Annotated in this window: 53 protein-coding genes and 1 pseudogene; 35 read left to right on the forward strand and 19 right to left on the reverse strand. The window is 62.3% G+C overall.

Annotation, left to right across the window (positions count from 1 at the left end):
* The first annotated feature begins 297 nt into the window (after positions 1-297).
* From NA647_RS13550 to NA647_RS13560, 3 genes are all read left to right on the forward strand, one after another.
* Complete coding sequence (locus NA647_RS13550; RefSeq protein WP_256058145.1) at positions 298-2,133, forward strand: ABC transporter ATP-binding protein; 1,836 nt, start codon at positions 298-300, stop codon at positions 2,131-2,133.
* A 25-nt stretch (positions 2,134-2,158) separates the two neighbouring features.
* Complete coding sequence (locus tag NA647_RS13555) at positions 2,159-2,683, forward strand: AAA family ATPase (protein ID WP_256058146.1); 525 nt, start codon at positions 2,159-2,161, stop codon at positions 2,681-2,683.
* A gap of 100 nt (positions 2,684-2,783) precedes the next feature.
* Entirely contained in the window at positions 2,784-3,413 is a 630-nt protein-coding gene (locus tag NA647_RS13560; RefSeq protein ID WP_256058148.1) for a Type 1 glutamine amidotransferase-like domain-containing protein, read from the forward strand.
* 199 nt (positions 3,414-3,612) lie between these two features.
* Here NA647_RS13560 and NA647_RS13565 read toward each other — a convergent pair whose 3' ends face one another.
* Positions 3,613-4,137: an REP-associated tyrosine transposase gene (locus NA647_RS13565; RefSeq protein ID WP_256058149.1), complete on the reverse strand. Its 525-nt coding sequence runs from the start codon at positions 4,135-4,137 to the stop codon at positions 3,613-3,615.
* Positions 4,138-4,426: 289 nt separating this feature from the next.
* Between NA647_RS13565 and NA647_RS13570 the strand changes: the two genes are divergently transcribed.
* On the forward strand, positions 4,427-4,831 hold the full coding sequence (locus NA647_RS13570; protein WP_256058150.1) for a hypothetical protein: 405 nt from the start codon (positions 4,427-4,429) through the stop codon (positions 4,829-4,831).
* Between the two features lie 146 nt (positions 4,832-4,977).
* On the forward strand, positions 4,978-6,450 hold the full coding sequence (locus NA647_RS13575; protein WP_256058151.1) for a YdgA family protein: 1,473 nt from the start codon (positions 4,978-4,980) through the stop codon (positions 6,448-6,450).
* Positions 6,451-6,555: 105 nt separating this feature from the next.
* Here the strand turns inward: NA647_RS13575 and NA647_RS13580 are convergent, their stop codons facing one another.
* Complete coding sequence (locus tag NA647_RS13580; RefSeq protein WP_256058152.1) at positions 6,556-8,367, reverse strand: bifunctional metallophosphatase/5'-nucleotidase; 1,812 nt, start codon at positions 8,365-8,367, stop codon at positions 6,556-6,558.
* A 323-nt stretch (positions 8,368-8,690) separates the two neighbouring features.
* Between NA647_RS13580 and NA647_RS13585 the strand changes: the two genes are divergently transcribed.
* On the forward strand, positions 8,691-9,182 hold the full coding sequence (locus NA647_RS13585) for a DUF4126 family protein (protein WP_256058153.1): 492 nt from the start codon (positions 8,691-8,693) through the stop codon (positions 9,180-9,182).
* A 281-nt stretch (positions 9,183-9,463) separates the two neighbouring features.
* Here NA647_RS13585 and NA647_RS13590 read toward each other — a convergent pair whose 3' ends face one another.
* The 5 genes from NA647_RS13590 to trpB form a co-directional block, all read right to left on the reverse strand.
* Positions 9,464-10,303 (reverse strand): hypothetical protein, encoded by an 840-nt coding sequence (locus tag NA647_RS13590; RefSeq protein ID WP_256058154.1) that lies wholly within the window; start codon positions 10,301-10,303, stop codon positions 9,464-9,466.
* Between the two features lie 258 nt (positions 10,304-10,561).
* Positions 10,562-11,404: a glutathione-dependent disulfide-bond oxidoreductase gene (gene yghU / locus NA647_RS13595; RefSeq protein ID WP_256058155.1), complete on the reverse strand. Its 843-nt coding sequence runs from the start codon at positions 11,402-11,404 to the stop codon at positions 10,562-10,564.
* Positions 11,405-11,587: 183 nt separating this feature from the next.
* Positions 11,588-11,917, reverse strand: coding sequence for a DHCW motif cupin fold protein (locus tag NA647_RS13600; RefSeq protein ID WP_256058156.1), 330 nt, complete (start codon positions 11,915-11,917; stop codon positions 11,588-11,590).
* 232 nt (positions 11,918-12,149) lie between these two features.
* Entirely contained in the window at positions 12,150-12,971 is an 822-nt protein-coding gene (trpA, locus tag NA647_RS13605) for a tryptophan synthase subunit alpha (protein WP_256058157.1), read from the reverse strand.
* The gene (gene trpB / locus NA647_RS13610) at positions 12,968-14,179 is read right to left on the reverse strand and encodes a tryptophan synthase subunit beta (RefSeq protein WP_256058158.1); all 1,212 of its coding nucleotides are present in this window, start codon (positions 14,177-14,179) and stop codon (positions 12,968-12,970) included. The genes trpA and trpB overlap by 4 nt, the downstream gene beginning before the upstream one ends.
* A 127-nt stretch (positions 14,180-14,306) precedes the next feature.
* On the opposite strand from trpB, the gene NA647_RS13615 reads away from it, so the two are divergent.
* Positions 14,307-15,230, forward strand: coding sequence for a LysR family transcriptional regulator (locus NA647_RS13615; RefSeq protein ID WP_256058159.1), 924 nt, complete (start codon positions 14,307-14,309; stop codon positions 15,228-15,230).
* A gap of 139 nt (positions 15,231-15,369) precedes the next feature.
* Here the strand turns inward: NA647_RS13615 and galE are convergent, their stop codons facing one another.
* Positions 15,370-16,434 (reverse strand): UDP-glucose 4-epimerase GalE, encoded by a 1,065-nt coding sequence (galE, locus tag NA647_RS13620; protein ID WP_256058160.1) that lies wholly within the window; start codon positions 16,432-16,434, stop codon positions 15,370-15,372.
* 587 nt (positions 16,435-17,021) lie between these two features.
* Between galE and NA647_RS13625 the strand changes: the two genes are divergently transcribed.
* The 6 genes from NA647_RS13625 (at position 17,022) to NA647_RS13650 (ending at position 23,079) form a co-directional block, all read left to right on the forward strand.
* Positions 17,022-18,206 carry a glycosyltransferase family 1 protein gene (locus tag NA647_RS13625; protein ID WP_256058161.1) on the forward strand — a complete coding sequence of 395 codons (1,185 nt, stop codon included), beginning with the start codon at positions 17,022-17,024 and terminating at the stop codon, positions 18,204-18,206.
* Positions 18,194-19,435, forward strand: a complete 1,242-nt coding sequence (gene glf, locus NA647_RS13630) for a UDP-galactopyranose mutase (protein WP_256058162.1) — start codon at positions 18,194-18,196, stop codon at positions 19,433-19,435. Before NA647_RS13625 ends, glf begins: the two co-directional genes overlap by 13 nt.
* Before the next feature lie 13 nt (positions 19,436-19,448).
* Positions 19,449-20,603 carry a beta-glucosidase gene (locus NA647_RS13635; protein WP_256058163.1) on the forward strand — a complete coding sequence of 385 codons (1,155 nt, stop codon included), beginning with the start codon at positions 19,449-19,451 and terminating at the stop codon, positions 20,601-20,603.
* Entirely contained in the window at positions 20,600-22,405 is a 1,806-nt protein-coding gene (locus NA647_RS13640; RefSeq protein WP_256058164.1) for an ABC transporter ATP-binding protein, read from the forward strand. Before NA647_RS13635 ends, NA647_RS13640 begins: the two co-directional genes overlap by 4 nt.
* Positions 22,402-22,617: a KTSC domain-containing protein gene (locus tag NA647_RS13645; RefSeq protein WP_256058165.1), complete on the forward strand. Its 216-nt coding sequence runs from the start codon at positions 22,402-22,404 to the stop codon at positions 22,615-22,617. Before NA647_RS13640 ends, NA647_RS13645 begins: the two co-directional genes overlap by 4 nt.
* 246 nt (positions 22,618-22,863) lie before the next feature.
* Positions 22,864-23,079, forward strand: a complete 216-nt coding sequence (locus NA647_RS13650) for a dodecin (protein WP_256058166.1) — start codon at positions 22,864-22,866, stop codon at positions 23,077-23,079.
* A gap of 66 nt (positions 23,080-23,145) precedes the next feature.
* Here NA647_RS13650 and NA647_RS13655 read toward each other — a convergent pair whose 3' ends face one another.
* The 3 genes from NA647_RS13655 to NA647_RS13665 form a co-directional block, all read right to left on the reverse strand.
* Entirely contained in the window at positions 23,146-24,141 is a 996-nt protein-coding gene (locus NA647_RS13655; protein WP_256058167.1) for an LLM class flavin-dependent oxidoreductase, read from the reverse strand.
* Positions 24,142-24,170: 29 nt separating this feature from the next.
* A complete protein-coding gene (locus NA647_RS13660; protein ID WP_256058168.1) occupies positions 24,171-24,581 on the reverse strand; it encodes a hypothetical protein in 411 nt (136 codons plus the stop codon).
* 278 nt (positions 24,582-24,859) lie between these two features.
* Positions 24,860-25,285 carry a hypothetical protein gene (locus NA647_RS13665; RefSeq protein ID WP_256058169.1) on the reverse strand — a complete coding sequence of 142 codons (426 nt, stop codon included), beginning with the start codon at positions 25,283-25,285 and terminating at the stop codon, positions 24,860-24,862.
* Positions 25,286-25,419: 134 nt separating this feature from the next.
* Here NA647_RS13665 and NA647_RS13670 point away from each other — a divergent pair, with 134 nt between their 5' ends.
* From NA647_RS13670 to NA647_RS13690, 5 genes and pseudogenes are all read left to right on the forward strand, one after another.
* Positions 25,420-26,568 (forward strand): aminopeptidase, encoded by a 1,149-nt coding sequence (locus tag NA647_RS13670; RefSeq protein WP_256058243.1) that lies wholly within the window; start codon positions 25,420-25,422, stop codon positions 26,566-26,568.
* Between the two features lie 152 nt (positions 26,569-26,720).
* Entirely contained in the window at positions 26,721-27,896 is a 1,176-nt protein-coding gene (locus NA647_RS13675) for a hypothetical protein (RefSeq protein ID WP_256058170.1), read from the forward strand.
* A gap of 11 nt (positions 27,897-27,907) precedes the next feature.
* Positions 27,908-28,621, forward strand: coding sequence for a DUF892 family protein (locus NA647_RS13680; RefSeq protein ID WP_256058171.1), 714 nt, complete (start codon positions 27,908-27,910; stop codon positions 28,619-28,621).
* A 250-nt stretch (positions 28,622-28,871) separates the two neighbouring features.
* A pseudogene (locus NA647_RS13685) lies at positions 28,872-29,090 on the forward strand (alpha/beta hydrolase); the annotation flags it as partial.
* A gap of 127 nt (positions 29,091-29,217) precedes the next feature.
* Entirely contained in the window at positions 29,218-31,161 is a 1,944-nt protein-coding gene (locus NA647_RS13690) for an alkaline phosphatase family protein (protein ID WP_256058172.1), read from the forward strand.
* Here NA647_RS13690 and NA647_RS13695 read toward each other — a convergent pair.
* From NA647_RS13695 to NA647_RS13705, 3 genes are all read right to left on the reverse strand, one after another.
* Positions 31,154-31,798 carry an HAD family hydrolase gene (locus tag NA647_RS13695; protein WP_256058173.1) on the reverse strand — a complete coding sequence of 215 codons (645 nt, stop codon included), beginning with the start codon at positions 31,796-31,798 and terminating at the stop codon, positions 31,154-31,156. The two genes, NA647_RS13690 and NA647_RS13695, sit on opposite strands and share 8 nt — an antisense overlap.
* Positions 31,799-31,912: 114 nt before the next feature.
* Positions 31,913-32,449, reverse strand: a complete 537-nt coding sequence (locus tag NA647_RS13700; protein ID WP_256058174.1) for a gamma carbonic anhydrase family protein — start codon at positions 32,447-32,449, stop codon at positions 31,913-31,915.
* A gap of 51 nt (positions 32,450-32,500) precedes the next feature.
* Positions 32,501-33,331, reverse strand: coding sequence for an AraC family transcriptional regulator (locus NA647_RS13705; protein ID WP_256058175.1), 831 nt, complete (start codon positions 33,329-33,331; stop codon positions 32,501-32,503).
* Between the two features lie 84 nt (positions 33,332-33,415).
* Here NA647_RS13705 and NA647_RS13710 point away from each other — a divergent pair, with 84 nt between their 5' ends.
* The 5 genes from NA647_RS13710 to NA647_RS13730 all read left to right on the forward strand — a co-directional run bounded on the left by NA647_RS13710 (position 33,416) and on the right by NA647_RS13730 (position 39,085).
* A complete protein-coding gene (locus NA647_RS13710) occupies positions 33,416-34,408 on the forward strand; it encodes a bile acid:sodium symporter family protein (protein WP_256058176.1) in 993 nt (330 codons plus the stop codon).
* A gap of 389 nt (positions 34,409-34,797) precedes the next feature.
* Entirely contained in the window at positions 34,798-36,846 is a 2,049-nt protein-coding gene (prlC, locus tag NA647_RS13715; RefSeq protein ID WP_256058177.1) for an oligopeptidase A, read from the forward strand.
* Positions 36,843-37,121 (forward strand): YheV family putative zinc ribbon protein, encoded by a 279-nt coding sequence (locus tag NA647_RS13720; RefSeq protein WP_256058178.1) that lies wholly within the window; start codon positions 36,843-36,845, stop codon positions 37,119-37,121. The genes prlC and NA647_RS13720 overlap by 4 nt, the downstream gene beginning before the upstream one ends.
* Before the next feature lie 18 nt (positions 37,122-37,139).
* Positions 37,140-37,913 (forward strand): DUF1835 domain-containing protein, encoded by a 774-nt coding sequence (locus NA647_RS13725; RefSeq protein WP_256058179.1) that lies wholly within the window; start codon positions 37,140-37,142, stop codon positions 37,911-37,913.
* Between the two features lie 101 nt (positions 37,914-38,014).
* Positions 38,015-39,085: a hypothetical protein gene (locus NA647_RS13730; protein WP_256058180.1), complete on the forward strand. Its 1,071-nt coding sequence runs from the start codon at positions 38,015-38,017 to the stop codon at positions 39,083-39,085.
* A 122-nt stretch (positions 39,086-39,207) separates the two neighbouring features.
* Here NA647_RS13730 and NA647_RS13735 read toward each other — a convergent pair whose 3' ends face one another.
* Positions 39,208-40,281, reverse strand: a complete 1,074-nt coding sequence (locus NA647_RS13735; RefSeq protein WP_256058181.1) for an acyltransferase family protein — start codon at positions 40,279-40,281, stop codon at positions 39,208-39,210.
* Positions 40,282-40,469: 188 nt separating this feature from the next.
* Here NA647_RS13735 and NA647_RS13740 point away from each other — a divergent pair, with 188 nt between their 5' ends.
* From NA647_RS13740 to NA647_RS13765, 6 genes are all read left to right on the forward strand, one after another.
* Positions 40,470-41,534: a PA0069 family radical SAM protein gene (locus NA647_RS13740; RefSeq protein ID WP_256058182.1), complete on the forward strand. Its 1,065-nt coding sequence runs from the start codon at positions 40,470-40,472 to the stop codon at positions 41,532-41,534.
* Positions 41,535-41,771: 237 nt separating this feature from the next.
* Positions 41,772-42,032: a hypothetical protein gene (locus NA647_RS13745; protein ID WP_131649234.1), complete on the forward strand. Its 261-nt coding sequence runs from the start codon at positions 41,772-41,774 to the stop codon at positions 42,030-42,032.
* A gap of 209 nt (positions 42,033-42,241) precedes the next feature.
* Entirely contained in the window at positions 42,242-43,375 is a 1,134-nt protein-coding gene (coxB, locus tag NA647_RS13750; protein WP_256058183.1) for a cytochrome c oxidase subunit II, read from the forward strand.
* A gap of 12 nt (positions 43,376-43,387) precedes the next feature.
* Positions 43,388-45,016 carry a cytochrome c oxidase subunit I gene (ctaD, locus tag NA647_RS13755; protein ID WP_256058184.1) on the forward strand — a complete coding sequence of 543 codons (1,629 nt, stop codon included), beginning with the start codon at positions 43,388-43,390 and terminating at the stop codon, positions 45,014-45,016.
* 333 nt (positions 45,017-45,349) lie between these two features.
* The gene (locus tag NA647_RS13760; protein ID WP_256058185.1) at positions 45,350-45,931 is read left to right on the forward strand and encodes a cytochrome c oxidase assembly protein; all 582 of its coding nucleotides are present in this window, start codon (positions 45,350-45,352) and stop codon (positions 45,929-45,931) included.
* Positions 45,928-46,827: a cytochrome c oxidase subunit 3 gene (locus NA647_RS13765; RefSeq protein ID WP_256058186.1), complete on the forward strand. Its 900-nt coding sequence runs from the start codon at positions 45,928-45,930 to the stop codon at positions 46,825-46,827. The genes NA647_RS13760 and NA647_RS13765 overlap by 4 nt, the downstream gene beginning before the upstream one ends.
* 23 nt (positions 46,828-46,850) lie before the next feature.
* Here the strand turns inward: NA647_RS13765 and NA647_RS13770 are convergent, their stop codons facing one another.
* Positions 46,851-47,051 carry a twin transmembrane helix small protein gene (locus NA647_RS13770; protein ID WP_256058187.1) on the reverse strand — a complete coding sequence of 67 codons (201 nt, stop codon included), beginning with the start codon at positions 47,049-47,051 and terminating at the stop codon, positions 46,851-46,853.
* 81 nt (positions 47,052-47,132) lie between these two features.
* Here NA647_RS13770 and NA647_RS13775 point away from each other — a divergent pair, with 81 nt between their 5' ends.
* The 5 genes from NA647_RS13775 to NA647_RS13795 all read left to right on the forward strand — a co-directional run bounded on the left by NA647_RS13775 (position 47,133) and on the right by NA647_RS13795 (position 51,225).
* Positions 47,133-47,840: an SURF1 family protein gene (locus NA647_RS13775; protein ID WP_336604955.1), complete on the forward strand. Its 708-nt coding sequence runs from the start codon at positions 47,133-47,135 to the stop codon at positions 47,838-47,840.
* A 5-nt stretch (positions 47,841-47,845) separates the two neighbouring features.
* Positions 47,846-48,442: a hypothetical protein gene (locus NA647_RS13780; RefSeq protein WP_256058188.1), complete on the forward strand. Its 597-nt coding sequence runs from the start codon at positions 47,846-47,848 to the stop codon at positions 48,440-48,442.
* 146 nt (positions 48,443-48,588) lie between these two features.
* Entirely contained in the window at positions 48,589-49,656 is a 1,068-nt protein-coding gene (locus tag NA647_RS13785) for a COX15/CtaA family protein (protein ID WP_256058189.1), read from the forward strand.
* Between the two features lie 16 nt (positions 49,657-49,672).
* Positions 49,673-50,572 (forward strand): heme o synthase, encoded by a 900-nt coding sequence (gene cyoE / locus NA647_RS13790; protein ID WP_256058190.1) that lies wholly within the window; start codon positions 49,673-49,675, stop codon positions 50,570-50,572.
* 20 nt (positions 50,573-50,592) lie between these two features.
* Positions 50,593-51,225 carry an SCO family protein gene (locus tag NA647_RS13795; RefSeq protein ID WP_256058191.1) on the forward strand — a complete coding sequence of 211 codons (633 nt, stop codon included), beginning with the start codon at positions 50,593-50,595 and terminating at the stop codon, positions 51,223-51,225.
* Positions 51,226-51,341: 116 nt separating this feature from the next.
* Here the strand turns inward: NA647_RS13795 and NA647_RS13800 are convergent, their stop codons facing one another.
* The 3 genes from NA647_RS13800 to NA647_RS13810 are packed head-to-tail and all read right to left on the reverse strand — an operon-like array spanning position 51,342 to position 53,846.
* A complete protein-coding gene (locus NA647_RS13800) occupies positions 51,342-52,115 on the reverse strand; it encodes a MetQ/NlpA family ABC transporter substrate-binding protein (protein ID WP_256058192.1) in 774 nt (257 codons plus the stop codon).
* A 58-nt stretch (positions 52,116-52,173) separates the two neighbouring features.
* Positions 52,174-52,839: a methionine ABC transporter permease gene (locus NA647_RS13805; protein ID WP_256058193.1), complete on the reverse strand. Its 666-nt coding sequence runs from the start codon at positions 52,837-52,839 to the stop codon at positions 52,174-52,176.
* Complete coding sequence (locus NA647_RS13810) at positions 52,839-53,846, reverse strand: methionine ABC transporter ATP-binding protein (RefSeq protein WP_256058194.1); 1,008 nt, start codon at positions 53,844-53,846, stop codon at positions 52,839-52,841. The genes NA647_RS13805 and NA647_RS13810 overlap by 1 nt, the downstream gene beginning before the upstream one ends.
* A 266-nt stretch (positions 53,847-54,112) precedes the next feature.
* Between NA647_RS13810 and katE the strand changes: the two genes are divergently transcribed.
* Complete coding sequence (katE, locus tag NA647_RS13815) at positions 54,113-56,248, forward strand: catalase HPII (protein WP_256058195.1); 2,136 nt, start codon at positions 54,113-54,115, stop codon at positions 56,246-56,248.
* Positions 56,249-56,433: the final 185 nt, after the last annotated feature.

A 56,433-nucleotide genomic window follows, 5' to 3' on the forward strand; every position in this document is an offset into this window, starting at 1 on the left:
ACGCCTTCCCGACCTTCCCCCGATGATCAGTCGGGAACTATCACCCCAAATAGCGTGGTAGTCGAGATACAAGGGTGGGCTGAAGCCCACCCTACAGGCGCCACGGATGCGCTACAGCCCATCGGTCGAGGGACTACCAGGCTCCTGCATACTGCTAGGCTGCGACAGCAAACCCGCGGTTCAGAGCGCTTCGACCCTATTTCAGACTGACCCCGGACGCCGTTGTCAACGATCGGCACCTGCAGCCGACAACAACAAGCAAAACCGCCGCCCACCCGCCAGAGCAGACCGTTCCCCATGCTGTTCAGTCGTTTCGAAAATCTGATCGATGTCTTCAAACCCAGCCCCGACGTCGCGCCGCCGGCCGGCATGCTGCGCTTCTACGCCCATTACCTGAGGCAGGTCTGGCCGCTGATGCTCGCTGTGCTGGTGGTCGGCTTCTTCGCAGCATTGATCGAGGTGGCGCTGTTCAGCTTTCTGGGTCAGTTGATCGACATGGCCCAGACGACCGAAGACGCGCGGACGTTTTTCGCCGAGCACCGCAACGAATTGCTGTGGATGGCGGCGGTGGCGTTGATCATCCGGCCCCTGGTGTTCGGGCTGCACAACCTGCTGACCCATCAGGCGATCAATCCGGGGCTGACCAATCTGGTTCGCTGGCAGAACCACCGCTACGTCCTCAAGCAGAGCCTGAATTTCTTCCAGAACGATTTCGCCGGACGCATCGCCCAGCGTGTCATGCAGACCGGACCATCGCTGCGCGATTCGGCCATGCAGGTGATCGACGCGCTGTGGCATGTGGTGGTCTACGCCGGCAGCGCGCTGTATCTGTTCGCCGCCGCCGATCTGCGCCTGATCGTGCCTCTGGTGCTGTGGATTATCGGTTACAGCGCAGCGCTCTGGTATTTCGTCCCGCGCATACGCGCCCGCTCGGCGGCCGCTTCTGCTGCGCGTTCGAAGGTCATGGGCCGTGTGGTGGACGGCTACAGCAATGTCGCCACGCTCAAGCTGTTCGCGCATTCCAAGGAAGAGGAAAGCTACGCCCGCGAAGCCATGCAGGAGCTGCTCGGCAAGTTCCGCCTGCAGTCGCGCATCATCACCAGCCTGGACTCGCTGATCACCTGCATGAACGGCCTGCTCATCGTCGGCACCGGCGCCCTGGCGCTGTGGCTGTGGAGCGAGGCGCTGATCACCACCGGCGCTATCGCGCTGGCGTTGGGCCTGGTGATCCGCATCAACAACATGGCCGAGTGGATCATGTGGGTGGTCAACGGCATCTTCGAGAACGTCGGCACCGTACAGGACGGCATGCAGACCATCGTCCAGCCACGTCACGTCGTTGACCGCGAGGATGCCAAGCCGCTGGAGGTGGAGCAGGGCGGCGTGCGTTTCGAGGACGTGCATTTCCACTACGGCAAGACGGGCGGTGTGATCAGCGGGTTGAGCATCGATATCCGTCCCGGCGAGAAAATCGGCCTGGTGGGGCCGTCTGGCGCCGGCAAGTCCACATTGGTCAACTTGCTGCTGCGCCTCTATGACCTGGAAAGCGGGCGCATCCTGATCGACGAGCAGGACATCGCTGAGGTCAACCAGGAAAGCCTGCGCGCCAACATCGGCATGGTCACGCAGGACACATCGCTGTTGCACCGGTCGATCCGCGACAACCTGCGCTACGGCAGGCCTGATGCCAGCGATGAGCAGCTCTGGGCGGCGGCTCGCAAGGCTCGCGCGGATGCCTTTATCGCCACGCTGGACGACAGCCAGGGCGGCCTAGGCTTCGAGGCCAAGGTGGGCGAGCGGGGCGTCAAGCTCTCCGGAGGCCAGCGCCAGCGCATCGCCATCGCCCGCGTGTTGCTCAAGGACGCGCCCATTCTGGTGCTCGACGAAGCCACTTCGGCCCTGGATTCAGAGGTCGAGTCGGCCATACAGGAAAGCCTCGATACCCTGATGGAAGGCAAAACGGTCATCGCCATCGCCCACCGGCTCTCGACCATCGCGCGCATGGATCGGCTGGTGGTGATCGATGAGGGCCGGGTGATCGAGACCGGTACCCACGCCGAGCTGGTCGAGCGCGGCGGCCTCTATGCCCGCCTGTGGCAGCATCAGACGGGTGGCTTCGTGGGTGTTGATTGAAGATGAGCACAAGGATGAATCTGCAATGAAAGTCGTGGTGCTCACGGGAGCCGAATCCACCGGCAAAAGCTGGCTCGCGGCGCGGTTGCAGCAGCGCTTGGGGGGTGTGGTGGTGGGTGAATACGTCCGCCACTTCATCGAGCGTGAACAGCGCGACACCTGCCTGAACGACATCCCCGCTATTGCTCGCGGCCAACTGGGCTGGGAAGACGCTGCGCGGGGCAGGGCGCCTGAACTGCTGATGCTCGATACACACCTGCTGAGCAACATGATCTGGAGCCAGACACTGTTCGGCAGCTGCCCGGCGTGGCTGGAAGATGAGCTGCTCGCCCGCCATTACGACCTGCACTTGCTGCTGTCGCCCGATGGCGCCGAGTGGCATGCCGACGGCCAGCGCTGCCAACCGGAGGCCGCCGAGCGTTGGCGCTTTCATGAGGCCTGTCGCGGCTGGCTCCAGCGGCACCAGCAGCCATTCGTGGAGATCGTCGGTGACTGGCCCAGCCGCGAGGCGAAGGCTATCTCTCAGGTGCAGGCGCTGCTGGGTCGTTGATTCGCTGGGTGGCACTCACAGGGTAGGCGGCTGTCCTCTGTCGACTGTCTGCGCGGACGTTCAGCTCGGCCCGCTTGAAGCCCGATAACAGAGATCTGACATGAACATCTTTCTGACTTCTTCATTCGCCGACGTCGCGGACCTGTTCGTCACCTTCACCCAAGGCCAGTGTCGGGGCAAGACGGTCACGTTGATTCCCACGGCAAGCCTTGCTGAAGAGGTGAATGCGTACCTAATCGCCGCTAAGGATGCGCTCGTTGAAGCGGGCCTTGCGATTGATGAGCTCGAAGTGTCGACGGCCAGCCAGCAAGACATTGCCGACAAGCTCGAACGCAATGACTACATCTATGTGGCCGGCGGCAACACCTTCTTTCTGCTGCAAGAATTGAAGCGCACCGGTGCCGACAAACTGATCGCCGAGCAGGTTAGGGCAGGTAAGTGCTACATCGGCGAGTCCGCCGGCTCCGCTGTGCTCGCGCCCAGCATCGACTACCTGCAGAGGCTGGATGACCCCAGCGCGGCGCCTGATCTCGACTCGTTTGCGTCGCTCGCACTGGTGGATTTCTACCCGCTGCCTCATTACGGAAACGCGCCATTCAAAGAGGCGGTTGAGCAGGTCTTGGTCGAGTACAACGATACGCTGGACCTTCGCCCGTTCAGCAATGACCAGGCGATCGTCATACTGGGCAATAACGTCGATATCCAGACTCGCGCAGATCCCGCTGAGTAAAGGCCAGGGCGACGAACCTTTGTGTCCGGGTTCGTATCCCCGGTTCAATCGGGCGCGCCAGCGGGGCGATTTCTTTGTCGTGCCGGGCTTGGTTTGCTGGCTAGTCGACGCTGCAGCCGTGATGTGTTCAGGGCAATCCTGATCGAGGTTCAGCTGCTGTAGGGGTGGTGTTCCAAGGATGCAAAGGGTTGGCTGATACCTACTCACCGAACGAGCCGCTGAGCTCGGCGTTACCCGCCCAGTTCTGTGTTAACAGGCCTTTCTCCACGTACCGGTTGAAGCTCGAATAGGGCCAGTCCGCGACCTTTTCTACCAGCCCATGCTTGACCGGGTTGTAGTGGATGTAATCAACATGCCGCTGTAAATCCGTTTCGTCCCGAATCTGATGCTCCCAATAGCGCCGCTGCCAGATGCCTTTCTCTCGCTTGCGGATCTGGCTCGCGTTGCGAGGCATTGCTGGACGTTGTCGAGAGAATGCGCTCTTGAGCAGGCTCCAGCGGCCGGCGAAGTCGGCGTTGTCCTTGGGGAGTGTCCAGATAGCGTGCAGATGATGGGGGAGGATGCAGATTGCGAGGGTTTGGAAAGGACGGGCGTAGTGGGTCAGACCATAGGCATCTCTGAGCAGTGCGACCTGCTCAACCAGCAAGCGAGATTCGCGGTCAGCCAGGGTCACGGTGAAAAACCACGTGCCGCCAGGCACCAGACTGCGGCGGTAGTTGGACATGGAGGCCTCCTTGCCTTCACGAGATGTATGTCGATGCCGTTGCGCTTCTGTCGATTGATTGGAGATGCTTGCCGGGCAACGGTGGGCTGAAGCCCACCCTACGGCCGGTTTACGGCAACAGCTTTACGTAACGGAGCGGATCAGCTTGTAGGGTGGGCTTTAGCCCACCGGTTGGTAGCTGAGCCGGGATTTATCGCGGTCGCCAACGCTCTCATATGAGTAGCCAGCGAAACACCTGAAATCGAACTGTTTGATGCGGGTGGGATGGCGTTTCGATAAAGGTGAGCGCGTGGACAGTCGAGAGTTCGTGTGGGCCCACTTCAAGCTCAATGCCGAGCAACGCCTGCGGGGGTTCAACTTCTTCGTGGTGCTGGCAATTTTTGCCGATGGTGGGGTGCTGGCAGCGCTGGAGCGGGGCTTCTCGCCGGGCCTGCTGGTGCTGCTGGGCGCCTTCACCGTCTTGCTGGCTCTGGTGTTCTGGCTGGTCGATGCCCGCAGTCGTCAGCTTTTGCAGCTGACCATTACGGCGCTCAAAGAGATGGAGACCGAGTTTCCGGCCAGCCACCGGTTGTTTGCTCACGATGCGCTGGGGCAAAGCTGGATCATCAGTTATACCTTCGCCATTCGGGCGCTGCTCCTGGCGCAGATGGGGTTTGGTCTGGGGGTGGTGGCCTACGGGCTGTACCAATGGTGACGGCCGTGATTTGTTGCGACGTTCTCACGCTGCCCATCCTGTTGCATGGCGCGCTGGAGCCCGTGCGGGCACGCTGTTAGAGTGCCGCCGCTTGCCAATCACCGGCTGACGGGACGTCTGCCCAGCCGCCGCACAGGATGCTTTCCATGAAAAAGCTCGTACTCGCCGTTGCCGTACCCCTGGCCCTCATCGGTGCCGCCACTGTTTACACCAGCACCCAGGTCGAATCGACCGCGCGCAATGCCGTCGACCAGGCCAATATCAAGCTGCGCGAGATGAGCATCGGCGGGGGTGCCGGCGCCAACCTGAAGCTGCTCAGCTTCGAACGCGGGCTGCTGTCCAGTGACGCCCGCTACCAGATCGACATCGAGGTGCCCGATGACGAGGGCAACACGCAGCAGTATTCGCTGCTGTTACAGGATCACCTCGAGCATGGCCCGTTTCCGGTCTCGCGTCTGGCGCGAGGCCGCTTGATGCCCGTCGCCGCCCAGAGCCACGTCAAGCTCGAGCGGACGCCGCTGACCGAAAAGCTGTTCGAAGCTGCCTCGGGTGAAATGCCGCTAGTAGGCGATGTGACCATTGGCTACGACGGCCGCCAGCACGGCGAGCTGCGCTCGGCTGCCTTCAACGTCGCGGACGAAGAGGGCACGCTTCGTGTCTCGCCCGGCACCGTCACCTTCGAAGCGGCAAAGGACGCCACCGCGTTTCGTATGGACGGCGAACTGAAGGACGTCGATCTCAACCTGACCGGCACTGCCAGCAAGCCGGTACGGATGAGCATTCGTGGCATCAGCATGTCCGCCGACAAACAGGAGGATGCCAACGGCTTCGCCCTTGGCCCATCAGCCGTTACCGTCGAGCGCATGGACATTCAGGTCGGTGAGGCCCCCGCCGTGGTGATCCAGAAAGCCTCCATCGATGAAATGCTGGGCCGCGGCACCCGTGGCCTCGACCAGACCGTTGCCTACCGCATCGGTCAGGTGGAAGCCAGAGATCAAACCTTCAGCAACGTCGCCCTGGCGTTCAGCCTGCGCCACCTCGAAGACGCAAGCCTCAAGGCCCTGGTCGAGAGCTACAAGGCTATTCTCGAAAGCGGCCCCAGCCAGGAGGACGCCCTTGCCAACATGAGCGACGCCCAGCAGAGCGAACTGCAAGCTCAGGCGATGCAGCTGCTCAAGCACAAGCCCACCCTGGCGCTCGACGAGTTCGGTTTCGAGACCGCTAACGGTGTCGCCCGTCTGTCCGTCGTGCTCGATCTGCAAGGGCCGGGCGAAGGCGCCGTTGATCCCTTCGCGATGATCACCAGCGCGCTCGCTTCGCTCAAGGCCGACGCCGGTATCGACAAAGGCCTGGTGCGGGACGTTGCCGGTCTGATCGTGCGACATCAGGGCGATGAGACGGATCCGGTTGCGCTGCAGCAGGAAACCGATGCCGCCACCGATCTGTTCAGCGGCATTGCACTCAACGCAGGATGGTTCCAGTTACAAGGCGATCGCCTGGCCAGCTCCCTGCACTACACCAATGACAAGGTCACGTTGAACGGCCGCGAGATGAGCGTGCAGGAATTCATCGGCTTTGCGTTTGGCTCGGCACAGGGCGCGGGCCTTCTCGGGCAGTAAGTACCGGGCCAGCACGTAAAAAATGCGACCTTCGGGTCGCCTTTTTCATTCAGCTGCCGGGCGCAAGGACGTGAATCCGCTGCTGCCCGGTCCGCCTGAAGCTGCTCAATCAACCCGCATGATGCGCCCTTCCACGTTGCCGCTGAAAGGTTGCGGCAGCGTCTCGATGTAATCCACCAGCGCATCCAGATCCACCGGTCCAACGACGCGGTTGGTGCCTTCGGTGAGCACGGCGAAGTTGTCGCCGCCGCCGGCTAGGAAGGAGTTGACCGTGACGCGGTAAGTTGCCGCTGGGTTGATCAGCACACCGGTCGCATCACGCATCTCGATCACACGGTTGCCTACGGGGCGGCTGGCCGACCAACTGTACTGAATGCCGGAAGGCTTGAGCAGACGAGGGTAGCTCTGGCCGATCCACTGCTGTTCGAGCATGGTCTTGAGCTGTATACCGGTCAGGTCCATGGAGACGAGATCGTTGGCGAACGGCTGGATGGCAAACAGCGCGCCCCAGCTGACTTCCCCACTGGCCAGGTCCGCTCGAATACCGCCCGGGTTCATGAAGCTTATCTGCGCTTCGGTGGCCACGCGCTGGGCGTCGGCAATCAGATTGCCCAGGGCGGATTCGCCGGCCGGCGTCTCGGTGCGGGTGATGTCGCCCTGAGCCAGGCCTACCACGCGCTCGACCAGCGGTTTGACGCGTGCATCGGCCTGCGCCACCAGCGCCGCGACTTCCGGGTCTGGTGATAACCCGGTGCCTTGGTCGGCCCAGGTAGTGCGCACGACGGCTGACTTCTCGACGATGTCCCGGCTGCGGCGGCTGACCACCAGCTCGATATCGGCATAGGCGGTGCCGGCCGAAAACGCCTGGGTCACGAGAATCGGCTTGCCGTTGGCGTTGGGTACCAGGGCGTTGGTAAACCCGTGAGCGTGGCCGGAGAGAACCACGTCCACCTCGTCGTCCAGGCGTTTGATGATGTCGACTACCGGGCCGGTTACCGTGTCGGCTTCAGGGTTGGTCGGGCCGTCATAGCTGGTCTGCTGGCCGCCCTGGTGCAAGGCGACGACGATGGCGCGCACGCCGTGGCGACGCAGTTCGGCCACGGACTGGTTGATGGCATCCGCTTCGTCGATGAAGCGCAGGCCGGCAACGCCGCTAGGCGAGACGATGGATGGCGTTTCCTTCAGCACTGCGCCGATGATGCCGATCCTCACGCCGTCGCGGTAATAGATGGAATAGGGCGGCAACAGGGACTCGCCGGTGGATTGGTCGATCACGTTGCTCGAAACCATGGGAAAGCGTGCGCCTTGCCATGATTCTTCGAGGAATGGGCCGTTGCGATGAGTGCCGCCCGTGTGCAGGCGCAGCAGTTCGGCGCGGCCATCGTCGAACTCATGGTTACCGAGAGTGCCGATCAGATTGCAGCGCTGTTGAGCGAAAGGCTGCACGCTGCGAGGCATCTGCATTTGCCGGCTGAAGGGCCGGCAATGCGGGTTGGCCAGCAGGTTGAAGAAGCTGATGGAGGGTTCGTCTTCCAGCAAGGCCGAATTCGGCGGCGAGGCGCCCACCTGATCGCCGTCGTGAACGATGAGCGTGTTGTCGTTGCTCGCCGCCTTCAGGTACGCCGCCAGCACGGCTGCGCCACCTGCCGGTCGACCGGCGACCGTTCGCGGGGAGAGCTGGCCGTGAAAGTCGTTGATGCTGAGCAGGTTGAGCGACACCACCGGCTCGGGGCGCCAGGCCGGATCTCGCCAGCTGCGGCGCTCGGCAGCCTGCTGGCGAGCCTTCAGGCCCTCCAGCTGCTCGTCACGATAATCCTGCTCGATGGAGCCGTGCTCGATTTGTACTTGTGCGATCGCCGGGGCAGCGATGCCGGCCAGGGTAGCGGCTAACAACCAATCCAGTATGCGCGTACGCATTTGCGAATCCTCGGGGCGGGGGGTTCGACCGAAATTAGGAAGCGCAGGTGGCAGGTTGATGACCGCTTGTTGGCGTTTTGGCGCGAGGCGACGTACGGACGACTTCAGCTGAAGTTTTGGGTTTCAGGGCGTGGTTATGGTTGATGTGGAACACCGTCCAGCCACCCCTTGCCGCTGCGATGGGCGCTGGCGCGCAGATCTTGGTCGCAGCGAAGAACTGATCTAGACAGGCGCGTCTTGATGTCATCCGTCGCGGGTCGCGCCTGGCACCGAACGCTCACAGCGGGCGCCCGGTCGGTATTACTAACCACCGGGAGATAACGATGACGATATCCAGCGATCTGTTTTGGGGCGCCCTGGCGCTCGGCGCGGTGACCGGCATGCGCAGCATGTTGGCACCCGCGATGGTCAGCCGTGCGCTTGCCGCGCGTGACGACGTGGATGAAGCGGACGAGCCGGCGCGGACATTGGCCTCGCACCGGGCCCAGCAGTTTCTGATGCCAATGGCTGCTGCCGAATTATTGGGCGACAAGATGCCTTTTGCGCCGGACCGGACCATTGTCCCTTCGATGATGTTTCGTGCGGTATCGGGTGGCGTGACTGCGGCGGCGTTAGCCAGCGCAAGGCGTGAGCCGGTTTGGCTGCCAGCGCTCATCGGCGCGACGGCGGCACTGATCGCATCCGAAATTGGGCTGAAGTTACGCAAGCCCTACCAGAGCAACGCGCTGGACAATGCCGCGCTGGGGCTGACCGAAGATGCCGTGGCATTCGCGATGGGGAGCGCTGGAATAAAGCGAGCGTTAGGCGAACGGTGAAGGCGAAAGGCTGAGATTACGGACGGCTGCGGTGAATAGAGCGACGCCGTCTCCAGCTTATGGAATAGGCCGGCTGCGATGATCAAAGCAGGGTGCACAGTGGCAAGTTCGCCCGCACGATTGTTCAGGGTGTTCGCTTGCAGATATCACTGGGCGAAGCGATACCAGCCGGATGCCGGGCCCTTGAGTTTCACGTTCTGTTTTTAAGGCGTGATCGGCAGTTTACTCAGCCGGTTTGCTCACGGGCCGCTTTGTGCGGCCCGTGTGCTGCCGCTGGTTGATCAGCTTGGTCGGCGAATCACACAAACGCGGTCACTGCAGGTCCCCGCCTGGCTGGAGGCCGTGTCCTGCATCGCATCGTGGGTGGCGACGGTTTCACCAGCCAGGCCGCCACCAGTCGGCGATGCGGTGGCGGTGGTTTCCGGATAGTCAGTCCCGGCACGTTTAGCAGCACTGCCGAAATCATACTGGCTGGTATCGGCAATGCTGCTGTCGGCATGGTCGGTCGCTGCGGTATGGGTGGTGTGGCTGGTACCTACGGCGCCGCCCATCGGAGTCCCGGTATCGAGATGACCACTGCCGGCATGCCGCGCATCAGCGGAGGTCGTGGTCGAGGTCGCAGTGGTTCGTGTCCCCGCGAAGTGCTTGTCCAGATGGCTGTCGCCGCCGGTCGCACCGGCGTAGGGGCTGGTAGGCCCAGCGTAGCCCGTCGTGGCGCTCGTACCGCTGGCACCGGCTCCGTCCCCGTCGATGCTGATGGCACCGTTGTATTCCAGTGCATCGCGCGCTTTGATCAATTGATCCTCGTCGTACACGTCGACTGCGATCACCAACGAGCCTCGGCGCACCGCTTCCGGGTAGGCCGTGGCGTGGCGGCGGTGATCGTCGTGCGGCTCATGGCCGAATAGCGACTTGAAGAAATGGGCGACCTTCGACTCGTGATGCTCACGGTCAACGGTGCTATCGGTGGTGGAGTAAGGCTCATCGTAGGCATGGATCTGCGCCGTTTCGGCGCCCACGGAATGGATCTGCTCTTGGGCAATGCCCCGAGACATCAGGTCACCCTGGGTCCGGGTGGCGTCGGTCAGCGTTGCGAACGCTGCTACCAATGTGTGTTTCATGAATCACCTCGCGTTGTGTTGAACAACTGGGTATGCCGAGCGTTGCGCTTATCAAGCGCCCTACGGCACGCCTGGGTGCGAGCACCCATGACAACGGCTGAGTCATCGGTTGCAACGCTCATGAATATTGGGTCTAGCCGTACGGCTATAGTTCAGCACGGAGGGATCAGCGGTCAGGGCGCGACGGCATTGGCAGCGGGAGAGAAGGGCGCATGGGCGGGCTGGGCTGAGGTGGCGACCCCTCAGCCCATGCCTGGGTCAGTCGAGGTCGGACGCGTCGTGACGTTCCGGAGCCTGCTCGGACTCGTCACCCCAGGTGCGATTGACCTTGCGTCCACGGATCACGGCGGGGCGTTGCGCGACTTCCGCGGCCCAGCGTTGCACGTGCTTGTATTCCTGCACAGAGAGAAACTCGCCCGCCTCGTACAGCTCACCCTGAACCAAAACGCCGTACCACGGCCAGATCGCCATGTCGGCAATGCCGTACTCATCACCGGCGACGAAGCGGTTCTCGGCCAGCTGGCGGTCCAGCACGTCGAGCTGGCGCTTGACCTCCATGGCGTAGCGGTTGATCGGGTATTCGTATTTCTCCGGCGCATAGGCATAGAAATGCCCGAAGCCGCCGCCAAGGAAGGGCGCCGAACCCATCTGCCAGAACAGCCAGTTCAGGGTTTCGGTACGTGCGCGGGTCTCTGTGGGCAGGAAAGCGGCGAATTTTTCAGCCAGGTAGACCAGGATCGATCCGGACTCAAACACGCGCAGCGGTTCACCCTCGACGCTGTGGTCGGCCAATGCAGGGATCTTGGAGTTTGGGTTGATCCCGACGAAGCCGCTGCCGAACTGGTCGCCGTCACCGATCTTGATCAGCCAGGCGTCGTACTCGGCACCGCTGTGGCCGAGGGCGAGCAGCTCTTCAAGCATGATGCTGACCTTCACGCCGTTGGGCGTTGCCAGCGAGTAAAGCTGCAGGGGATGCTTGCCGACCGGCAAAGGCTTCTCTTCCCGCGCGCCAGCGGTAGGGGCGTTGATACTGGCGAACTTGCCGCCCGACGGCGCGTCGTGCGTCCAGACCTTGGGCGGTACGTAAGGGGTATCAGGCATGGGATGTCCTCGAGTGGCTACTGGATGTGCAGGTCATGCTAAGCGCACGCACGGCGCTGCCGAAATTAAGCTGATCGATATTGGTCATCGACAGTCGATGATCTGTTCAGGGTCAGGCGGCTACTCTACGGAGCGGACTATCCGCCTAGTAAGAAAGAGGCGGGGGGGCAGACCGGTCGGTCGTCAATCCACCACAAACAACCGAGCGCCCACTTCGGTAAACGACCGATGCGGCTCCGCGTCATCCGCAACTTGGTAGCTCATGCCCGGTGTCAGGGTGAAACGGCGGCCGTCGGGGAGTTCGGTGTGCAGTTCGCCTTCCAGGCACAGCAGGATGTGGCCTTTGTGGCACCAATGATCCGCGAGATAGCCGGGTGTGTATTCGACCATACGAACACGAATCGGGCCGAATTGGCGGGTGCTCCAGTAGGCGCTGCCGGTTTCGCCGGCATGCTCGGTGGGTTCGAGCGTGGCCCAGTCGGTAATGCCGAAGGGGATGTCCTTGATGTCCATGGCGGTCCTTGATGGCAAGGGCAGTGGGTTCGGGGTTACCGCTTTGGAATGAGGTTTGGCGCATAGCCGTGCGCAGCCCCGTCCCCTCACCCTAGCCCTCTCCCCAGCGGGGAGAGGGGACTGTTCGAGCGGCAGTAATGTTTGGATTTGGCTACGCACCTGAGGTGCCTCGGAACGAAAGAAGCCGCGGCTGGGTTACCGTGGCAGCGGCCCTTTTCGGTCCGGTGGCCGGTCAGGCGCGGGCGCTGCGAACGCCCTCGCTCAGTTCACGGCACAAACCCAGTACACCTTCGACCGCCTTCTGGCCGCTTTCGGCTTTGGCGATTTTGTCGATCAGTGCGGAGCCGACGACCACGCCATCGGCCAGACGCGCAATGGCGGCGGCCTGCTCTGGCGTGCGGATGCCGAAGCCGATGCACAGGGGCAAGTCGGTGTGGCGCTTGAGGCGGGTGACGGCTTCTTCGACGTGTTCCAGGGTCGCTGAACCGGCACCAGTCACGCCCGCCACCGAGACGTAATAGACGAAGCCCGAGCTGCCGTTGAGTACGGTGGGCAAGCGCTTGTCGTCGGTGGTCGGGGTAGTCAGGCGAATGAAATCGATGCCCGCGGCCTGGGCTGGGTCGCAGAGGTCTTCGTTATGTTCCGGCGGCAGGTCGACGACGATCAGACCATCCACACCGGCCTCCACCGCTTCGGCCAGGAAGCGCTCAACGCCCATCTTGTGGATCGGGTTGAAGTAGCCCATCAACACCAGCGGCGTGTCTTGATTGCCCTGACGGAACTCGCGGACCATTTGCAGGGTTTTCGCCAGGTCCTGCTTGGCAGCCAGCGCGCGGATGTTGGCCAGCTGGATCGCAGGGCCGTCGGCCATCGGGTCGGTGAAAGGCATGCCCAGCTCGATCACGTCGGCGCCGGCGGCGGGCAGGCCTTTGAGGATTTCCAGCGAGGTGGCGTAGTCCGGGTCGCCGGCAGTCACGAAGGTCACCAGCGCGGCGCGGTTTTCCTGTTTCAGCTGGGCGAAGCGCGTCTGCAGGCGGGAGTTCACCGAGCTCATATATGTTCTTCCTGTTCGTCGTAGTGATGCATAACGGTTTGCATGTCCTTGTCACCGCGGCCAGATAGGTTGACCACCATCAGGTGATCCTTCGGCAGCGTAGGTGCGCGTTTGAAGACTTCGGCCAGCGCGTGGGCGCTCTCCAGTGCCGGAATGATGCCTTCCAGGCGGCAGCATCTGTGGAAGGCGTCGAGTGCTTCCTTGTCGGTGATCGAGGTGTACTCGACACGGCCGATGTCGTGCAGCCATGCATGCTCAGGGCCAATGCCGGGATAGTCGAGGCCGGCTGAGATGGAGTGGGCATCGATAATCTGGCCATCTTCGTTCTGCAGCAGGAAGGTGCGGTTGCCGTGCAGGACGCCGGGAACGCCGCCGTTGAGGCTCGCCGCGTGCTGGCCGGTCTCGATACCGTGGCCGGCCGCTTCGACGCCGATAATCGCCACGCTCTGGTCATCGAGGAAGGGGTGAAACAAGCCCATGGCGTTGGAGCCGCCACCGATGCAGGCGACCAGCGAATCGGGCAGCCGGCCTTCCTGGGCTTGCAGCTGATCGCGGGTCTCCTTTCCGATCACGGCCTGGAAGTCGCGGACCATGGCCGGGTAGGGGTGCGGGCCGGCGACGGTGCCGATCAGGTAGAAGGTGGTGTCAACGTTGGTCACCCAATCGCGCAGGGCTTCGTTCATGGCGTCTTTCAAGGTGCCAGTGCCGGCGGTGACCGGGATCACTTCGGCACCGAGCAGCTTCATGCGGAAGACGTTGGCCTGCTGACGGTCGATGTCGGTGGTGCCCATGTAGATCACGCACTGCATGCCGAAGCGTGCGGCCACGGTGGCAGTGGCCACACCGTGCATGCCGGCGCCGGTCTCGGCGATGATCCGCTGCTTGCCCATGCGCTTGGCCAGCAGGATCTGGCCGATGCAGTTGTTAATCTTGTGCGCGCCGGTGTGATTGAGCTCCTCGCGTTTGAGGTAAATTTTCGCACCGCCGCAATGCTCGGTCAGGCGCTCAGCGAAGTAGAGCGGGGAGGGGCGCCCGACGTAGTCGCGCTGGAAGTAGGCCAGCTCTTTGGCGAACTCCGGATCTTGCTTGGCTCTTTCATATTCGGCAGCCAGCTCATGAATGAGCGGCATCAAGGTTTCGGCGACGTACTGACCGCCGAAGTGGCCGAACAGGCCCTTGGCGTCAGGGCCGCTGCGCAATGAGGTCATGGTCATCTCCTAAAGGGAACGGCGGCATCCACCGGCGAAGCAGGGATGCGCGATGGGGAGAAATTAACCGAGTTGGTCATCGATAAAAAGCGATAAGATCGCCTCAATCTGTCAGGAAATCTCACCGATGAGTCAAGGCCTTCCTCCCCTTAACGCGCTGCGTGCGTTCGAAGCGGCAGCGCGCCTGCAGAGCGTAAGCCAGGCAGCAGTTGAGCTCAGCGTGACCCACGGTGCGGTCAGCCGGCAAATTCGGTTGCTTGAAGACGACCTTGGCCTGGCCCTGTTCAGCAAAGAAGGGCGCGGCGTAAAACTCACCGATGCAGGCATTCGCTTGCGGGATGTGGCGGGGGAGGCCTTTGAGCGGCTGCGCGGTACCTGCCAGGAGCTTCGCCAACAAACCGTAGACGCGCCTTTCGTGCTTGGCTGTCCGGGGAGCCTGCTGGCGCGCTGGTTCATTCCCCGACTCGATCGGCTTAACCGTGAGCTGCCGGATCTGCATTTGCAGTTATCCGCCAGCGAAGGTGAGCTGGACCCGCGCAAGCCTGGTCTGGATGCCACCCTGTGGTATGCCGAGCCGCCGTGGCCGGCGGACATGCAGGTGTTCGAGCTGGCTGCCGAATGCATCGGCCCCGTGCTCAGTCCGCATCATCCGAATTGCGCCAAGCTGCGCCAGGCGCCGGTCTCGGTGCTACTCGACGAAGCGTTGCTATACCCCACCTCCAGGCCGCAGGCGTGGCCGGCTTGGGCGCAGGGCAACGGTATCGACCCGGCCCGTCTGAAGATGGGGCAGGGCTTCGAACACCTATACTTTCTATTGGAAGCGGCGCTGGCTGGGCTGGGTGTGGCTATCGCTCCGCAACAGCTGGTCATTGACGATGTGCGCAAAGGGCGCTTGCTGGCGCCCTGGGGTTTCGTAGAGACCCGCGCCAAGCTGGCGCTATGGGTGCCGGCGCGGCGATTGAATCGGCGGGCTGAGCGGTTGGCCGAATGGCTGCGCAACGAGCAGGCCGGAATTGAATCGGTGCAAAGTAACCCTGGCATGACTCGGTAGGCAGGCTTCAGCTCACCGAAATTTGGTCGACGAACCCGACGGCCGAGATAGAAGGTAGGGTGGGCTTTAGCCCACCGTTGTAAGGTCGTCGTGTGTTGGTGGGCTAAAGCGGAGCGCCGCTCGGCCCACCCTACAAGGTCTAACTCGCCAATGCGGTTTCGGTGGTCGCTGCGACCTTCTCGGCTGGGACTTCCGTCGCGTAGCCCTGCGGATTACGGCTCTGCCAGCGCCAGGCATCGGTGAGCATCGTCAGCAGATCCTTTTCCGCCTGCCAGCCCAGCTCTTCCCTCGCCTTGGTCGGGTCCGACCAGCATTGCGCGATGTCGCCAGGGCGGCGTGCCTTGAATACGTGCGGCAATGGACGGCCGATGACTTCCTCGAATGCGGTGACCATCTGGCGCACCGAGTAGCCACGGCCGGTACCGAGATTCCAGACCGATACGCCGCGAACCAGATCCAGCCGCTCCAGTGCCTTGAGATGCCCCTTGGCCAGGTCGACGACGTGGATGTAGTCGCGCACGCCGGTGCCGTCCGGGGTCGGGTAGTCGGCACCATAGATGCTGAGCTGCTTGCGCCGACCGACCGCCACCTGAAGCATGTAAGGCAACAGATTGTTGGGAATGCCGTTGGGGTCTTCGCCGATCAGGCCGGACTCGTGCGCGCCGATGGGGTTGAAGTAGCGCAAAAGGGCGATCGACCAGCGTGGGTCGGACTCGGCCAGCCCCTTGAGCACGTTCTCGGCCATCAACTTGGACTGGCCGTAAGGATTGGTCGGAACGCCGGTCGGGCAATTCTCGGTGATCGGCATCCGCGGCGAGTCGCCGTAGACGGTTGCCGAAGAGCTGAACACCAGCCTGAAAATGCCGGCTTCGGCCATCGCCTGGCACAGCGCGATGCTGCCGCTGACGTTGGTCTCGTAATAGCGCAGGGGTTCGCGCACGCTTTCACCCACCGCCTTGAGACCGGCGAAATGCAGCACGGCGGTCACCGGATAGGAGGCGAACAACGCGTTGAGCAGCGACCGGTTGCGTACGTCGCCTTTAACGAACTGCACCTTGCGACCGGACAACGCCTCGACTCGGTCCAGCGCTACCTTGGAGCTGTTGCATAAATTGTCCAGCACCAGCACCTCATGGCCCGCCAGGAGCAGCTCCAGCACTGCATGGGACCCGATGTAACCAGCTCCTCCCGTTACCAGAATCATGTTTCCACCTCGCGTGAGAATTCTTTCGACGCGCACGGAGACTGCGGCTGGCCGTATGAGCGCGGTCGCTGCATGGATCTCCAGGGTTGGGTTCGGCGAACCGGGCGGTGCTACTGCGAGAGCACGCTGCGCCGGTGCCGGGGTAAATCATGCGTCCTGAGATAGGGACGGGAGAGTTGCGGCCAAGTTCCAACGAGACGACCGCCAGCCGATGACCGACCGCTTTGCTGTGGTAGCACGTGATTGAAAAGAGTTTGGTTAAGGCGCAGCGATCCTCAGGGCTGTAGTCACAGGTGAGCCGATGCGCGAGCGCCGTAAGTGAATGCTCGAAAGGCGCGGACCAGAGGCAGCGGACGGGCGTTCAGCAGCCGCCTTCGACACGGCATTACTGAGCGCTCTCCTGTACAGCAACCCGGCGAAGGGAACCTTGGCTCGTCCGGCGTCGTCCATAGCCCGCGGGCTGCGCTTGGTACGCCATGAGCGTCATAGGCAGCGAGTCCCGACTTTTTCAGTGTTTGCGCAGGCAGCGCGGGCCAATGCGATGCAGCAGAACGGACTCTGAAGATTTCGCGATCCGAGAGGTGTTCATGAGCTGGGCCGGCCCTTATCAATACGAGATTGGAAAATCCCCCGAGAAGCAGGAGACGCCGCCCGAAGTCGTTTTCGATGAGCAGGTGCCGACGCTGCTGTGTCTCTCGCATCTTCGCTGGAGCTTCGTCTATCAGCGTCCGCAGCACTTGATGTCGCGATTCGCGCGGGACTTCAACGTGCTTTTTTTCGAAGAGCCCATTCCGACCGAGGATGCCCAGCCCTGGCTGGAGGTCCGCCCGGAAGAGAACGGCGTGCAGGTGCTGATTCCACGCCTTCCTCAGGGCTGCGGCGGCGAGACGGCTTTGCGCGTCCAGCGCGACCTGCTCGATGGTTACCTGGACAAGCTCGGCGTCAACGATCTGATGCTCTGGTACTACACGCCGATGGCGCTCGGGTACGCTGGCCATCTGAAGCCCAAGCTCACCGTCTATGACTGCATGGACGAACTCTCCGCCTTTCGCGGCGCGCCGCCCGAGCTGGTGGAGCGCGAGCGTGAGCTGCTTCAGCGTGCCGACGTGGTATTCACTGGCGGCTACAGCATTTGGGAAGCCAAGCGCGAGCTGCACGACAATGCCCACGCCTTTCCCAGCAGTGTCGACGTTGCGCATTTCGCCGAGGCCCGCCGGACCCAGGCCGATCCCGACGATCAGGCGGAAATCCCGCACCCGCGGCTGGGCTTCTATGGGGTGATCGACGAACGCTTCGATATCCAACTGGTGGGCGAAGTCGCCGAGAAGCGCCCTGACTGGCAGTTCGTGCTTATCGGGCCGGTGGTCAAAATCGACCCGGCGGAGCTGCCACAGCGCGAAAACATTCACTACCTCGGCGGCAAGACCTATGACGAGTTGCCCCGGTATCTGTCCGGCTGGGACGTGGCGATCATGCCCTTCGCGATGAATGAATCGACACGCTTCATCAGCCCGACCAAAACCCCCGAATACCTGGCCGGCGGTTGCCCGGTGGTGTCCACGCCGATCAGGGACGTGGTGCGCACCTACGGTGACACCGAGATTGTCCATATCGCCGACAGCCCCGACGCCTTCATCGCCGCGGTGGAGAGAGCGCTCGTCGATAGCCAGGACCGTGACCGCCTGTTGAGAACCGCCGACGAGATCCTCGGTGACATGTCCTGGGATCACACCTCGGCCCTGATGAAGGAGAAGATGCAATGCGCGATCTAAGCCTGCGAGACAGCAATCCCGAACACGCAGGCGGTGGCGCCAGCGATCATTCTTCCAGCCGTCGGCGCGGCTTCGACTACCTCATCGTCGGGGCCGGCTTTGCTGGCAGCGTGCTGGCCGAGCGGCTGGCCGCCGGGCTGAACAAGCGCGTGCTAGTGGTCGACCGCCGTCCGCACATCGGTGGGAATGCCTATGATCATTACGACGAAGCCGGCGTTCTGATTCACCGCTACGGCCCACATATCTTCCACACCAACGCCCAGCGCATTGTCGATTACCTCTCGCAGTTCACCGAGTGGCGTCCCTATGAGCACCGCGTGCTGGCGCAGGTGGACGGGCAGGAAGTGCCGATCCCGATCAACATGACCACGCTGAACAAGCTCTACGGCCTGAACATGACCACTGAGCAGGAGGCGGCGGATTTTCTCGCCAGCCGCGCCGAGCCGGTCGAAGACATTCAAACCAGTGAAGATGTGGTCATCAACGGCATCGGCAGCGAGCTGTATCAGAAGTTCTTCCGCGGCTATACCCGCAAGCAGTGGGGCCTGGACCCGTCGCAGCTGGATAAATCGGTAACCTCGCGCATTCCTACGCGCACTAATACCGACGACCGCTATTTCACCGATACCTTCCAGCAGATGCCCAAGTACGGCTACACCAAGATGTTCGAAAAGATGCTCGCGCATCCAAATATCAAGGTGATGATCAACACCGGCTACCGCGAGATTCGCGATGAGGTACAGCACGACCACCTGATCTTCTGCGGCCCCATCGATGAATACTTCGACTACCGCTTCGGCAAATTGCCGTACCGCTCGCTGAAGTTCGAGCACAAGCAGCTGGATCAGGAGCAATTCCAGGCGGTCGGCACGGTCAACTATCCGAATGAGGACGTGCCCTATACGCGCATCAGCGAGTACAAGCACCTCACCGGTCAGGTTCATCCGAAAACCAGCATCACCTACGAATACCCATCGGCCGAAGGCGATCCCTACTACCCGATCCCACGGCCGGAAAATGCCGAGCTGTACAAGCGCTACCAGAAGCTCGCCGACGAAACCCCTGGCGTCACCTTCGTCGGCCGCCTTGGCACCTACAAGTACTACAACATGGATCAGGTCGTGGGCCAGGCGCTGGCGCTGTACAAGCGCATCGAGGAGGCCGAGCGCGGACCGGAGGCCGGCGAGAGCGTGGAACACAGCCAGTCGTTGGCCGAACAAGCACCCTGAGACGAGGCGCACGATGTATCAGCCCACGTTGTTCAAGAGTTTTTTTATGGGCGGCTTCGAATGCTCGAACCACCGCCGTAGCGATGGGCGGCGTCTCGATCTGCTGGCGGCGACCGGCCATGACCGCTGGGCCGCGCATGACTATGGCGTACTCCAGCGCCACGGTTTACGCAGCGTACGTGACGGGCTGCGCTGGCACCTGATCGAAGGCGCGCCTGGCCAATATGACTGGTCGAGCTTCCTGCCGATGCTGCAGGCCGCACAGCGGCACGGCACCCAGGTGATCTGGGATCTGTGCCACTACGGCTGGCCTGACGACATCGACATCTGGCGCCCGCAGTTCGTCGAGCGCTTCGCCCGTTACGCGGCGGCGGCGGCGCAGCTGGTCAAGGATGAAACCGACACGGTGCCCTTCTACGCGCCGCTCAACGAGATTTCGTTCTGGGCCTGGGCCGGCGGCGACGAAGCCTATTTCAATCCGATGGCGCGCGGTCGCGGCTTCGAGCTCAAGCATCAGCTGGTACGCGCCACCATCGCCGCGATGCAGGCAATACGCGACGTCGAACCACGGGCACGTTTCGTCCAGGTCGACCCGGCCATTCACGTAGCGGCGGCCAACGACCGCCCCGGCCCGCAGCGTGAGGCCGAGCGTTTTCGCCAATCGCAGTTCGAAGCCTGGGACATGCTGTGTGGAGAAATCTGGCCGGGCCTCGGCGGTGCGCCGGAATACCTCGACGTGCTGGGCGTCAATTACTACTCCAACAACCAGTGGTATCACGGCGATGGCCGCACCATCGAGCGCGACAGTCCTGACTATCGGCCCTTCAAAGGCATCCTCAGCGAAATATGGCAGCGTTACAAACGTCCGCTGCTGATTGCCGAAACCGGTGCCGAGGGCGACTTACGCGGCGACTGGCTGCGCTACGTCAGCGAGCAGGCGGGGCTGGCGATGCAGCGCGGTGTTCCGGTCGAAGGCATTTGCCTGTATCCGGTACTCGATTACCCCGGCTGGACCGACGACCGCCTTTGCCCGGTCGGGTTGCTGGGCTTCCCCGATGAAAACGGCAACCGCTGTGTGCATGAAGGCCTGGCCGATGAGCTGCGCCTGCAGCAACTGAGGTTCAGCCAGTTCAACGCCTCGCTGCCACTCGCCGAAGCATTGCCATGAACGTACCGGCCCAGCCGCCCAAAGCGAAGCCTCAGGAGGCGCCGCTTCCAAGCCGGCCGGTGGCCTTTCTCTGGCATTACATTTGTGGTCGACCGTGGCATTTCAGCGGCTTACTGGCGCTGATCATAGGCGCCGCCAGTTGTGCGGTGGCGGTGCAGTACGGCATGAAATTGCTGGTCGACGCCATGGCGCAGGGCGGCTCGGATCGAGGCGCCGCCAACGTCTGGCTTCCGTTGGGGCTTTTCATCAGCCTGATCGTTGTCGAGAACGTGTTCTGGCGTCTCGGCGGCTGGCTCGGTTGTCGCACGGTGGTGGCCAGCGTGGTGGACATCCGCGTCGACCTGTTCAAGCACCTGACCGGCCATCCGATGCGCTATTTCACCGAGCATTTCGCCGGGTCGCTGGGTAATCGGATCTCCGCGGTCGGCCAGGCTGCGGGCGCGATCTATGGCGGACTGGCCTGGAAAATCGTCCCGCCGATCGTCGATTTCATCGGCGCGGTGGTGGTGCTGCTCACCGTCGATGTGCGCATGGCGGTGGCGCTGATCCTGTTCGTCGCCATCGTCGCCGCACTGATCACTGGGTTCGGCATTCGTGGCCGCTCCAAGCATCAGCGGTTTGCCGCGCAATCGGCGCGGGTCGGCGGTGAATTGGTCGATGCGGTCTCCAACGTCTGGACCATCAAGGCGTTCTCCGCGCGTGATCGTGAGGCCGAACGCCTGGCTCACGAGATAGGTTATGAAGCCCGCGCCCAGCGCCGCAGCTGGATGTACCTGGAAAAAGCACGGGTGATGCACGACATCTGCTTGTCGGTGATGGCCGGCGGCATGTTGATCTGGGCCATCAATCTGTGGATCGGTGGGGAAGTAACCGCGGGTGACGTGGTGCTGGTCAGTGCACTGACCTTTCGTATCCTGCATGGCTCGCGCGATCTGGCGCTGGCGCTGGTGGATGCTACTCAGCAGATCGGCGCCATCGATGACACCCTACGCATCATCGTCCAGCCGCATGGCCTGGAAGACAGCGACGCCCAGCTGTTGCTGGCCGAGGGCGACATCACCTTTGAAAACATCAGCTTCAGCTATCCCGATCGCGGCGCGGTGTTCGAGCACCTGGACCTGCATATTCCAGCGGGGCAGAAAGTCGGCGTGGTGGGCTCCTCGGGGGCTGGCAAGTCGACGCTGATCAACCTCATCCAGCGCCTCGATGACGTGAAGGACGGGCGCGTCCTCATCGACGGTCAGGACATCCGTGGCGTCAGCCAGGACAGCCTGCGCGAGAAGATCGCTGTGGTGCCGCAGGAAACTGCACTGTTCAACCGCAGCATCCGGGAAAACATCCGGTATGGCCGACCTGGCGCCACCGACGAAGAAGTAATCGCCGCCGCGCGCAACGCCTTCTGCGACGCCTTCATCCGCGAGTTGCCACAGGGCTACGACACGCTGGTCGGCGAACGGGGCGTGATGCTTTCCGGCGGCCAGCGTCAGCGCCTGGGCATCGCCCGCGCTTTCCTCAAGGATTCGCCGATTCTGATCCTCGATGAGGCCACTTCGGCGCTCGATACCCAATCCGAAGCCGAGATCCAGGCGGCGCTGAACAACCTGGTGCACAACCGCACCGTGGTGGCAGTGGCGCATCGCCTGTCTACGCTGTCGAGCTTCGACCGGATCATCGTGCTGCGTGAAGGACGCATCGTCGAGGACGGCCCCCCGCATGATTTGCGCGTCCGGGGTGGCGAATTCGATGCGCTTTGGCGAATGCAGGCCGAAGGCTTCAAGCAGCAACCTGATCCGGCTGTATGAAGCGTGTCGCGGTGTCCTCGCGCAGCCTGCGTTCGCTGGGCTATGACGTCGACGAGCAGGCGCTGGAGGTGGAGTTTCACAACGGCTCGGTCTATCGCTACGAGGAGGTTCCGGCTGAGGTGGTGCAGGCGCTGCTCGAAGCGGATTCGCTGGGCCGTTACTTCAATCAGGTGTTCAAGCCACAGCATTACCGCTACCGGCGCCTCGAATAATCTGCGTGGTTGGCCCGCTTCGCGTGGATGCGGATCGCGAGCAATGTGGTGGGCTTCAGCCCACCAACGAGGCCAGCGCCACTGGTGATCTGAAGCACACCCTACTTGCTACTCGTGCCTGCGACTTTCCTTTTTAACGGCTTCGATTGCACCGTTGCGCTGAACTTACGCGCCCCTGCGCGGGCCTCAATCAGACAGGATGCGTCACCACCGAGCGGAGGCTCTTCAGATCAGAAGGGGAAATCTATGTCGGATCATCACACGTACAAGAAAATTGAAATCGTCGGCTCCTCGCGCAACAGTGTTGACGAAGCGATTCAGAACGGTATCGCCGAAGCCAGCAGCAAGCTGCAGAATGTCGAGTGGTTCGAAGTGGGCGAAATTCGTGGCCACGTCGAGGGAGGCAAGGTCGGACATTTTCAAGTCACGATGAAGGTTGGCTTCCGCCTCGCCGATAGCTGATCGCCGTTGTTGTTGGATGCTGGGCGGCGCTCCGCTTCAGCCCACCGGTGATCTCTGCGCCAACCGTCACCGCAACCCGGCAAGAATCTCGAACGCGCGGTGGCGGTCGGCGGTTTCGTAGAAGTCGCAGGTAAAAATCAGCTCGTCGGCCCCGGTCTGCTCCAGCAGAATCTCCAGCCGCGCGCGGATCTTTTCCGGGCCGCCTATCAGCGCCATGCCGAGGAAATTGCCCACCGCGTCCTGCTCGTGTGGCAGCCACTTGCCTTGCATGCTCTGCACCGGCGGCACAAGTACCAAGCTCTGGCCACGGATCAGCGCCAGGATGCGTTGGTAGGCAGTGGTCGCCAGGTATTCGGCCTGCTCGTCGGTGTCGGCGGCCATCAGCGGTACGCCAAGCATCACGTAGGGTTTGTCGAGCACCTCGGACGGTTGGAAATTCTCGCGGTACAGGCGAATCGCCTCATGTGCATAACGCGGCGCGAAATGCGAGGCGAAAGCGTAGGGCAGCCCCTTGGCGGCAGCCAGCTGCGCACTGAACAGGCTGGAGCCGAGCAGCCAAATCGGCACTTTGCTGTCAACGCCGGGCATGGCGATTACGCGCTGGTTGCGCTGACGCGGGCCGAGCAGTAGCTCCAGCTCCTCGACATCAGCCGGAAAGTCGTCGGCGCTGCCCATGCGGTCACGGCGCAGGGCGTGGGCGGTGAACTGGTCGGCGCCCGGTGCGCGGCCCAGACCGAGGTCGATGCGGCCTGGATAGAGCGCTTCCAGCGTGCCGAACTGTTCGGCGATCACCAGCGGTGCGTGGTTGGGCAGCATTACTCCGCCGGCGCCCAGACGAATCCGCGAGGTGCCGGCCGCCAGATAACCGATCAATACGGACGTGGCGGCGCTGGCGATGCCGTCCATGTTGTGGTGTTCGGCCACCCAGAAGCGCTCGAAGCCGAGCTTTTCGACGTGCTGGGCCAGCGCCAAAGCGTTGCGCAAGGCGAGGCCGGCATCGCCGTCATCGCGGATCGGCGCCAGGTCAAGGGTGGAAAAACGGGTGTGTGCGATACGGGACATATTTTCTTCTCTCTGCTGGCGGGGCGGGCTCAGTAACAGTGCTCCGCCTCAGCGCGGGCCAGTACTTGGTGCTGTTCGTCGCGCAGCCAGCCCTGCGGCGTGAAGCCCAGCGAACGCGCCTGAAACAGGTAGCGCCGCCCGGCCTGGAAATTGTCATAGCGGATGACCATGGTACAGCGTAGGTATTGGGTTTCGCCGAAGATGCCCATTCCGCCGCTACTGATTTCGAATTCATAGCGCGCTTCGAGTTCATGCGCGCCGGGGCTGACCTGGAAATAGCGGCCGTCTGGCGTGCGTTTGTCGTCCAGACGATCGGACATAAAAATGTCGCTGGGTTGTGCGGTCAGATCGATCCAGGCCATGTTCGGATCGGGTGGCGGCAGTGGACTGGCGCAGCCGGAAAGGCCGACGATCAGGAGCAGGACAAATGGCAGACGCATGGCAGTTCCTCCAGCGGGCCCCGTCAGCCCATTGCTGCGGCGGTCCCTGTCGAGCCTGAGCCAGATCAGGCCGTGTGACAACTACTGCGCTCGGCCATGCTGCGTTAAGAACAGACTCGTGCGCGAGTCCGATCAAAATACTCAGCTCGTAACTCGCGTGCGAACCCAGTTCGCTTTCTCGCCTGTTTTGTGGGGCCGCCTAGTTCTTGCCTGACCTTAGCTCGCTACGTTCTCACACGGCCTGAGCGGCGACGCTTTTACAACGATCTGCAGCTAGCTCAGCGGATGGCGACACCGCCGCAGCCGCGTTCGGTGGCCTTGGCCAGCAGCTGATCATGTTGATCGTAAAGCCGCGCCCAGGGGCGGAAGCCGTAGCCACCGGCGACCAGACGATAGCGGGCGCCGGCATCGAAACCGTCGTATTCCAGAGTCAGGCGGCAGTCACGTTCCAGTGCTTCGCTGTCGCCGCCAACATTGGCCGGCCCCACCTCGAAGCGGTAGCGCATGCCCAGCTGATGGCTGCCGGGCGTCACTTGAAAGTATCGGTGATCGTCCAGCGGCCTCGAGTCCACGGCAACGGCCTTGAGTTCGGTTTCGCCACGCGGGGCCAGCTCGATCCAGGCCTGGTTCGGGTCCGGCTGGGGCATCCACAGGGCGCAACCGCCGAGTGTGGACAGCGCGAGAGCAAGGATCAGGATTCGCATGACGAGTCTCCACCGCTGAGGGCGCGGTCTGGCTGCGAAGGCTTGCTGCCTTCGGTGGTTGGGTGGGCTTCGATGTCGTTGTAGGCTCAGCGCATCGACCGAGCAGGTCTTCAAATGCGAGCAGGCGTTTGTTCATTTCGAAGCTGAAAACCGCCCTTGTCGACAGCCGAAGCGTGCGCTGGGTTCCGCTGCTGCTGGCCGTTGGTCTGAATGGCTGCAGCACCTATTACGGTCAGCTGGCGGTCGGTCAGCTGGATCTGTTGCGCCAGCGTGAGCCCATCGCCGCCATCATCGACAACCCCCAACGCAACCCACAGCTGCGTCAACGACTGAGCTTGATGCTACAGGCCAGAGCCTTCGCCAGCAGCGCGCTGGCCTTGCCGGATAACGGCAGTTACCGGCTCTATGCGGACATCCAGCGGCCTTACGTGGTGTGGAATCTGTTTGCCACCGAGGAGTTTTCCGTCGCGCCGCTGACCCACTGTTTTCCGATCGCCGGTTGCGTGGCCTACCGCGGCTACTACCAGCCGGGGCGGGCGCGGGGGGCGGCAGCATTTCTCAAGGCAGAGGGCTACGACACGCTCGTAAGCGGCGTGCAGGCTTACTCGACGCTGGGCTGGTTCGACGACCCGCTGCTCAGTTCCATGCTGCGTTGGGACGATGAGCGTCTGGCCGGACTCATCTTCCACGAACTGGCGCACCAGCAGCTGTACGTGCCTGGCGACACCGCTTTCAACGAATCTTTCGCGTCCTTTGTCGAGCGCGAGGGCCTGCGCCAATGGCGTGCCAGTCGCGGTTTGCCGCCGCTCAGCGACGCGGCACAAAGACGCTCCGCCGAATTCACCGAGCTGTTGCTAGAAACTCGGACGCGGTTGGCGGCGCTGTATGACAGCAACCTGGACGAATCGGCCATGCGCGCCGCGAAGCAGGCTGAGTTCATGCGCCTGCGCCAGGCCTACCGCCAGCTGCGCGATGGCGCCTGGAAGGGTGATCGCCGTTTCGACCGTTGGATGGCTCAGCCGCTGAACAATGCCAGCCTGTTGCCGTTCGGCCTGTATGACGGCTGGGTGCCGGCGTTTGCCGCGCTGTTCGAGCAGGTCAACGGCGATTGGGTGCGTTTTTACGCGCAAGTCGAAGCGCTGGGTCGACTGCCCCCCGACGAGCGGGCGCGTCTCCTGGAGACGTTTCGTTTAAGCGCAGCGCCGCCTCGCTCAAGGCTAGCTCGGACAAGCGTCGGGGCGGGTTTTGCCTTACCGGACCCGCAACTCATTCGAAGGGGTTGACTGCCGCCGCTCGTCTTTTTCGCGCGTTTTTGCCCCCAATCCTGCGGAATTGTTTTCCGCTTTCCTCCGTCCATTTTTCAGGACGTCGGCACCAGCTGCCCGTGATTCAGCTCGTACGTCTATTCAATACAAGCCGTAAAAACGGAGGCTTCATGGACAATTTATCCGGCATTCTCGATAACAAGGGCACGCCGCTCGAAAAGCAGAAGTTCACCTGGAAGGAAATGGCGGGCAAGCCGATCAGCAAGCTGGACGACGACGCCTTCACCCGGGTGCGGATCATTCTGATGAACGGCGTCGAAATCGATGCGCTGCGTCTCAAGCATGGCATTGCCCGTATCACAGGCCAGCTACGCGGCCCGCTCGCCGAGATTCGTCGCGTCGAGCAGCACCAGGCGACGATGATCAACTGGTTGATTTCCGCCGACCATTCACCGCTGGAAACCACCGTCGCCTACGAGCAGGTCGCCATCGAAGTTACCGCCGCCGTGGCCCAGACCGAGCCCGATCCTTATCAGGCCCAGACCTATCGCTTCGGCCTGCTGGAGGACTTCGACCATCTCTACCGCTACGCGGCGATGCTCGATCGCCTCGAAGGCAAGGATGCGAACAACATCCTGCAGGGCTATACCGACATTGTGCCGGGCCGGCAAACATCCGAGCACCATCGCCATCCGACCAATGACCTGCGTGACAGCTACGCCAAAGAGGAAGCGGCGTTGATCACCAAGATCCACTGTGCGCTGATCACCGCTGCTGAATTCCAGACGCATGATTACTACATGAACGTCGGGCCGTTGTTCGCCGACCCGCTGGCGCGCCAGCTGTATGCCGAAATCGCCTCGGTGGAAGAACAGCACGTGACCCAGTACGGTTCGCTGGCCGATCCGCAGGAGTCCTTCATGGAGAAGTGGCTGGTGCACGAGGCCATGGAGGTCTATGCCTACGCCAGCTGCGCCGAGCAGGAAACCAATCCGCGCATCAAGGCCATGTGGGAGCGTTTCCTCGATTACGAGCTGGGCCATCTGAACATCGCCTGCGAGCACTTCAAGAACATCGAGCGCCGTGACCCGGCGGAAATTCTCGGAGGTCCGTTGCCTAAAATGATTGAGTTCAAGAGCCAGCGCGAATTTGTCCGTCAGGTCCTCGCTGCCGAGGTCAATCTGCGAACCAGCGGCACCCAGTACGTCGACAAGAGCGAAGAGCCGCAGAATTCGCTCGATTACCGCAACCAGCTCAACTCCGAGGGCATCGCGTCGAGCATTGTTTCGGCGGGCTATCAGTGGGCGCCGGGTGGCGAACTCATGGGTATGCGCAAGATTTCTTGAGGAGAATCGACATGGCGACTTCAGCGAAATTAGGCACCAATTTCACCGGGGTGCAGATGTCCCCGAAGGACACCAAGAGCCTGCTCGAGGCGGTCGAGCAATTTCCGCCAACCGTGCCCGGCGACTCCAAAGGCATCATGCTAGAGCGCGTAAAGCGCGCCGAAGAAGCCGACCGTATCGGTTCGGTGCCGGTCCCCGGTTCGGCCAAGGGCATGCTCAAATCGACTTTCGACATGGCGATGGGCAAGAGCCCGGAGTTGCTGGTCGACAAGCTCGGCGAGCGGTTGGCGTTCGAGCGCAGCGGCGTGCGTCTGTATGACGCGATGATCGCCAAGGCGAAGGCTCTAGGCACAGCGGAATCCGATTTGATCCAAGTGCTGCAGCACATTCGTGACGAAGAGTTCGAGCACATGAACATGGTCGCCGAGGTGATCGAGACGCTTGGCGCCGACCCGACGGCGCAGACGCCTTGCGCTGATGTCGCGGCGGTGAAGTCCATGGGCGTCATGCAGGTGCTTACCGATCCGCGCACTAATATTGCGCAGGGTATGGGCGCACTGCTCACCATCGAGCTAGAGGACAACGCCGCCTGGGAGCTGCTCATCGAACTGGCCGAAGCAGGCGGCCATCCGAACATCGCCAAAGGCTTTAAAAAGGCGAAGGACCAAGAGGATGACCATCTGGTGAAGATCAAGACGCTGATCCGTCGGGACCTGATAGGCTAGATCAAATAGACAGCGCGTGCGCTTGAAACTTGGCGCGCCTCTTGGGCGCGTCTTTTTTATGCGCGGATTCTTTATGCACGGAATCAGCGCGGCGGCGCCACCGCGATGGCCGGCTTGAAGAACAGCGTTGCGCCTCGGGCCAGGTTGGTAAGGCTAACGTGATCATTGGCGACGTCCTCCTTGATGGGCTGCTGTTGACTGGCGACCCTGAGCGTGACGCGGGTGACGGCACCAGCGGTCGGTTGCGGCGCTGCCGTTCCCCAGCCTGCTGGTGGGGTCGGACAACGATGTGGCGGCCAGTCCCGAACGCGCCTGGGCGATGGGCAATGCCTGGGGCAGTGAAGTGGCGATTCTCAGCGGGGCCGGGCACGTCAACGTAGCGTCCGGGCATCGCCGTTGGGAACAGGGTTTCGCGTACCTCTATCGGCTGCTGCACCGCATCGAACAACGAGTGAAACGTCGGGCCTGAGGCGATTCGCTGGCGACATGGCGTGGGTGAGCGGGTTTGGAGCAGATGGATGAATGACGCTGCAGGACGGGGCGAACCGGCGGCATTCGTTACACTCTGATCTCCAACGCCGCCATCGAGCCGCTGCATGTCCAACTCGCCATCCGACACCCTTTCATCCCTGCCGCCTGTGCTCGCCGGGCCGCTGTTGCGCAGGTTGCAGGCCGATCGCCTGGTGCTCTGGCTGGTTGCCAGCGAGCCGCTTTCGTTGCGCCTGACGCTACACCCCGACGGCGAGCAGCCGCGTTCACTGTCGTTGGTTGGCGAAGCTTGTCGCCGGCTGCGTATCGGCACTTCGGCCTGGTTGCATCTGATCGACCTGCGCCTGGATGCGTCGTTACCGGTTGATCAGCTAGTGGAATACGACCTGTTGATCCTACGCGATGGTGTCGCACAGACGATTGCCGAGTGGGCGCCGCATCTGCTTCACGACGGCGCCGACCGACCGGCCTTCGTCATCCGCTCGCGCCACGATGACTTGCTGCACGGCTCCTGCCGCAAGCCGCATCACGTATCGGCAGACGGGCTGGTAAAGGTCGATGAGCTGATTGCCCAGGCCCGCCAGGCACCCGAACGCTGGCCCGCCGCGCTGCTGATGACCGGCGATCAGGTCTACGTCGACGACGTCGCCGGGCCGACTCTGGTCGCTATCCACGCGCTGATCCGTCGGCTCGGGCTTTATGGCGAATGCCTGGAAGGCGCGACCGTCGCCGACAGCGATGAGCTGATGGCGCATCCGGCCACCTACTACCGACGCGAGCAGTTGCTGCCGGCGTTCAAGTCCAACGAGGCGTTACGTGAGCGCTTCTTTGGCGGCGTCGAGAAGCCAGTGTTCACCACCGCCAACGCGCATAACCACCTGGTGACGCTGGCCGAGGTGCTGGCGATGTACCTGCTGGTCTGGTCGCCCGTACCTTGGCGCCTGATCGAAGTACAGGCACCGCCGCTGGACGAGAAACTGGCCGAACGCTGGTCTCGCGAGGCGAGTTGCATCGAGGCCTTCCGGGCAGGCTTGCCGTCGGTCGCGCGGGCACTGGCGCATCTGCCGTCGCTGATGATCTTCGACGACCACGACGTCACCGACGACTGGAACCTCAGCGCCCGCTGGGAACAAACCGCATACGGTCATCCCTTTTCGCGACGCATCCTCGGCAATGCGCTGCTCGGCTATCTCCTGTGCCAGGCGTGGGGCAATGTCCCCGAGGATTACGCTGCGCCGCTGCAGGCCATCGAGGCGTTACTGGCAAGTGGCGAAGACGGGCAGCTCGACTGCGCGTTGCAGAATGAGATGGTGGATGAGGTGCTACAACGCGGCGATTGGGGCTACGTACTGCCCAGCGAACCGGCGGTAGTGGTGCTCGACACTCGCACCCGGCGTTGGCGCAGCGAACTCCGCCTGAGCCGGCCGTCGGGTCTGATGGACTGGGAAGCGCTCACCGACCTCCAGCAGCACCTGCTCGATCAGCGATCGGTGGTCATCGTTTCGCCGACACCGATGTTCGGCGTCAAGCTGATCGAGACCGTGCAGCGGGTGTTCAGCTGGGCCGGGCAGTCGCTGCTGGTCGATGCGGAAAACTGGATGGCCCATCGCGGCGCCGCACAGACCATGCTCAACATCTTTCGCCATACGCGTACGCCGGGTAACTACGTGATCCTGTCCGGCGACGTGCATTATTCCTTTGCCTATGAAGTGCATATTCGGGGCCGTGTCGGAGGGCCGCGGCTGTGGCAGATCACCAGCAGCGGGGTAAAAAACGAGTTTCCTCGTCGCCTGCTGGATCTGTTCGACCGGCTTAACCGATGGCTCTATTCGCCGCGCTCGCCGCTGAACTGGTTCACCAAGCGCCGCCGGGTGCGGGTCCAACCGTGGCTGCCGAGTCGCAGCCAATCCGGTGAGCGATTGTGGAACGGCGCCGGCATTGGCCGCATCTGCCTCGATGATGAAGGCCGACCGCTGCGTGTCGAGCAGATCAACGCCGATGGCTCGCCCCCGGTGACCTTCAACCCCGGACGCGACCAGATGCCTAGCTGAACGCCGCGCGCAACGCCGCAAGCGTGGCGTAGTAGTAGGCAGGCGATTCGGCCATTAGCTCGGCGTGGCTGCCGAAGCCGTAACCGACAGCGGCAGCCTGCAGGCCGTTTTTCCGGGCGCCGATCAGGTCGTGCTTACGGTCGCCGATCATCAATGTCTGCTGTGCATCGAGCCGTTCTTCGGCGATCAGGTGCGCGATCAGCTCCACTTTGTTGGTACGGGTGCCGTCTAGTTCGCTGCCGTAGATCACCTTGAAGTGATGATCGAAGGCGAAGTGACGAGCGATCTCGCGCGCGAACACCGAGGGCTTGGAGGTCGCGACGTAGAGCGTCCGGCCCTGACCGCGCAGGTGTTCGAGCATCTCCAACACGCCGTCGAACAGAAGGTTTTCGTAGAGGCCGGTGACCTTGAAGCGCTCACGGTAATGCCCAACCGCCTCCCACGCGCGGGCCTCATCGAAGCCGTAGAACTCCATGAATGCCTGCAACAGCGGCGGGCCGATGAAGGGTTCGAGCTTTTTCAGATCAGGCTCGTCGATACCGAGCCTGGCCAGCGCATGCTGAATCGAACGGGTAATGCCTTCGCGCGGGTCAGTGAGGGTGCCGTCGAGATCAAAGAGGATGGTGGAGTGGTGCATGAGAACTCGTCGTTACGTTTCGGTAGGCGGCATTCTAGGTCCGTTCCCATTTCGGGACGCAAGCCTGTAGGGCCGAATTCATTCGGCCATGGTGGTGGCCGAACAAGTTCGGCCCTACGTCCCTTCTGCCATATGCATGTTCTTCAACTTCACATAGTTGCCAGCGGTATAGCTGAAGAAGCTGCGCTCCTTTTCGGTCAGCGGACGAGCTTGTTTAACTGGGCTACCGACGTAGAGAAAGCCGCTTTGCAGTGTCTTGCCCGGCGGTACCAGGCTGCCGGCGCCGATGATGACTTCATCTTCGACCACGGCGCCGTCCATGACGATCGAACCCATACCCACCAGGATGCGGCTGCCCAGGGTGCAGCCGTGCAGGGTGACCTTGTGGCCGACGGTGACCTCATCGCCGATGATCAGCGGGAAGCCGTCCGGGTTGAACGGGCCTGCATGGGTGATGTGTAGCACGCTGCCATCCTGGATGCTGCTGCGCGCGCCGATGCGAATGCGGTGCATGTCGCCACGGATCACCGTCAGCGGCCAGACCGAGCTGTCTTCGCCGATCTCGATGTCGCCGATCAGCACGGCGCTGGGGTCGACGAATACGCGCTCGCCGAGCTTCGGGGTGTGGTTCTGGTAGGTGCGGATGGACATGGCTGGCTCCTGTGCGAATGCGCTCAAGCTTCGGGCCTAGCGGGCCGGGTTTCAAGAAGGGACTTGGAGCCCGGACGGATTCTGCCGCCTGGCATCGCGGAAGAACTCGCCGGGCGTGGCGCCGAACTGCTCGCGAAACGCGGCGATGAAGGCCGATAGCGATTCGTAGCCGCAGCCCAGCGCCACATCGGTCACCCGCTCGCCACCCTCCAGCGCCGGCAGCGCGCTGAGCAGTCGCAAACGTTGTCGCCAGGCGCGAAAACTCAACCCGGTTTCGCGCAGGAACAGCCGGCTCAGGGTGCGCTCCGAAACGCCCAGCGCCTGGCTCCAGTCGGCCAGGCTTTCGCGAGAGTCGGGGTGGTTCTGCAGTCGTTTGCACAGCTGGCGCAGGCGCGGCTCGTCCGGCAATTGCAGCACCAGTTCGATCTCCGGCGCGCAGCTCAGCTGATCCAGCAATACTTGCACCAGACGCCCTTCCGGGCCGTCTTCGGTATAGGCTTCGGGCAGCGTGCTGAAATGCTGGATCAGTTCACGCAGCAGCGGGCTGATCTGCAACACGCGGCAGCGTTCGGGGGCGTCGCCGACCACGCTGCGGTCGATGTACAGGCTGCGGATGCAGGTATCCGACGCGCAGAACACTTGGTGGGTGACTCCCGCTGGTATCCAGACCGCGCGCAGTGGCGGGGCGATAAAACGGCCGTTGTCAGTCCGCACTTCAAGCACCCCTTCGACCGCGTGGGACAACTGCACCCAGGGATGGCTGTGGCGGTAGCCGAGCTTGAGATTAGGCGGCGAATCGAGCTGACCATAGACGGGCCGAGGCAGCGCTTTAAGCTGGCTGAGCCGAGTGATAAGTGCTGTTTGTTGTCCGATAGGCGACATTTAATGCCTGCTTGGCGTTAGTCGGAAGGCGGCACTCACGTTAAGGTCCATTCCTGTTGACTGCAAGCCTCAAGGAAATCACCCATGGCCAATCTCCGTATTCTCTTCGATAACTTCACCCTGGCCCTGCTAGCAGTGGTCGCGATTGCCACGCTGTTTCCCTGTGAAGGACAGGTCGCGGTGTTCTTCGAGTGGCTTACTGCCGCCGCTATCGCCTTATTGTTTTTCATGCACGGTGCCAAATTGTCGCGTGAAGCGATCATCGCCGGCGCTGGCCATTGGCGTCTGCACCTGCTGGTCTTTGCCTGCACCTTCGTGATGTTTCCGCTGCTGGGGCTTGCGCTCAAGCCAGTGCTAACGCCGATGGTCGGCACTGAGTTGTACTTGGGCATGCTCTATCTGTGCGCATTGCCAGCTACGGTGCAATCTGCCATCGCCTTCACCTCGCTGGCGCGTGGAAACGTGCCGGCGGCTATTTGCAGCGCGGCGGCGTCGAGCCTGATCGGTATCTTCCTCACCCCTTTGTTGGTATTGCTGCTCATGGGCGTCGAGGGCGAAACGGGCTCGACCCTGGATTCCATCGGCAAGATCGTTTTGCAGTTGCTGGTGCCCTTCATCGTAGGGCAGATGGCGCGGCGTTGGATTGGTGCCTGGGTCACGCGCAACAAGACCTGGCTGAAGTCGGTCGATCAAAGCTCAATCCTGCTGGTGGTCTATACAGCGTTCAGCGGTGCGGTGGTCGACGGCTTGTGGCAAATCGTGCCGCTCAGTCATTTGTTGGGGCTGACCGTGGCCTGCTGCCTGTTGCTGGCCATCGTTCTGTGGCTGACCAGCGTTCTGGCCAAAATTATGTGTTTCAACCTGGAGGACCGCATCACCATTCTGTTCGCCGGTTCGAAGAAGAGCCTGGCGACGGGCGTGCCGATGGCCCAAGTGCTGTTTGCCACCAGCGCGGTCGGCATGATCATCCTGCCGCTGATGCTCTTCCACCAGATCCAGCTGATGGTCTGCACAGTGCTCGCCCAGCGCTACGCGCGCCGACCCGAGCTGCCGGTTGAATCGCCTGCGGCTCTGTAGAGTCGCTTTTGTCCAAGCTACTCGCACGGCCATCTGAGGGAGCCAGGAGGACGCCTAATCCAGTCCTTGCTGGCGATCCGAGGCGATGAAACACAACACTGCATAAACCTGCACATTTCTCACCACGAGCAAGGACTCGGCCTTCCCCTCGCTTCTACAGGAGCAGTGCGGTGGAACCCGCGCTCCTGGAAACCGTCGCAATTAAAGCGTTAGTCGGTTAGAGCGAGGAGGGCTGGATGAAGCATCGGTACGCGGCGCAATCTTGATCGAAAAAAGCTGCGATTTCCGGCGTCCATAGCGCCACGCTATCGAGTCGTTTGCTGGCTGCGCGGTCGGGCAATTGTCTTTAACATGCCTGGCTGATCATTTATTCAAAAGGGGCACCTGCCGTGACCGATACCAACCCGCTGCTTCGGGAATTCGACCTGCCGCCTTACTCAGAGATACGCCCCGAGCATGTCGAGCCGGCGGTGGATACCGTGCTCGGTGACAACCGAGTCGCCTTGCAGGAGCTACTCAGCCGCCCGGCCGAAAGCCTCGATTGGTCCACGCTAGTGGTCGGCCTGGATGAAATGAACGAGCGTCTCAGCCGTGCCTGGGGCCCGGTCAGCCATCTGAATTCGGTACGCAACAATCCCGAATTGCGCGCCGCCTACGAGGCCTGCCTGCCCAAGCTGTCCGCGTACGCCACGGAACTCGGGCAGAATGCCGACCTGTTCGCCGCCTACCAGACACTGTCGCTGAGCGCCGAGGCTGAAGGCTTCGACGTCGCGCAGAAGACCATCATCGAGCACGCCCTGCGCGACTTCCGTCTGTCTGGCATCGACCTGCCGCCGGCCGAACAGCAGCGTTTCGGCGCTATCCAGATGAAGCTCGCCGAGCTGGGCAGCACGTTCTCCAACCAGCTGCTCGATGCGACTCAGGCCTGGACCAAGCACGTCACGGATGAAAGCCTGCTGGCTGGCGTCACCGATTCGGCCAAGGCGCAGATGGCCGAAGCTGCAAAAGCCAAAGAGCTCGACGGCTGGCTGATCAGTCTGGAGTTTCCCAGCTACTACGCCGTGATGACGTACGCCGACAGCCGCGCGCTGCGCGAAGAGGTCTACGTCGCCTATTCCACCCGCGCTTCCGATCAAGGTCCGAACGCCGGTCAGTTCGACAACGGTCCGGTGATGGAGCAGATCCTCGACCTGCGCCAGGAGCTGGCCAAACTGCTCGGCTTCGGCAATTACGCCGAGCTGTCGCTGGCCACCAAGATGGCCGAGAGCACCGACCAGGTGTTGGGCTTCCTGCGTGATCTGGCCGTGCGCAGCAAGCCGTTCGCCGAACGCGACCTGCAAGAGCTGCGTGCCTTCGCCGCCGAAAACGGCGTGGATGATCTGCAGAGTTGGGATGTCGGCTACTTCGGCGAGAAGCTGCGCCAGCAGCGCTACAGCCTGAACCAGGAAGAGCTGCGCGAGTACTTCCCCATCGACAAGGTGCTGTCCGGGCTGTTCGCCATCGTCCAGCGCCTCTATGGCATCGAGATTCATGAGCTGGAAAGGTTCGACAGCTGGCATCCGGACGTGCGCCTGTTCGAGATCCGCGAAAACGGCGAGCACGTCGGGCGCTTCTTCTTCGACCTCTACGCGCGGGCCAACAAGCGCGGCGGCGCCTGGATGGATGGCGCCCGCGACAAGCGCCGCACCTGCCTCGGCACCTTGCAGACGCCGGTGGCCAACCTGGTCTGCAACTTCACCCCACCGGTTGGCGAGCGCCCGGCGCTGCTGACGCATGATGAAGTTACCACCCTGTTCCATGAGTTTGGCCATGGCCTGCATCATCTGCTGACCCAGGTCGAACACGCTGGCGCTTCGGGCATCAACGGCGTGGCCTGGGATGCGGTGGAGCTGCCCAGTCAGTTCATGGAGAACTGGTGCTGGGAGCCCGAAGGACTGGCGCTAATCTCCGGCCATTACCAGACCGGCGAACGCCTGCCTCAGGACAAGCTGGACCAGATGCTGGCGGCGAAGAATTTCCAGTCCGGGCTGATGATGGTGCGCCAGTTGGAGTTCTCGCTGTTCGACTTCGAACTGCACGCCACCCACGGCGACGGTCGCAGCGTGCTGCAGGTGCTGGAGAGCATCCGCGACGAGGTGTCGGTGATGCGCCCGCCGGCCAGCAACCGATTCCCCAACAGCTTCGCCCACATCTTCTCCGGTGGGTATGCGGCTGGTTACTACAGCTACAAGTGGGCCGAGGTGCTGTCCTCCGACGCCTTCTCGCGCTTCGAAGAAGAAGGCGTATTCAATCCCGAGACCGGCCGTGCCTTCCGCGATGCCATCCTGGCGCGTGGTGGTTCGCAAGAGCCGATGGTGTTGTTCGTCGATTTCCGTGGTCGCGAGCCATCCACCGACGCCCTGCTGCGCCACCTCGGCCTGATGGAGCAAGTGGCATGACTGACGAGCCGAAAGTAACGACCAAGCGTTTTATCGCCGGCGCGGTGTGCCCGGCCTGCAGCGCGTCGGACAGTATCAAGATGTGGGACGTCGACGGCGTGCCCCATCGCGAATGCGTCGAATGCGGCTACGCCGACACCCTCAACGCCCAAGGGCAGTCGGTGCCCTCGGAGCTTGGCACGCGGGTCAACCAGGCCAAGCCGAAACCCGCCGACCCGCAGGTGCAGGCGGTGCAGTTCTTCCCCAATCCAAAGCTGAAGAAAAACCCCGACTGATCCATTGCGAGGCCCGCCATGTGGCATCTCACCTGTGGCGATCTCGCCGCTGACAGCGTCCGGCAGCTCTTGGGCGAAGGCAACGGCGAGACGGTGCGTGTCCTGCGCGACGATCTCGCGGTCGGGCCGCTTGCCGATATCGAATCTCTCTCATGTACGGAGCGCGTTGCGTTCTGGGAAGGCGTGTGGCCGGCGGCTTTCACGCCGCGCCCAGATTTCTCGTCTATTGCCGTCGATGCCGAGTTTCTGGCGGGGCTGGCAGGCCAGTCGCGGCCGGTGACGGTTTGGCACGGCGACAGCGCGTCCGAGCAACTGATGCTGGCCCGCGTGGCAGCGGCGCTTGAAGACTCGGCGCTGCCGTTTCGGGAGGTCGTATGTGGCACCGGCGACAGTCGCGTCGGCACGCGGATGGCGGTATCCATGCAGGCGCCGGATGCCCTGGCAACGCTCTACCGACCACGCACCGTCGAGCCAGAGAGGATTGCCGAGCTAGCGAGCCAATGGCGCGCTGCCGTGCAGGAAAACGCAGCGATACGACGTTGGGTGGGCGGGCGTTTCGTCGGTGAAGACTCCCAGCGTATTGACCACGAACTGACAGTGGCCTGCGGCGATGACTGGTTGCCGTTGGCCCGCGCCATGGCCGAGGTAATGGGGCACTGCGATGGGTTTTTTCCGACCGACCTGTTTCTCTACTGGCGCGCCCGTGAGCTGGCGAAACGCGGCGTCATTCAGCTCAGCGACGGTGCAGAAGCTGAGTACAGCAAGGTGCAGGTGCGTCGTACCGCAGCCTGAGCGAGCATGCTTGCGCAGCGGTGGTTCGAGGCGGAGGCATTCGAATGGGGGAAGCGTTTATTCTCCGGCGTATTCCCAAGTCAGTTCCGAGGTTCATGCGTATGACGTGCCACAGGCAATTACTGACGCTTTGTCTGCTTGCCCTCGTACCGATGTCCTCAATTGCCGATCCAAGCGTTTCTACGCTCGAAGCCGCGCGGAGCGAATGGTCGACCTACCGCTTTCCGTTGTTTGAAGGCGAATCGGCTGCGCTGGAGCGAATCAATATCTACCTGCACGCGTTCGAGCTCGACGGTTTGCCGGGCCGCTTCAAGCAGTCGCCCTTCGAGCGAATCTGGCCGAAAGAGGACGGGGGGCATGGGCGGGTCAGCCTGGATTATGAAATCCATGCAAAAACGCCTGGCTTCCTTTCGCTGGATATCATTGGTGAGTATTACGGTGCCTATCTCAGCCTGGGCCGCAACAGCTATGCGTTCGCGCTAGCCGATGGCTCGCCCCTCTCGTTGTCTGAGTTGTTCAGCGAGTCGGGTCTGCAACGGCTGCGTGAACGGGTAAGCCAGGCGCGGATAGAGCGCATCGAGAATTTCCTTGCCCGAATTCCAGCGAACAGCGCCACTCAAGAAGAGGCCGAGTCCGCCGCCATTCAGCGCGAAATCTACGAGCACTGCTTGCCGCGCCATCTCGACACCAATCTCGCTCATGACAGGCTGGTGCTCGAGCAAGCGCAGCTGACCTTGATTGCGGAAAGATGCTCGGCGCATGTAGTACGCGCACTGGATGATCTTGATGAGTTTTCGAACAGTTTCCCCTACACCGATCTTGCGGAGGATCTTAGTTCGTACGGACGCTGCCTGCTGCTGGAGCAACGCAGCGATTGCCGGCAGCTGGCGAGGCCGCAAATGGGCGGTGCGTACCGTGGCGAGATTGGTCACCGCGATCGAATCACGCTGGTGATCACGCCAAACGCCGAAGGCTCGTCCAGAGCCGTCTACTTTCATGGCAAGGACGCCAGCGCGATCAGGCTTGTTGTTCGCCACGACGCCAGCCGCACCTTACTTCGAGAGCAGCGTGAGGTACCCGCGCTGTTCGAGCTTCAGCTTGGCCGCGACGGCCAACTCAGTGGCAGCTGGCAAAAGGACGGCGGCCCGCCACTGCCGGTCAATCTGCGCTGATTGCGTTGCCGATCCGCGCCGCTGGGGCGACCACTGAGGTCGCGCCGGTCGGAAGGCAGAGCAAGCAAAGAGTGTTTCTATATGGCCCTCCCTGCAGCCACGGCGATTCGACATCGCGTTTCTCATTCAACCAAGGTCTTAGGCGTCACGAGACTGGGCTGTGGCGCTCCGGAGAGACGCTGCTTGAATTTCATCGCCGGCGCCTCGATCAGGTGCCAGGACAGAATTGCCAGCAGCAAGGTCGGCACGAGGCTAATAACGGTCAGCCAGAACACGCCGATCTCGTGGCCAAGCAGATAGACGGTGAGCTGCTGGAAAGGGAAGGCATAGATGTACATGCCATAGGAGAAATCGCCGTACTTGCCGAATCGCGAAAGCAACGGAATCGGCGCATAGGCGAGGTAGATCACCAGATAGGGCAGTGCGATCACATAAACATACGGCCCGGCGGCGGTATGAAACGTCAGCACCAGCGCCGCGACGAACAGGGCGGCAATCCAGCCGCGCCAGGGCAGCGCGTCGCGGTAGAGGAAGATGGCAGCGCCGGTGTAATACAGCAGGCCCAGCTTGAATACGTTGGTGATGAAGAATGACTCGATCCCGAGCCGCTCCAGTAACCAGAAATAGCCCAGGGCGAGGCCGGCGATGGGGAGGAAGATCAGCCGAGGCTTCAACAATCCAACCAGACCCATGATCAGCACGCCCAGGTACATCAGTACCTCGAGTGGAAGCGTCCACAGCGATCCGTTCATCACGTTCGGATAGATGTTATGGCTGAACACGCCCGGCAGCTCGAAGCGCGTGACGAGCAAGATGTTCTGCAGGTATGTCCAGGTGATGGGGGACGAGAAATAGCTGGTCATGCTGCGCTCGGTCACCAGCGGGCCGATGACGAACGCCGATAACAAAACGGCCAGTATCAAGGCCGGAAAGACCCGCAAAGCGCGCTTGATCAGGAAGCTTCTCGCACTGCTGCTATTGATCCAGGACGATGTGATCAGGTAGCCGCTGATGACGAAGAAGATCGCGACGGCGAATTCTCCGCCGTTCTCATAGCCGGTCAGCAGTTCGATGGGCTCGTCAGGCCGGCGCCCAGTCAGCGGATAACTGTGAACGAGCAGTACCAGCGACGCTGCAAAAAAGCGCAGGAAATCAAAGTTGTTTTCCCGGGCATGCAAAGGTCCCTTGGAATGCATTGTCGCTCTCTCCGCAACGGCCTCTTTTAGCCGGGTACTACCGTTGTAGACGATCTAGTTTGCTTGGCTGTGAATCACTCGCAATTCCGACCGACGGTCATGCATCGCTAGACCCTGCGCTCGTCGGAAGACGAATGCATGTTGATCATTCTCATATACTGTATGTATGAACAGTTATGAGGTTGCTCATGTCCAGCATCGTCGCAACACCACGCGGTCGCGGTACCGCCATAAATCCGAACAACCGTTTCGCGCCGACCCTTAGCGAAGCCTATAACGACGGCTGGGAGCAGGAAGTACCGCCGACCCGCGCGACCGAAGTGCGAAGCGAGACGGCAAAGTCCGTCATCACTCGCAACCAGTCGCCGGATGTCGGCTTTGATCGTTCGGTCAATCCGTATCGGGGTTGTGAGCATGGCTGTATCTATTGTTTCGCAAGGCCCAGCCATGCCTATTGGGACCTGTCGCCGGGCATCGATTTCGAGACCCGGCTGATCGCCAAGACCAACCTTGCCGAGCGCCTGGAACAGGAACTGAGCAAGCCCGGCTACGTGCCGCAGCCCATCGCGCTGGGAGTCAATACCGACGCCTATCAGCCGTTGGAACGCGAGCAGCGGCTCACCCGCCAGGCGCTGGAGATACTGCTGCGCTTCAAGCATCCGGTGCACATCATTACCAAGGGTTCGCTGGTGCTGCGCGATCTGGATCTGCTGGTTCCCTTGGCCGAGCAGCGGCTGGTCAGCGTCTCGGTCAGCCTGACCACCTTGGATGACGAGCTCAAGCGCATCATGGAGCCGCGCGCGGCATCGCCCACGGCCCGGCTGCGTGTGCTGCGGACCCTGCACGAGGCAGGTGTTCCGGTCAGCGTGATGTGCGCGCCGATGATTCCGATGATCAACGACATGGAGCTGGAACGCATGCTCGAGGCCGCGCGCGAGGCCGGTGCGGCGTCGGCGGGTTATGTCCTGCTGCGCCTGCCCCACGAGGTGGCGGAGCTGTTCGAGTCCTGGTTGATCGAGCACTTCCCGCAGCGCGCGGCGCATGTAATGAGCCTGGTGCGCCAGTCGCGCGGCGGTAAGGGCTACGACAGTCGCTTCGGCAGCCGCATGCGTGGAGAAGGGCAGTTCGCTCAGCTACTCGCTCAACGGTTCCAGCTGGCTTGCAAGCGCCTGGGCTACAACCGTCGCGATCAGAATTTCGGCCTCGATTGCAGTCGTTTCGCGCCGCCGGGGCAGCAATTGAGCCTGCTCTAGGGCTTTGAAACAAAGGCTGAACAAGTTCGGCCCTACATCCCAGCAACCAGTCCAGATACCGACGCTGCTGACCGTAAGGCCGAATTCATTCGGCCGTCGATAGCTCATACCCGACGAACGGGATCTGCGGCTTTCTACCTTCACGAGTTCGCGCCGGAACTCTAGCGAGCGCGAAGGGCACCAATCCATGCACGGAACGGATTGCCGGACCTTGATTCTTGGCTTACTGGAGGTGATGTGGACTGGATCGATCTGCTGCAATGGCCGGCTATGGTCATCACGGTGCTAGCGGCGTGGCTGATCGGCTCGCTGAAACCGAGCCGGCGCACGGTGGGCTTCTGGTGTTTTCTGCTGAGTAACCTGCTCTGGGTGATCTGGGGTTGGCACGCCCAGGCCTGGGCACTGATCACGCTGCAGGTATGTCTGGCGCTGATGAATATCCGTGGCGTGAAGAAGAACGATCAGCCGCGCGAAGCGGAAGCTAACCCGAGCACCTGACGAAATTGCCAGTCGGAGAACGCTGTCTATACTCCGATCGTAAGCGTACCGATTGAATCCGACTGCGCGTGCAAAGCGAAGGCTGGTGACCAGGAATTGGGGGGCACCGGATCAAGGCGTAGTCAGGCCGTCGAAGTGAGCGTGGCTCCCTTCGCGTCCGGACAACAGGCCAGTCGGCGGGATAACAAGAACCATAAGGGGAACCCGCAATGTCGCGACATCCACGAGTCTGGATGGGGATTGGGCTGTGGTCGCTATTCGGTCAGGCCCAGGCGGCCTGGGACGTGAATATGCAACCCGGCGTAACGGACGTCAGTCGCTCCGTATTCGATTTGCACATGACCATCTTCTGGATCTGCGTGATCATCGGCGTGCTGGTGTTCGCGGTTATGTTCTGGTCGATGTTCGCCCATCGGCGCTCTAAACGACTGGAGTCGGCGCACTTCCACGAAAATACCAAGGTCGAGGTTCTCTGGACCGTCATTCCCTTGTTGATCCTGATCGCCATGGCCGTGCCGGCGACGCGCACTCTCATCCACATTTATGACGCGTCCGAATCGGACGTGGATATCCAGATCACCGGCTACCAGTGGAAGTGGCATTACAAATATCTGGGAGAGGATGTCGAGTTCTTCAGCAACCTCACGACACCGCGAGACCAGATCAACAACCAGGCGCCCAAGGGCGAACACTATCTGCTGGAGGTCGACGAGCCGCTGGTGATTCCGGTGGGCGCCAAGGTGCGCTTTCTGATTACCGCCGCGGACGTCATCCATTCCTGGTGGGTACCGGCGCTGGCGGTCAAGAAAGACGCCATCCCTGGCTTCATCAACGAATCCTGGACGCGTGTCGAGGAGCCCGGCATCTACCGCGGCCAGTGCACCGAGCTGTGCGGCAAGGATCACGGTTTCATGCCGGTGGTGGTCGAGGTCAAATCCGCCGAGGACTACGCCGCCTGGCTGGGCGAGAAGAAGGCCGAAGCGGCCAAGCTCGCCGAGCTGACCAGCAAGGACTGGACACTGGAAGAGCTGACCGCCCGCGGCGAGCAGGTTTACCAGACCAACTGCGCATCCTGTCACCAGGCCAATGGCGAGGGGATACCTCCAATGTTCCCTGCGCTCAAGGGCTCGCCAATCGCTACTGGCGATGCTGAAAACCACATCAGCATTGTCGTCAAGGGCGCGCCGGGTACGTCGATGCCGGCATTCGGCCCGCAGCTTTCCGAGGTCGATCTAGCCGCGGTGATCACCTACGAGCGCAACGCCTGGGGTAACGACACGGGCGACATGGTCACGCCGAAAGACGTGCTCGTCTTCAAACAGGCCGAAGAAGCCACCCAGTAAGAGGATCAGGTGATGAGTGCAGTGATCGACGATCATGGTCATGCCGGGCATGACCATCACCACGGCCCAGCCAAGGGTCTCTCACGCTGGCTGCTGACCACCAATCACAAGGACATCGGCTCGATGTACCTGTGGTTCAGCTTCTGCGCCTTCCTGCTAGGCGGCTCCATGGCGATGGTGATCCGCGCCGAGCTGTTCCAGCCGGGCCTGCAGATCGTGCAGCCGGAATTCTTCAACCAAATGACCACCATGCACGGCCTGATCATGGTCTTCGGCGCGGTGATGCCGGCGTTCGTCGGCCTGGCCAACTGGATGATCCCGCTGATGATCGGCGCGCCGGACATGGCCCTGCCGCGCATGAATAACTTCAGCTTCTGGCTGCTGCCCGCCGCGTTCGGCCTGTTGGTCTCGACGCTGTTCATGGAGGGCGGCGGGCCGAACTTCGGCTGGACCTTCTATGCACCGCTATCGACCACCTACGCGCCGGAGTCGGTGACCTTCTTCATCTTCGCCATCCACCTGATGGGGATCAGTTCGATCATGGGCGCGATCAATGTGGTCGCGACCGTGCTCAACCTGCGCGCGCCGGGCATGACGCTGATGAAGATGCCGTTGTTCGTCTGGACCTGGCTGATCACCGCTTTCCTGCTGATCGCGGTGATGCCGGTGCTGGCCGGCGTGGTGACCATGATGCTGATGGACATCCACTTCGGCACGAGCTTCTTCAGTGCGGCGGGCGGCGGCGACCCGGTGCTGTTCCAGCACGTGTTCTGGTTCTTCGGCCATCCCGAGGTGTACATCATGATCCTGCCGGCGTTCGGCGCGGTCAGCTCGATTATTCCGGCGTTCTCGCGCAAGCCGCTGTTCGGTTACACCTCGATGGTTTACGCCACCGGCGCGATCGCCTTCCTGTCGTTCGTCGTCTGGGCGCACCACATGTTCACTGTCGGCATACCGCTGACCGGCGAGCTGTTCTTCATGTACGCAACCATGCTGATCGCCGTGCCGACCGGGGTGAAGGTATTCAACTGGGTGTCGACCATGTGGCGCGGCTCGCTGACCTTCGAGGCGCCGATGCTGTTCGCCGTGGCCTTCGTCATTCTCTTCAGCATCGGCGGGTTTTCCGGCCTGATGCTGGCCATCGCGCCGGCTGACTTCCAGTACCACGACACCTACTTCGTGGTGGCGCATTTCCACTACGTGCTGGTGCCGGGGGCGATTTTCGGCATCTTCGCTTCGGCCTACTACTGGTTGCCCAAGTGGACCGGGCACATGTACGACGAGACGCTGGCCAAGCTGCATTTCTGGATGAGTTTCGTCGGCATGAACCTGGCGTTCTTCCCGATGCACTTCGTCGGCCTGGCCGGCATGCCGCGGCGCATCCCGGACTACAACATGATGTTCGCCAACTTCAACATGATCTCGTCGGTGGGCGCCTTCATGTTCGGCGCCACACAGTTGCTGTTCCTGTTCATCGTCATCAAGTGCATTCGTGGTGGCCCGGCAGCCGCGGCCAAACCTTGGGACGGCGCTGAGGGACTGGAGTGGAGCGTGCCGTCGCCGGCGCCTTACCACACCTTCAGCGTGCCGCCGAGCCTGGAAGAGCTGCATGAGCATCGGACGGGGCCAAAGCATGAATAGGCAGAGAGCCGCTGAAGGCTTGGGGCTGGACGCTGGACGAGCGGTGGCTTCGACGGCTCGCTTTGCGGCTACTCGGGGGATGGGCGATGGTTGTGGTGGGCTAAAGCCCACCCTACTAGGCTATGGGCTGAAGCGGAGCTCTGCCCGACCCATCCAACGCCTGCGTAACGCTGAGCACGCCGTAGGGTGGGCTTCAGCCCACCGGAACACCGCTTTCGCGCAGCGCTGCGTGGGTATCCATCCACCCTACGGTTGCGATGACGACAGGCTGGCGTCGCTTTTTCGTTCAGCCTCCAGCTTCCAGGGCTCTTGTGGTCTTCTGGGAGAACCGTCATGAACACTGAGCTGCCACTCGGCCACCTGGTTCGCCGTCTGCTGCTCGTCGTGGTGGCGATGTTCGCCTTCGGCTTCGCACTGGTGCCGATCTATGACGTCATGTGCCAGGCTTTCGGCATCAACGGCAAGACGGCTGGCGCCTACGAAGGAACGCAGACGGCGGACGAGGCGCGGGAGATTCGTGTGCAGTTCCTGGCCACCAACGCCGCAGGCATGGAATGGGAGTTTGGCCCGCAGGCCGATCAGCTCAGTGTGAACCCTGGTTCCAGTCAGGAAATGCGCTTCGTCGCCTACAACCCCACGGATAAGCCAATGACGGCCCAGGCCGTGCCCAGCGTGTCGCCCTCCAAGGCAGCTGCGTACTTTCACAAGACCGAGTGCTTCTGCTTTACCCAGCAAGTGTTGCAGCCCGGTGAGCGCATCGAGATGCCGGTGCGCTTCATCGTTGATCGTGATCTGCCCGCAGACGTGCGTCATCTGACGCTCGCCTACACCCTGTTCGACATCACGTCTCGCCAACCCCCCGTCGCCGCCATTGATCAGGCGCCCGTGGTGGCGGCCAAGGAGAGTCTGCAATGAGCAAACAGACCACCACGCACGAGAATTACTACGTTCCCGCCCAGAGCAAGTGGCCCATCGTTGCCACAGTTGCGCTGTTGGTCACCGTCTACGGCCTCGGCAGCTGGTTCAACGACCTCAAGGCCGAGCGCGCCGACTCCAACGGTCCGCTGATCTTTTTCATCGGTGCGCTGCTGATTGTTTACATGATGTTCGGCTGGTTCGGCTCGGTAGTCCGCGAAGGTCGTGCCGGGCTCTATAGCGGGCAGATGGACCGGTCCTTCCGTTGGGGCATGACCTGGTTCATCTTTTCCGAGGTGATGTTCTTCGCTGCGTTCTTCGGCACGCTGTTTTACATCCGCTACTGGGTCGGCCCGTGGCTCGGTGGCGATGGCGACAAGGGCGTCAGCAATATGCTCTGGCCCAACTTCGAATACACCTGGCCGCTGCTGAACAACCCCGATCCCCAACTGTACCCGGCGCCGGAAGGCACGATCAGCGCCTGGGGGCTACCGCTGATCAACACCATTCTCCTGGTCACCTCCAGCTTTACGCTGACCTGGGCGCACCACGCACTGCGCAAGGGCAATCGCAAACACCTCAAGCTCGGGCTAGGGCTGACCGTGCTGCTCGGCGTGGCCTTCCTCATCCTGCAGATCGAGGAGTACGTGCATGCCTATACCGAGCTCGGCCTGACGCTCGGCTCGGGCATTTACGGCGCGACCTTCTTCATGCTCACCGGCTTCCATGGTGCCCACGTCACCATGGGGGCGATCATCCTGACGGTGATGCTGGTGCGCAGTTTTCGCGGCCACTTCACGCCCGAACAACATTTCGGCTTCGAGGCGGCGGCCTGGTACTGGCACTTCGTGGACGTGGTATGGCTCGGCCTGTTCGTCTTCGTTTATGTGATTTGAAGTTGCAACCCGTTGTAGGGGCGTTATCCGAAACCGGGCCGCAGCAGGCCGGAGTAAAAGCCCCAGGCGATCAGCGCGACCGTCAATGTCGTGAGGGAGACGCGAACGAACAGAGCGGTTACCAAGCGGGAAGTACGGCCTTCGTCCTTGACCAGAAAGAACAGTCCACTGAACAGACTGACCAGCGTGGCGACTAATAACAAAATAATGACCGCCTTGAGCATGAGCGGGTCCGCCGTAATAAGTGAACTGGGGGAGTGGGGGTGGAGTATAGCCAGCCGGATAAATACGTCGCGGGGCGCGGCATGAGCGGCTTCAAGCCGGGTTTGCTGCCAACGCTGATAGTGCTGTGCCTGTTGCCGCTGCTGGTCTGGCTAGGTTTCTGGCAGCTGGAGCGCGGCGAGCAGAAGCGCGACATGCTGGCCCGTCAGGAGGCCCGCCAGGAAGCCGCGCCGGTATCGCCGGAGCAGATCGAGAACCTTGAAGATCCCATCTATAGCCGCATCCATCTTCAGGGCAGCTTCGATGCCGAGCACAGCTTTTTGCTGGACAGCCGCACCCGCGACGGTCAGGTCGGCGTCGAGCTGCTGCAGCCGTTTCACGATCAGTCCAGCGGCCGATGGGTACTGGTCAACCGGGGCTGGCTGCCTTGGCCGGATCGCCGCATCCCGCCGAAATTCGACACACCGGATCGCCCGTTGAAGCTGGCCGCCTGGGTCTACGCCCCCTCGGGCGAGCCGTTCATTCTTAGCAAGCGCATGGCCGAAGGCTGGCCGCGGCTGATCAATCACGTCGATGTCGAGGAGATCTGGCAGCTGCTCGATCGCGATGGCGTCAGCTACGAGCTGCGGCTGGAGCCGGGGCCCGCGGCATACCGCGCCGACTGGCCGGTGACCTTCATGAAGCCGCAGCAGCATGTGGGTTACGCGGTGCAATGGTTTGCGCTGGCAGCGGCGTTGCTGGCGTTGTTCATCTACTTCGGCGTGCATCAGGCACGAGGGAGCAAGCAGTGACCACGATGAATCCGACACTCAACCCTGCGCAGCCGCAGCGGCGTCGCGGGCGGCTGCAATTGTTGCTGATCCTGGCGGTGGTGATTGGCCCCATGCTGCTGGCCAATGCTATGTACCACTTCGGCTTCTGGGTCCCGCAAACCCGAACCTATGACGGCGCTCTGGTCGCGACCGGGCAGGGCCGCGATGCGCTCGGGATCAATGCGCCGGTCGCCACCGCGGCGGCCGCCGCCGAGCCGCGCTGGGAGCTGCTGGTCACGGCACCGCAGGGCTGCGCCGAGGATTGCCGGCAACTGGTCTATCTGGCCCGTCAGATCAATATCGGCCTGGCCCGCGAAGCCGGTCGCGCCGGTCATGCGCTAGCCAGCGCGCAACATCTAGCTAGCGACTATGACCAGCGCCTGCAACGTGAATACCCGCAACTGCAACGCTATCCGTTGGACGCCGCCGTGTACGGCGCTAATCCCGAGCTGCCCGCCGGCGCACAACTCTGGATCGTCGACCCACACGGCAATCTGGTGCTCCGCTACGACGCGAAAGCGGACGGCAAGGCGATTCTCGATGACCTGAAGTATCTGTTGAAGATCTCGCAAATTGGATGAAAGAGCAGCTGGAAGCTGAAAGCTTGAAGCTGGAAAAAGCACTGAGCCAACCCCCCTCCCCTCGGGGAGAGGGCTGGGGTAAGCCAACCCTACGTTGAAATTGGGTACGGCGCCTGCCCTGCAAGCTTTTCGATAACGAGGACCTTATGCACTCAAAGTCACGCCCCGGTTATCGCCTTGCCGTATTTGCCACGCTACTGGCCGTGGTGGTGGTGCTGCTGGGTGCTTACACGCGCCTGACCCACGCCGGGCTTGGCTGCCCGGACTGGCCTGGCTGCTATGGGTTTCTCACCGTGCCCATGAGCGAAGACAAACAGAGCCTGGCCGCACTGCGTTTCCCCGAGGCGCCTCTGGAAGTGCGAAAGGGCTGGAACGAGATGGTCCATCGCTACTTCGCCGGCGCATTGGGGTTGGTGATTCTTGCGCTGGCCGTTCAAGCTGTGCGGCGTCGTGCCGAGCCCGGTCAACCGGTCAAGCTCCCGCTGTTGCTGCTGGCGGTCGTAATCGCCCAGGCGGCGTTCGGCATGTGGACCGTCACCCTGCAGCTCTGGCCGCAAGTGGTCACGGCGCATCTATTGGGTGGCTTCGCCACCCTGAGCCTGCTGTTTCTGTTGAGCCTGCGCTTGTCCGGTAGGCAGCCGGCGATCCCGACTGTGGCGGGCCGGGTCAGAGCGTTAGCGGTGACCGGCATGCTGGCGGTGATCCTCCAAGTGGCGCTCGGTGGCTGGGTCAGCAGCAACTACGCCGCGGTGGCGTGTACCGACTTTCCCACCTGTCATGGCGAGTGGTGGCCGACGATGGATTTCATCAATGCCTTCAATCTGACCCATCACGACATCGGCCCGAACTACCTGGGTGGCATGCTCTACGGCGAGGCGCGCACGGCTATCCATGTCGCTCACCGGCTGGGTGCGCTGACCGTGACGCTCATCCTGCTGGCCCTGAGCTGGCAGCTCTGGCGTCGCGGACTGTCGCGCCTGGCCGGGTTGCTGCTGGCCGCGCTGGCCCTGCAGATCGGGCTGGGCATCAGTAATGTTCTGTTCAATCTGCCCCTGGCCGTCGCCGTCGCCCACAACGGCGGCGGGGCGATGCTGCTACTGGTTACCGTGCTGATCAACCTTCGTCTCCTGAGTCACGGCGCTGTCACGGCGCGCGAGCCTGCGCTTCAGGAGCGCCCAAATACCGCGGGCGGGCTCGACCTGCCCAGCGCTTGACCATAAGGAGAACCCCATGGCGACTCTACTCAGCGAACGCGGCGCCCAGGCCAGCTGGCGCGATTACCTGGAGCTGACCAAGCCGAAGGTGGTGCTGCTGATGCTCATCACCTCCCTGGTGGGCATGTTCCTGGCGACGCGGGCCGGTGTGCCCTGGACCGTGCTGGTATTCGGCAACCTCGGTATTGCGCTCTGTGCCGGGGGCGCGGCGGCGGTCAATCACGTGGTTGATCGGCGTATCGATTCGGTGATGGCGCGCACGCACAAGCGGCCGCTGGCCGAGGGACGGGTATCGCCGGCTGCCGCGCTGTTTTTCGCGTTACTGCTGAGTGTGGCGGGGATGGTCCTGCTACTGACCTTTACCAACGCGCTGGCGGCCTGGCTGACGCTGGCCTCGCTGGTCGGCTATGCGGTCATCTACACCGGCTTTCTCAAACGGGCAACGCCCCAGAACATCGTCATCGGCGGGCTCGCTGGCGCTGCGCCGCCGCTGCTCGGCTGGGTCGCGGTGACCGGGCAGGTGACGGCGGAGCCGTTGCTACTGGTGCTGATCATCTTCGCCTGGACGCCGCCGCATTTCTGGGCGCTGGCGATCCACCGCAAGGATGAATACGCCAAGGTCAATGTGCCCATGCTGCCGGTGACCCACGGCGAGCACTACACCAAGGTACACATCCTGCTCTACACCGCGGTCCTGCTGGCAGTGAGCTTCATGCCGTTCGCCATTCACATGAGCGGTCCGCTGTACCTCGCGGCAGCCGCGCTGCTGGGCGCGCGATTCCTGTTCTGGACCATCGTGCTCTATCGCGACAGCCGCCCCCATGCGGCGATCAAAACCTTCAAATTCAGCATCTGGTACCTGTTCGCGCTGTTCATCGCACTGCTGGTTGATCATTATCTGCTGCTCAACATCTGAGCCGCTCGACAAGGAACCCCATGACCCGCATCCAGAAAACCGTATTCGTTCTCGTCGCGCTGGTCGCGCTGGTCATCGGCCTGACGGTTTCCAAAGTGCTCAATACCGAGCGCCAGCTCGATACTGCCGAGCTGTTGGATGCGGGCATCGTGCTCCTGCCCCAAGGCCGCGGCATGCCGGAACTGACGCTGACCAACCAGGACGGCGAATCGGTGTCGCTGCAGCAACTGGAAGGGCAGTGGAACCTGCTGTTTTTTGGCTACACCTTTTGCCCGGATATCTGCCCGGCTACGCTGGCCGAACTGCGGCAACTGCGCGGTATGCTTTCGGAGGAGACGCGCCAACGGATGCAGCCGATCCTGGTTAGCGTCGACCCCGAGCGCGATACGCCGGAGCAGCTGAAAACCTATCTCGATTATTTCGATGCAGGATTCATCGGCCTGACCGGGCCGCTGGATAACATCCAGACGCTTGCCAACGCCGCCGGCGTGCCCTTCATTCCGGGCGATACCTCGAAAGAAAACTACACCGTCGACCACGGCGGCAATCTCGCGCTGATCGGCCCTGATGGCCGCCTGCGTGGCTTCATCCGCGCGCCGATGCGTACCCAGAAGCTTGCGGAGCAATTGCCAATGGTACTGGCGCTGGAGTAAGCACCTTGGGCCGCCCGGCCCGCTCTAGAACGAAACCCTGCCGTAGGGCCGAACTTGTTACGGCCATGAACGACGAACCCCGCACGCGGCGGGGTTCGTTGTCAGCTCGGAAAGAATCAGAAGGCGGGAACGACCGCGCCCTGGTACTTCTCTTCGATGAACTTGCGGACCTCTTCGCTATGCAGTGCGGCAGCCAGCTTCTGCATGGCGGCGCTGTCCTTGTTGTCCGGGCGGGCAACAAGAATGTTCACGTAGGGCGAGTCGCTGCCTTCGATCATCAGGGCATCTTCGGTGGGGTTGAGCTTGGCTTCCAGCGCGTAGTTGGTGTTGATCAGCGCCAGATCGACCTGGGTTAGCACGCGCGGCAGGGTCGCGGCTTCCAGTTCGCGGACCTTGATGTTCTTCGGGTTCTCGGCGATGTCCTTCGGCGTGGCGGTGATGCCGGCGCCTTCTTCAAGGGTGATCACGCCGGCTTTGGCCAGTAGCAGCAGCGCACGGCCGCCATTGGTGGCATCGTTGGGGATGACCACGTTGGCGCCTTTCGGCAGTTCGTCCAGTGATTTCAGCTTGCTGGAATAAGCGCCGAAGGGCTCGATATGCACACCGGCTACGCTGACCAGCTCGGTGCCCTTGCCCTTGTTGAACTCATCCAGGTACGGCTGATGCTGAAAGAAGTTCGCGTCCAGGCGCTTCTCGGCGACCTGGATATTCGGCTGCACGTAGTCGGTGAAGACCTTGATCTTCAGATCGACGCCCTGCTCGGCCAGCTGGGGTTTGATGAATTCGAGGATTTCCGCGTGCGGGACGGCGGTCGCGGCGACGTTCAGTTCGTCGGCAGCCTGGGCGGAGAAGGCCGCGACGGCGGCGAAAGCGGCAAGCAGTTTTTTCATCGTTTGGTTCCTTCAGAAGGTGAGCGGGTTGCGATGGTTCGCTCGCCCTGGTTGCGGTTCATTTGCGTGAAAAATGGATAACCAGCTTGTCGCCGACGCTCTGCAGCACCTGCACCAGTACCAGCAGCAGGACTACAGTGACGACCATCACATCGGTCTGGAAGCGCTGGTAGCCGAAGCGGATCGCCAGGTCGCCGAGACCGCCGGCCCCTACCACACCGGCCATCGCGGTATAGGACACGAGGGTGATGGCGGTGACGGTGATAGCCGCGATGATGCCCGGCCGCGCCTCCGGCAGCAATGTGCTGAAGATGATCTGTCGCGTGGTGGCACCCATCGCCTGGGTCGCCTCGATGATGCCGCGGTCCACCTCGCGCAGGGCGGTTTCTACTAGCCGCGCGAAGAAGGGTGCGGCGCCCACCACCAGCGGCGGGATGGCACCGGCCACGCCCAGCGAGGTGCCGGTCAGCAGCACGGTGAAGGGAATCATCACGATCAGCAGAATGATGAACGGCAGCGAGCGCAGCACGTTGACCACGAACGACAGCAGGGCATACAGCGGGCCGTTCTCAAACAATTGGCGCGGCCCGCTGAGAAACAGCAGCACGCCCAGCGGCAGGCCGAGCAGGATGGTGAACAGCAGCGAGCCGCCGAGCATCAGCAGGGTGTCGAGCGTCGCCAGCCAGATTTCGTACCAATCCACATTCGTGAAAAGAGCATCCATCAGCGCAGCACCTCCACGTGAACATCGGCGCTATCGAAGCGGGACAGGGCGGCTTGCATGTCGCCGCCGGTGAGTGCCAGCGTCAGCTGGCCGTAGGGGGTGTCCTTGATGCGGTCGATGCGCCCCGAGAGGATGCTGAAATCGACGCCCGTCTCGCGCGCCACGGTGCCCAGCAGTGGCTGGTAGGTCGACTCGCCCTGAAAGGTCAGGCGCAGGATGCGGCCCGGCACGTGGGCGAAGTCGTCGCGCTGCTCACCCTCATCCACCGCCTCGTCTTCCAGTACGAAGCGCTGGGTAGTCCCATGCTGCGGATGCAGGAACACATCGGTCACCGGGCCCTGCTCGACGATCACACCGCCATCCATCACCGCCACGCGGTCGCAGACCCGGCGGATCACATCCATCTCATGGGTGATCAGCACGATGGTGAGGTTCAGCTCGCGGTTGATCTCCGCCAACAGCTGTAGCACCTGCGCGGTGGTCTGCGGATCGAGGGCGCTGGTGGCCTCGTCGCAGAGCAGAATGTCCGGTTCGGTGGCTAGTGCGCGGGCGATGCCGACGCGCTGCTTCTGCCCACCGGACAGCTGCGCGGGGTATTTGCGTGCATGATCCTTTAGGCCGACCCGGTCGAGTAGGGCGGCTACGCGGCGTTCGATATCGCCTTTCGAGTAAGTGCCGGCCAGGCGCAGCGGCATGGCGACATTGTCGGCCACGGTCTTAGACATCAGCAGATTGAAGTGCTGGAAGATCATCCCGACGCGCTGGCGGAAGCGCCGCAGGCCGTCGGCGTTCAGTGCGGTGACGTCCTCGCCGTTGACCAAAATGCGCCCGCCGGAAGGTTCTTCCAGCCGGTTGATCAGACGCAGCAGGGTGCTTTTGCCGGCGCCGGAGTGGCCGATCAGGCCGAACACTTCGCCGGCTTCGATTCGGAAGCTCGTCGGCTGCAGCGCCATCACGTCGCGACTGGCGACGCGATAGGTCTTGTGGACGTCATAGAATTCGATCACGGGCGAACCTGTAGATAGGGTCGATACCGGCAGCATCGGCCGGCAAAAGATCGGCATTCTACCGCATCCGGCGCGCAGGCTCAGCCGCCGGACGGCACGGCTGTCGGCGCCGATCATTGCGACCTCCTATCGCCATCATTAGAAAAGCAAATTAGCGCAAGACCGACCTTGTACACGTCGCGGCTGTCAGTTTACCGAGCGCCGTGGAAAAGCCGGGTCAAGCAGACGGTCCGCCACGGCTTGCGCAACCCATTGCGAGGCCCTCCATGACCGACATCAAAGCCCCACGTAACGAAATAGCCGGCACTGATACGCCGGACCGCGCCAACCGCAACGCCAAGCTCGACCAGTTGGAAAGCTTCCGTTCCGATGCCACCGGACAGGCGCTGACCACTAATCAGGGCGTGAAGATTGCTGACAACCAGAACACCCTCCGTGCTGGCGACCGTGGCCCCTCGCTGCTCGAAGATTTCATCATGCGCGAGAAGCTCACCCACTTCGACCACGAGCGCATTCCCGAGCGCATCGTTCACGCGCGCGGCTCGGCGGCCCATGGCGTGTTCGTCAGCTACGGCGACCATAGCTGGCTGACCAAGGCCTCGTTCCTCGCCGCCGAAGGCAAGGAAACCCCGGTATTTGCGCGTTTCTCCACGGTGCAGGGTTCGCGCGGCTCCGCGGACACGGTGCGCGATGTGCGCGGTTTTGCCACCAAGTTCTACACCGACGAAGGCAACTTCGATCTGGTCGGTAACAACATGCCGGTGTTCTTCATTCAGGACGCGATCAAATTCCCGGACTTCGTGCATGCGGTCAAACCCGAGCCACACAACGAAATCCCGCAGGCGCAATCGGCCCATGACACCTTCTGGGATTTCGTCTCGTTGACGCCGGAATCGGCGCATATGGTGCTCTGGACTATGTCCGACCGCGCCATTCCGCGTAGCTACCGGGCGATGGAGGGCTTCGGCGTACACACCTTCCGCCTGATCAATGCCGAGGGGGTCTCCCGCTTCGTCAAGTTCCACTGGAAGCCGGTGGCCGGCGCGTTCTCACTGGTCTGGGACGAGACACTGAAGATCGCTGGCAAGGACCCGGACTTCAACCGCCGCGACATGTGGGAATCCATCGAGAGCGGCGACCCCTTCGAATGGGAACTGGGGGTGCAGGTGGTCGAGGAAGCCGACGAGCACAGCTTCGATTTCGATCTGCTCGACCCGACCAAGATCATCCCGGAGGAGCTGGTGCCGGTGCAGAAGCTCGGCAAGATGACGCTTAATCGCAACCCGGACAACTTCTTCGCCGAGACCGAGCAGGCAGCCTTCCACATCGGTCACATCGTGCCGGGCATAGATTTCACCAACGACCCGCTGCTGCAGGGCCGGCTGTTCTCTTACACCGACACTCAGCTGCTGCGCCTGGGCGGCCCGAACTTCCACGAGATTCCGATCAACCGGCCGCTGTGCCCGCTGCACAACAATCAGCGCGATGCGTTCCATCGACAAGCCATCCACAAGGGTCGCGCGAACTACGAGCCCAACTCCATTGATGGTGGCTGGCCCAAGGAAACCCCGCCAGGGGCGCAGGGCGGCGGCTTCGAGAGTTATCCGGAGCGCGTCGAAGGGCACAAGATTCGCAACCGCAGCGCGTCGTTCGGCGACCATTTCTCACAGGCCACGCTGTTCTGGAACAGCATGAGCGAGCCGGAGAAGGAGCATATCATCGGCGCCTACACCTTCGAGCTGGGCAAGGTGGAGCGGGTGTTCATCCGCGAGCGGCAGGTCAATGAGATTCTCGCCAATATCGACCTGGAACTGGCCCGCCGCGTGGCGGAAAACCTCGGTCTGCCGGCACCGAGCGCACCCAGCGTAGCGAAGAAGGATCCGGCGACGCCGAGTTCGCCAGCGCTGAGCCTGATGAACCATGCGCCGGGCAATATCAAGTCGCGCAAGGTGGCGATCCTCGTGGCCAACGGTGTCGATGGCGCGGCCATCGACGCGTTCAAGGCCAAACTCGCCGAAGAGGGCGCCTTCGCCAAACTGATCGGCCCGTCGCCGGCACCGGTAAAGACCGCTGAAGGCAAAGTGCTGGTGATCGATGCGGCCATGGACGGCATGCCGTCTGTGATGTTCGACGCCGTGTTCGTACCCGGCGGGGCGGACGCGGCAGCGGCCATGGCCCAGTCCGGCGAGGCCAGGCACTACCTGCTGGAGGCCTACAAGCACCTCAAGCCAGTCGTCGTGCTCGGCGCGGCGCGTCCGCTGCTGGCGTCGCTGAACCTCATGCCCGACGCCGGTCTGCTGGAAGGCGATGACGTCGATGCGGTATTCAGCAGCTTCGCCCAGGCCCTCGGCCAGCACCGCGTCTGGGCACGCGAGGCGGCAGCCAAGGCGGTGCCGGCGTAAAGGTGGGCGTAGCGTAGATGGCCGAAGTCATCCACGCGGGGCCAGGCACGTCGCATGGCGTGGCACCGGTGGTGGTGGGCTGAAGCCCACCCTACGGGTCCAATCGAGTCGCTTACCGGCGCGGTTGTACAGGTCTCAACCGTAGGGTGGGCTTCAGCCCACCGCGGCGAGTTTGCTGCCTGATC

Origin of the sequence: Stutzerimonas stutzeri (assembly GCF_024448985.1) — a bacterium.
In the GTDB taxonomy this organism is placed as follows: Bacteria; Pseudomonadota; Gammaproteobacteria; order Pseudomonadales; family Pseudomonadaceae; genus Stutzerimonas; species Stutzerimonas stutzeri_AP.

Coding starts and splice junctions, on each gene's coding strand:
- NA647_RS13550 (WP_256058145.1), top strand. CDS start 298: ATGCTGTTCAGTCGTTTCGAAAATCTGATCGATGTCTTCAAACCCAGC.
- NA647_RS13555 (WP_256058146.1), top strand. CDS start 2,159: ATGAAAGTCGTGGTGCTCACGGGAGCCGAATCCACCGGCAAAAGCTGG.
- NA647_RS13560 (WP_256058148.1), top strand. CDS start 2,784: ATGAACATCTTTCTGACTTCTTCATTCGCCGACGTCGCGGACCTGTTC.
- NA647_RS13565 (WP_256058149.1), bottom strand. CDS start 4,137: ATGTCCAACTACCGCCGCAGTCTGGTGCCTGGCGGCACGTGGTTTTTC.
- NA647_RS13575 (WP_256058151.1), top strand. CDS start 4,978: ATGAAAAAGCTCGTACTCGCCGTTGCCGTACCCCTGGCCCTCATCGGT.
- NA647_RS13580 (WP_256058152.1), bottom strand. CDS start 8,367: ATGCGTACGCGCATACTGGATTGGTTGTTAGCCGCTACCCTGGCCGGC.
- NA647_RS13585 (WP_256058153.1), top strand. CDS start 8,691: ATGACGATATCCAGCGATCTGTTTTGGGGCGCCCTGGCGCTCGGCGCG.
- NA647_RS13590 (WP_256058154.1), bottom strand. CDS start 10,303: ATGAAACACACATTGGTAGCAGCGTTCGCAACGCTGACCGACGCCACC.
- yghU (WP_256058155.1), bottom strand. CDS start 11,404: ATGCCTGATACCCCTTACGTACCGCCCAAGGTCTGGACGCACGACGCG.
- NA647_RS13600 (WP_256058156.1), bottom strand. CDS start 11,917: ATGGACATCAAGGACATCCCCTTCGGCATTACCGACTGGGCCACGCTC.
- trpA (WP_256058157.1), bottom strand. CDS start 12,971: ATGAGCTCGGTGAACTCCCGCCTGCAGACGCGCTTCGCCCAGCTGAAA.
- trpB (WP_256058158.1), bottom strand. CDS start 14,179: ATGACCTCATTGCGCAGCGGCCCTGACGCCAAGGGCCTGTTCGGCCAC.
- NA647_RS13615 (WP_256058159.1), top strand. CDS start 14,307: ATGAGTCAAGGCCTTCCTCCCCTTAACGCGCTGCGTGCGTTCGAAGCG.
- galE (WP_256058160.1), bottom strand. CDS start 16,434: ATGATTCTGGTAACGGGAGGAGCTGGTTACATCGGGTCCCATGCAGTG.
- NA647_RS13625 (WP_256058161.1), top strand. CDS start 17,022: ATGAGCTGGGCCGGCCCTTATCAATACGAGATTGGAAAATCCCCCGAG.
- glf (WP_256058162.1), top strand. CDS start 18,194: ATGCGCGATCTAAGCCTGCGAGACAGCAATCCCGAACACGCAGGCGGT.
- NA647_RS13635 (WP_256058163.1), top strand. CDS start 19,449: ATGTATCAGCCCACGTTGTTCAAGAGTTTTTTTATGGGCGGCTTCGAA.
- NA647_RS13640 (WP_256058164.1), top strand. CDS start 20,600: ATGAACGTACCGGCCCAGCCGCCCAAAGCGAAGCCTCAGGAGGCGCCG.
- NA647_RS13645 (WP_256058165.1), top strand. CDS start 22,402: ATGAAGCGTGTCGCGGTGTCCTCGCGCAGCCTGCGTTCGCTGGGCTAT.
- NA647_RS13650 (WP_256058166.1), top strand. CDS start 22,864: ATGTCGGATCATCACACGTACAAGAAAATTGAAATCGTCGGCTCCTCG.
- NA647_RS13655 (WP_256058167.1), bottom strand. CDS start 24,141: ATGTCCCGTATCGCACACACCCGTTTTTCCACCCTTGACCTGGCGCCG.
- NA647_RS13660 (WP_256058168.1), bottom strand. CDS start 24,581: ATGCGTCTGCCATTTGTCCTGCTCCTGATCGTCGGCCTTTCCGGCTGC.
- NA647_RS13665 (WP_256058169.1), bottom strand. CDS start 25,285: ATGCGAATCCTGATCCTTGCTCTCGCGCTGTCCACACTCGGCGGTTGC.
- NA647_RS13675 (WP_256058170.1), top strand. CDS start 26,721: ATGGACAATTTATCCGGCATTCTCGATAACAAGGGCACGCCGCTCGAA.
- NA647_RS13680 (WP_256058171.1), top strand. CDS start 27,908: ATGGCGACTTCAGCGAAATTAGGCACCAATTTCACCGGGGTGCAGATG.
- NA647_RS13690 (WP_256058172.1), top strand. CDS start 29,218: ATGTCCAACTCGCCATCCGACACCCTTTCATCCCTGCCGCCTGTGCTC.
- NA647_RS13695 (WP_256058173.1), bottom strand. CDS start 31,798: ATGCACCACTCCACCATCCTCTTTGATCTCGACGGCACCCTCACTGAC.
- NA647_RS13700 (WP_256058174.1), bottom strand. CDS start 32,449: ATGTCCATCCGCACCTACCAGAACCACACCCCGAAGCTCGGCGAGCGC.
- NA647_RS13705 (WP_256058175.1), bottom strand. CDS start 33,331: ATGTCGCCTATCGGACAACAAACAGCACTTATCACTCGGCTCAGCCAG.
- NA647_RS13710 (WP_256058176.1), top strand. CDS start 33,416: ATGGCCAATCTCCGTATTCTCTTCGATAACTTCACCCTGGCCCTGCTA.
- NA647_RS13720 (WP_256058178.1), top strand. CDS start 36,843: ATGACTGACGAGCCGAAAGTAACGACCAAGCGTTTTATCGCCGGCGCG.
- NA647_RS13725 (WP_256058179.1), top strand. CDS start 37,140: ATGTGGCATCTCACCTGTGGCGATCTCGCCGCTGACAGCGTCCGGCAG.
- NA647_RS13730 (WP_256058180.1), top strand. CDS start 38,015: ATGACGTGCCACAGGCAATTACTGACGCTTTGTCTGCTTGCCCTCGTA.
- NA647_RS13735 (WP_256058181.1), bottom strand. CDS start 40,281: ATGCATTCCAAGGGACCTTTGCATGCCCGGGAAAACAACTTTGATTTC.
- NA647_RS13740 (WP_256058182.1), top strand. CDS start 40,470: ATGTCCAGCATCGTCGCAACACCACGCGGTCGCGGTACCGCCATAAAT.
- coxB (WP_256058183.1), top strand. CDS start 42,242: ATGTCGCGACATCCACGAGTCTGGATGGGGATTGGGCTGTGGTCGCTA.
- ctaD (WP_256058184.1), top strand. CDS start 43,388: ATGAGTGCAGTGATCGACGATCATGGTCATGCCGGGCATGACCATCAC.
- NA647_RS13760 (WP_256058185.1), top strand. CDS start 45,350: ATGAACACTGAGCTGCCACTCGGCCACCTGGTTCGCCGTCTGCTGCTC.
- NA647_RS13765 (WP_256058186.1), top strand. CDS start 45,928: ATGAGCAAACAGACCACCACGCACGAGAATTACTACGTTCCCGCCCAG.
- NA647_RS13770 (WP_256058187.1), bottom strand. CDS start 47,051: ATGCTCAAGGCGGTCATTATTTTGTTATTAGTCGCCACGCTGGTCAGT.
- NA647_RS13775 (WP_336604955.1), top strand. CDS start 47,133: ATGAGCGGCTTCAAGCCGGGTTTGCTGCCAACGCTGATAGTGCTGTGC.
- NA647_RS13780 (WP_256058188.1), top strand. CDS start 47,846: ATGAATCCGACACTCAACCCTGCGCAGCCGCAGCGGCGTCGCGGGCGG.
- NA647_RS13785 (WP_256058189.1), top strand. CDS start 48,589: ATGCACTCAAAGTCACGCCCCGGTTATCGCCTTGCCGTATTTGCCACG.
- cyoE (WP_256058190.1), top strand. CDS start 49,673: ATGGCGACTCTACTCAGCGAACGCGGCGCCCAGGCCAGCTGGCGCGAT.
- NA647_RS13795 (WP_256058191.1), top strand. CDS start 50,593: ATGACCCGCATCCAGAAAACCGTATTCGTTCTCGTCGCGCTGGTCGCG.
- NA647_RS13800 (WP_256058192.1), bottom strand. CDS start 52,115: ATGAAAAAACTGCTTGCCGCTTTCGCCGCCGTCGCGGCCTTCTCCGCC.
- NA647_RS13805 (WP_256058193.1), bottom strand. CDS start 52,839: ATGGATGCTCTTTTCACGAATGTGGATTGGTACGAAATCTGGCTGGCG.
- katE (WP_256058195.1), top strand. CDS start 54,113: ATGACCGACATCAAAGCCCCACGTAACGAAATAGCCGGCACTGATACG.